The 57,671-nt window shown below is 57.3% G+C and carries 53 protein-coding genes, 1 tRNA gene and 1 other RNA gene; 34 read left to right on the top strand and 21 right to left on the bottom strand.

The genetic code is table 11. The features are described 5' to 3' along the window. The first annotated feature begins 97 nt into the window (after positions 1 to 97). The 9 genes from PHI64_RS08470 (at position 98) to PHI64_RS08430 (ending at position 8,274) form a co-directional block, all read left to right on the top strand. Complete coding sequence (locus PHI64_RS08470) at positions 98 to 745, top strand: DedA family protein (protein WP_299881508.1); 648 nt, start codon at positions 98 to 100, stop codon at positions 743 to 745. A gap of 9 nt (positions 746 to 754) precedes the next feature. After that, entirely contained in the window at positions 755 to 1,399 is a 645-nt protein-coding gene (gene purN, locus PHI64_RS08465) for a phosphoribosylglycinamide formyltransferase (protein ID WP_299881505.1), read from the top strand. Between the two features lie 7 nt (positions 1,400 to 1,406). Continuing rightward, entirely contained in the window at positions 1,407 to 2,522 is a 1,116-nt protein-coding gene (locus PHI64_RS08460) for a DUF3108 domain-containing protein (protein WP_299881502.1), read from the top strand. 61 nt (positions 2,523 to 2,583) lie between these two features. Then, positions 2,584 to 3,843: an RsmB/NOP family class I SAM-dependent RNA methyltransferase gene (locus PHI64_RS08455; RefSeq protein WP_299881499.1), complete on the top strand. Its 1,260-nt coding sequence runs from the start codon at positions 2,584 to 2,586 to the stop codon at positions 3,841 to 3,843. A gap of 20 nt (positions 3,844 to 3,863) precedes the next feature. After that, positions 3,864 to 4,472: a phospholipase D family protein gene (locus PHI64_RS08450; RefSeq protein WP_299881496.1), complete on the top strand. Its 609-nt coding sequence runs from the start codon at positions 3,864 to 3,866 to the stop codon at positions 4,470 to 4,472. Further along, positions 4,438 to 5,769, top strand: a complete 1,332-nt coding sequence (locus tag PHI64_RS08445; RefSeq protein WP_299881493.1) for a mechanosensitive ion channel domain-containing protein — start codon at positions 4,438 to 4,440, stop codon at positions 5,767 to 5,769. The genes PHI64_RS08450 and PHI64_RS08445 overlap by 35 nt, the downstream gene beginning before the upstream one ends. A 106-nt stretch (positions 5,770 to 5,875) precedes the next feature. After that, positions 5,876 to 7,048, top strand: coding sequence for a fatty acid desaturase (locus tag PHI64_RS08440; protein WP_299881490.1), 1,173 nt, complete (start codon positions 5,876 to 5,878; stop codon positions 7,046 to 7,048). 63 nt (positions 7,049 to 7,111) lie between these two features. Next, positions 7,112 to 7,762 carry an rRNA large subunit pseudouridine synthase E gene (locus PHI64_RS08435; RefSeq protein ID WP_299881487.1) on the top strand — a complete coding sequence of 217 codons (651 nt, stop codon included), beginning with the start codon at positions 7,112 to 7,114 and terminating at the stop codon, positions 7,760 to 7,762. A gap of 134 nt (positions 7,763 to 7,896) precedes the next feature. Continuing rightward, positions 7,897 to 8,274: a DUF192 domain-containing protein gene (locus tag PHI64_RS08430; protein ID WP_299881557.1), complete on the top strand. Its 378-nt coding sequence runs from the start codon at positions 7,897 to 7,899 to the stop codon at positions 8,272 to 8,274. A 596-nt stretch (positions 8,275 to 8,870) separates the two neighbouring features. Here PHI64_RS08430 and ssrA read toward each other — a convergent pair. The 6 genes from ssrA to PHI64_RS08400 form a co-directional block, all read right to left on the bottom strand. After that, positions 8,871 to 9,236, bottom strand: a transfer-messenger RNA (tmRNA) gene (ssrA, locus tag PHI64_RS08425). Between the two features lie 66 nt (positions 9,237 to 9,302). Continuing rightward, positions 9,303 to 9,950 carry an HAD-IA family hydrolase gene (locus tag PHI64_RS08420; protein ID WP_299881482.1) on the bottom strand — a complete coding sequence of 216 codons (648 nt, stop codon included), beginning with the start codon at positions 9,948 to 9,950 and terminating at the stop codon, positions 9,303 to 9,305. Then, the gene (gene ubiG / locus PHI64_RS08415) at positions 9,943 to 10,638 is read right to left on the bottom strand and encodes a bifunctional 2-polyprenyl-6-hydroxyphenol methylase/3-demethylubiquinol 3-O-methyltransferase UbiG (RefSeq protein ID WP_299881480.1); all 696 of its coding nucleotides are present in this window, start codon (positions 10,636 to 10,638) and stop codon (positions 9,943 to 9,945) included. The genes PHI64_RS08420 and ubiG overlap by 8 nt, the downstream gene beginning before the upstream one ends. 130 nt (positions 10,639 to 10,768) lie before the next feature. Further along, a complete protein-coding gene (locus PHI64_RS08410) occupies positions 10,769 to 11,497 on the bottom strand; it encodes an OmpA family protein (protein ID WP_299881477.1) in 729 nt (242 codons plus the stop codon). A gap of 89 nt (positions 11,498 to 11,586) precedes the next feature. Next, a complete protein-coding gene (locus tag PHI64_RS08405) occupies positions 11,587 to 12,906 on the bottom strand; it encodes a TRZ/ATZ family hydrolase (RefSeq protein WP_299881474.1) in 1,320 nt (439 codons plus the stop codon). Between the two features lie 73 nt (positions 12,907 to 12,979). After that, entirely contained in the window at positions 12,980 to 13,702 is a 723-nt protein-coding gene (locus PHI64_RS08400; protein WP_299881472.1) for an OmpA family protein, read from the bottom strand. A 220-nt stretch (positions 13,703 to 13,922) separates the two neighbouring features. Here PHI64_RS08400 and gyrA point away from each other — a divergent pair, with 220 nt between their 5' ends. From gyrA to PHI64_RS08285, 23 genes are all read left to right on the top strand, one after another. Next, positions 13,923 to 16,514 (top strand): DNA gyrase subunit A, encoded by a 2,592-nt coding sequence (gene gyrA, locus PHI64_RS08395; RefSeq protein WP_299881469.1) that lies wholly within the window; start codon positions 13,923 to 13,925, stop codon positions 16,512 to 16,514. A gap of 28 nt (positions 16,515 to 16,542) precedes the next feature. Further along, entirely contained in the window at positions 16,543 to 17,625 is a 1,083-nt protein-coding gene (gene serC, locus PHI64_RS08390; RefSeq protein WP_299881466.1) for a 3-phosphoserine/phosphohydroxythreonine transaminase, read from the top strand. A gap of 32 nt (positions 17,626 to 17,657) precedes the next feature. After that, entirely contained in the window at positions 17,658 to 18,749 is a 1,092-nt protein-coding gene (gene pheA / locus PHI64_RS08385; RefSeq protein WP_366945161.1) for a prephenate dehydratase, read from the top strand. A gap of 16 nt (positions 18,750 to 18,765) precedes the next feature. Beyond that, entirely contained in the window at positions 18,766 to 19,863 is a 1,098-nt protein-coding gene (hisC, locus tag PHI64_RS08380) for a histidinol-phosphate transaminase (protein ID WP_299881463.1), read from the top strand. A gap of 12 nt (positions 19,864 to 19,875) precedes the next feature. Next, entirely contained in the window at positions 19,876 to 20,769 is an 894-nt protein-coding gene (locus PHI64_RS08375) for a prephenate dehydrogenase/arogenate dehydrogenase family protein (RefSeq protein ID WP_299881461.1), read from the top strand. Between the two features lie 14 nt (positions 20,770 to 20,783). After that, positions 20,784 to 22,745 (top strand): bifunctional 3-phosphoshikimate 1-carboxyvinyltransferase/cytidylate kinase, encoded by a 1,962-nt coding sequence (locus PHI64_RS08370; protein ID WP_299881458.1) that lies wholly within the window; start codon positions 20,784 to 20,786, stop codon positions 22,743 to 22,745. Positions 22,746 to 22,825: 80 nt separating this feature from the next. Then, entirely contained in the window at positions 22,826 to 24,532 is a 1,707-nt protein-coding gene (gene rpsA / locus PHI64_RS08365) for a 30S ribosomal protein S1 (RefSeq protein ID WP_299881455.1), read from the top strand. Between the two features lie 11 nt (positions 24,533 to 24,543). Next, positions 24,544 to 24,828 (top strand): integration host factor subunit beta, encoded by a 285-nt coding sequence (locus tag PHI64_RS08360; RefSeq protein WP_079434022.1) that lies wholly within the window; start codon positions 24,544 to 24,546, stop codon positions 24,826 to 24,828. 5 nt (positions 24,829 to 24,833) lie between these two features. Continuing rightward, positions 24,834 to 25,238 (top strand): lipopolysaccharide assembly LapA domain-containing protein, encoded by a 405-nt coding sequence (locus tag PHI64_RS08355; RefSeq protein WP_299881451.1) that lies wholly within the window; start codon positions 24,834 to 24,836, stop codon positions 25,236 to 25,238. A gap of 4 nt (positions 25,239 to 25,242) precedes the next feature. Then, on the top strand, positions 25,243 to 26,418 hold the full coding sequence (gene lapB / locus PHI64_RS08350; RefSeq protein ID WP_299881448.1) for a lipopolysaccharide assembly protein LapB: 1,176 nt from the start codon (positions 25,243 to 25,245) through the stop codon (positions 26,416 to 26,418). A gap of 86 nt (positions 26,419 to 26,504) precedes the next feature. Next, positions 26,505 to 27,827 (top strand): UDP-glucose/GDP-mannose dehydrogenase family protein, encoded by a 1,323-nt coding sequence (locus PHI64_RS08345; protein ID WP_299881445.1) that lies wholly within the window; start codon positions 26,505 to 26,507, stop codon positions 27,825 to 27,827. 163 nt (positions 27,828 to 27,990) lie between these two features. After that, positions 27,991 to 28,881 (top strand): cysteine synthase CysM, encoded by an 891-nt coding sequence (cysM, locus tag PHI64_RS08340; protein WP_299881442.1) that lies wholly within the window; start codon positions 27,991 to 27,993, stop codon positions 28,879 to 28,881. 8 nt (positions 28,882 to 28,889) lie between these two features. Beyond that, positions 28,890 to 29,687 (top strand): 3'-5' exonuclease, encoded by a 798-nt coding sequence (locus PHI64_RS08335; protein ID WP_299881439.1) that lies wholly within the window; start codon positions 28,890 to 28,892, stop codon positions 29,685 to 29,687. A 57-nt stretch (positions 29,688 to 29,744) separates the two neighbouring features. Further along, positions 29,745 to 29,821 (top strand) — tRNA-Val (locus tag PHI64_RS08330). Positions 29,822 to 29,967: 146 nt separating this feature from the next. Then, the gene (gene thrS, locus PHI64_RS08325; RefSeq protein ID WP_299881436.1) at positions 29,968 to 31,884 is read left to right on the top strand and encodes a threonine--tRNA ligase; all 1,917 of its coding nucleotides are present in this window, start codon (positions 29,968 to 29,970) and stop codon (positions 31,882 to 31,884) included. A 28-nt stretch (positions 31,885 to 31,912) separates the two neighbouring features. Continuing rightward, positions 31,913 to 32,434, top strand: a complete 522-nt coding sequence (infC, locus tag PHI64_RS08320; protein ID WP_366945162.1) for a translation initiation factor IF-3 — start codon at positions 31,913 to 31,915, stop codon at positions 32,432 to 32,434. Positions 32,435 to 32,569: 135 nt separating this feature from the next. Further along, entirely contained in the window at positions 32,570 to 32,767 is a 198-nt protein-coding gene (rpmI, locus tag PHI64_RS08315) for a 50S ribosomal protein L35 (protein WP_169145625.1), read from the top strand. Positions 32,768 to 32,781: 14 nt separating this feature from the next. After that, positions 32,782 to 33,141, top strand: a complete 360-nt coding sequence (gene rplT, locus PHI64_RS08310; RefSeq protein WP_141349527.1) for a 50S ribosomal protein L20 — start codon at positions 32,782 to 32,784, stop codon at positions 33,139 to 33,141. Positions 33,142 to 33,211: 70 nt separating this feature from the next. Next, positions 33,212 to 34,243 carry a phenylalanine--tRNA ligase subunit alpha gene (gene pheS / locus PHI64_RS08305; RefSeq protein WP_299881431.1) on the top strand — a complete coding sequence of 344 codons (1,032 nt, stop codon included), beginning with the start codon at positions 33,212 to 33,214 and terminating at the stop codon, positions 34,241 to 34,243. A gap of 3 nt (positions 34,244 to 34,246) precedes the next feature. Continuing rightward, positions 34,247 to 36,625: a phenylalanine--tRNA ligase subunit beta gene (gene pheT / locus PHI64_RS08300; RefSeq protein WP_299881428.1), complete on the top strand. Its 2,379-nt coding sequence runs from the start codon at positions 34,247 to 34,249 to the stop codon at positions 36,623 to 36,625. Positions 36,626 to 36,629: 4 nt separating this feature from the next. Beyond that, entirely contained in the window at positions 36,630 to 36,935 is a 306-nt protein-coding gene (locus PHI64_RS08295) for an integration host factor subunit alpha (protein WP_296569767.1), read from the top strand. Further along, positions 36,922 to 37,299 carry a MerR family transcriptional regulator gene (locus tag PHI64_RS08290; RefSeq protein WP_296569768.1) on the top strand — a complete coding sequence of 126 codons (378 nt, stop codon included), beginning with the start codon at positions 36,922 to 36,924 and terminating at the stop codon, positions 37,297 to 37,299. Before PHI64_RS08295 ends, PHI64_RS08290 begins: the two co-directional genes overlap by 14 nt. Before the next feature lie 83 nt (positions 37,300 to 37,382). Further along, entirely contained in the window at positions 37,383 to 38,135 is a 753-nt protein-coding gene (locus tag PHI64_RS08285; RefSeq protein WP_299881421.1) for a proteasome-type protease, read from the top strand. Between the two features lie 21 nt (positions 38,136 to 38,156). Here the strand turns inward: PHI64_RS08285 and rsgA are convergent, their stop codons facing one another. Both rsgA and PHI64_RS08275 read right to left on the bottom strand, forming a co-directional pair. Further along, positions 38,157 to 39,050, bottom strand: a complete 894-nt coding sequence (gene rsgA, locus PHI64_RS08280) for a ribosome small subunit-dependent GTPase A (protein WP_299881418.1) — start codon at positions 39,048 to 39,050, stop codon at positions 38,157 to 38,159. Then, positions 39,047 to 40,246, bottom strand: a complete 1,200-nt coding sequence (locus PHI64_RS08275) for a M48 family metallopeptidase (protein WP_299881548.1) — start codon at positions 40,244 to 40,246, stop codon at positions 39,047 to 39,049. The genes rsgA and PHI64_RS08275 overlap by 4 nt, the downstream gene beginning before the upstream one ends. Positions 40,247 to 40,532: 286 nt before the next feature. Here PHI64_RS08275 and PHI64_RS08270 point away from each other — a divergent pair, with 286 nt between their 5' ends. Both PHI64_RS08270 and PHI64_RS08265 read left to right on the top strand, forming a co-directional pair. Continuing rightward, on the top strand, positions 40,533 to 41,708 hold the full coding sequence (locus PHI64_RS08270) for a hypothetical protein (protein WP_299881415.1): 1,176 nt from the start codon (positions 40,533 to 40,535) through the stop codon (positions 41,706 to 41,708). 11 nt (positions 41,709 to 41,719) lie between these two features. Next, positions 41,720 to 42,523, top strand: a complete 804-nt coding sequence (locus tag PHI64_RS08265; protein WP_299881413.1) for a DUF2971 domain-containing protein — start codon at positions 41,720 to 41,722, stop codon at positions 42,521 to 42,523. 43 nt (positions 42,524 to 42,566) lie between these two features. Here the strand turns inward: PHI64_RS08265 and PHI64_RS08260 are convergent, their stop codons facing one another. From PHI64_RS08260 to PHI64_RS08205, 13 genes are all read right to left on the bottom strand, one after another. After that, positions 42,567 to 42,932 carry a DUF6876 family protein gene (locus tag PHI64_RS08260; protein ID WP_299881411.1) on the bottom strand — a complete coding sequence of 122 codons (366 nt, stop codon included), beginning with the start codon at positions 42,930 to 42,932 and terminating at the stop codon, positions 42,567 to 42,569. 57 nt (positions 42,933 to 42,989) lie between these two features. Continuing rightward, a complete protein-coding gene (locus PHI64_RS08255) occupies positions 42,990 to 43,262 on the bottom strand; it encodes a hypothetical protein (RefSeq protein WP_299881409.1) in 273 nt (90 codons plus the stop codon). 472 nt (positions 43,263 to 43,734) lie between these two features. After that, positions 43,735 to 44,106, bottom strand: coding sequence for a hypothetical protein (locus PHI64_RS08250; protein WP_299881406.1), 372 nt, complete (start codon positions 44,104 to 44,106; stop codon positions 43,735 to 43,737). Next, the gene (locus tag PHI64_RS08245) at positions 44,106 to 44,507 is read right to left on the bottom strand and encodes a hypothetical protein (RefSeq protein ID WP_299881403.1); all 402 of its coding nucleotides are present in this window, start codon (positions 44,505 to 44,507) and stop codon (positions 44,106 to 44,108) included. Before PHI64_RS08245 ends, PHI64_RS08250 begins: the two co-directional genes overlap by 1 nt. A 19-nt stretch (positions 44,508 to 44,526) precedes the next feature. Beyond that, a complete protein-coding gene (locus tag PHI64_RS08240; protein WP_299881400.1) occupies positions 44,527 to 46,563 on the bottom strand; it encodes a BspA family leucine-rich repeat surface protein in 2,037 nt (678 codons plus the stop codon). Positions 46,564 to 46,566: 3 nt separating this feature from the next. After that, complete coding sequence (locus PHI64_RS08235; RefSeq protein WP_299881397.1) at positions 46,567 to 47,982, bottom strand: tail fiber protein; 1,416 nt, start codon at positions 47,980 to 47,982, stop codon at positions 46,567 to 46,569. A 390-nt stretch (positions 47,983 to 48,372) separates the two neighbouring features. Further along, on the bottom strand, positions 48,373 to 48,981 hold the full coding sequence (locus PHI64_RS08230; protein ID WP_299881394.1) for a DUF4376 domain-containing protein: 609 nt from the start codon (positions 48,979 to 48,981) through the stop codon (positions 48,373 to 48,375). A 30-nt stretch (positions 48,982 to 49,011) separates the two neighbouring features. Continuing rightward, positions 49,012 to 53,151 carry a host specificity protein J gene (locus tag PHI64_RS08225; RefSeq protein ID WP_299881391.1) on the bottom strand — a complete coding sequence of 1,380 codons (4,140 nt, stop codon included), beginning with the start codon at positions 53,149 to 53,151 and terminating at the stop codon, positions 49,012 to 49,014. A 13-nt stretch (positions 53,152 to 53,164) separates the two neighbouring features. After that, the gene (locus PHI64_RS08220) at positions 53,165 to 53,653 is read right to left on the bottom strand and encodes a hypothetical protein (RefSeq protein WP_299881388.1); all 489 of its coding nucleotides are present in this window, start codon (positions 53,651 to 53,653) and stop codon (positions 53,165 to 53,167) included. Positions 53,654 to 53,682: 29 nt separating this feature from the next. Beyond that, complete coding sequence (locus tag PHI64_RS08215) at positions 53,683 to 54,390, bottom strand: NlpC/P60 family protein (protein ID WP_299881384.1); 708 nt, start codon at positions 54,388 to 54,390, stop codon at positions 53,683 to 53,685. Then, the gene (locus PHI64_RS08210; RefSeq protein WP_299881381.1) at positions 54,390 to 54,878 is read right to left on the bottom strand and encodes a phage minor tail protein L; all 489 of its coding nucleotides are present in this window, start codon (positions 54,876 to 54,878) and stop codon (positions 54,390 to 54,392) included. The genes PHI64_RS08215 and PHI64_RS08210 overlap by 1 nt, the downstream gene beginning before the upstream one ends. Continuing rightward, entirely contained in the window at positions 54,868 to 55,242 is a 375-nt protein-coding gene (locus tag PHI64_RS23575) for a phage tail protein (protein ID WP_366945159.1), read from the bottom strand. Before PHI64_RS23575 ends, PHI64_RS08210 begins: the two co-directional genes overlap by 11 nt. A 12-nt stretch (positions 55,243 to 55,254) precedes the next feature. Next, a partial coding sequence (locus PHI64_RS08205) for a phage tail tape measure C-terminal domain-containing protein (RefSeq protein ID WP_299881378.1) occupies positions 55,255 to 57,671 on the bottom strand: 2,417 nt, incomplete at its 5' end.

Genomic DNA, 57,671 nt, shown 5'->3' with positions numbered 1-57,671 from the left:
TGACGTGGTGCGCTTCGACACGCTCCGGCAAAGCCTTTGCGAGCGTCCCGGTGCGCCCTCCGGTATCATGGCGGTCTTGTTTTTTTGCGGCGCGGCAATGGAACTGCTCACTCAATTCATCGACATCATCCTGCACTTGGACGTCCACCTGGCCGCCCTCACGGCCCAATACGGAACCTGGATCTACGTGATCCTCTTCCTGATCATCTTCTGCGAGACCGGGCTGGTGATCTTTCCCTTCCTGCCCGGTGACTCCCTGCTTTTCGTGGCCGGCGCCCTGGCAGCCACCGGCGGCATGGACATCTATGTGCTGTGCGGCGTGTTGCTGCTGGCGGCGGTGTTGGGTGACAACACCAACTACTGGATCGGTCATTCCATCGGGCCAAAGGTGTTCCGCTGGGAGAACTCCCGCCTGTTCAACCGTGCGGCCTTCGACAAGACCCATTCCTACTTCGAGTCCCACGGCGGCAAGACCATCATCATTGCCCGCTTCCTGCCGCTGCTGCGCACCTTTGCGCCTTTCGTGGCGGGGGTGGCGCGCATGACCTACCCGCGCTTCGTGGCCCTGGATTTTCTGGGCGGCTGTATCTGGATCTTCTCGCTGACCTGGTTGGGCTACGGCTTCGGCAACATGCCGGTGGTCAAGAAGAACCTGTCGGTGGTGATCCTCGGCATCATTGCCATCTCGCTGATCCCAGTGTTCATCGGCTGGCTGAAGAGCCGCCGGGCGCCGCTTGCCGGCTGAGGGCTCACTATGAAGAACATCGTTATCCTCATCTCCGGTCGAGGCAGCAACATGGAGGCCATTGTCCGGGCGCAGATCCCCGGCGCGCGCATCGCCGCCGTGATCTCCAACCGTCCTGATGCCGGCGGTCTGGATTTTGCCGTCCGACAAGGCATTGCTGCCCGGGTGGTGGATCACAAGGCCTATCCGGCCCGGGAGGCCTTTGATGCGGCCCTGGCTGAAGAAATCGATGCCCATTCCCCGGATCTGGTGGTGCTGGCCGGCTTCATGCGGGTGCTCACCGATGCCTTTGTCAGCCGCTATGCTGGCCGCCTGATCAATATCCACCCCAGCCTGCTGCCCTCGTTCCCAGGGCTGCATACCCACCGACGCGCGCTGGAAGCCGGAGTGCGGGTGCATGGCACCACGGTGCATTTCGTGACCCCGACCCTGGATTGTGGTCCGGTCGTGATCCAGGCTGTCGTGCCGGTGCTGGCGGACGACGACGAGGACAGCCTGTCTGCCCGCGTGCTGGTGCAGGAACACCGTATCTACCCGCAGGCCGTACGCTGGTTCGTCGAAGGCCGGCTGCAGCTGACGGCGGCTGGTGGGGTGCGGGTGAAGGATGAAACCGCCGGCCTCGACGGCTGGACGGTGCCGCCCGTCGAGGCCTGAGTCGTCGATGGCTGCTGCCACCGGGCGTTATGACCGCACGCTGGTCTTTGCCATTGCCGTCTCTGCGGTAGTGCATCTGGCCGTGCTGCTCGGGCCGGCCTGGGAGATTCCCAACGACAAGGCCAGCGTACTGCCGCCCCTGGACGCCCGGCTAACGCCCTTGCCCAAGCCGACCCTGAAGAACCCGGACGAGAAGCGTGTTGTGCTGGGCGATGCACCGCCCCAGCGCCCGCGCCCCAGGCCGCGCAAGCCGGTCAAGGCCGCGGAACCCCAGGTTGCGTCGGCTCCGGTGGTTCCGGTGGCTCAGCTTGCGCCGGATGCCGCACCGACGGGTAACGAGGGCGATGGCCAGGATATGGTCCCGCGCACGGATCCGCCTGCCGCGATGGAGGCTGACGCCACGGGTAGTGGCAAGGGGGGGGGCGGCGGAGAACCAGCCAAGGGTTCCGGGCCGAGTCTGGGCGAGCTGTGGGCGGCCTCGGGCAAGATCCAGTACAACGTGATTCGCGGCGAGCAGAACTTCATCATCGGTCGCACCACCCACGCCTGGACCCACGATCAGGAACACTATTCCATGGAAACGGTGATCGAGACTTCAGGCCTGGTCGGCCTGATCAAGCCGTTCCGGATGGTTCAGCGCAGCGAGGGGCGGATCGGGCCACGGGGCCTGCAGCCCGAGAAGTTCACCGTCGAACGGGATGGCCGGATGCGGGAGCGGGCCGACTTCGACTGGTCGTCGGCCAAGGTGGTGCTGGTGGCCGGCGAGCGTCGGAGGGAGTTCTCGATCGCCGAGGGCGACCAGGACGTGCTGTCCCTGATGCATCATCTGTCCCTTCAGCCGGAGGGGCCTTTGAAAGCCGAGTTGCTGGTGGTGACCGGCAAGAGCGCGGTGCGTTCGGTGATCGAAAACCTCGGCATCGAGGAGATCGAGGTGCCGGCGGGGCGCGTTTCCGCCTACCATCTCGGCAGCACCGGGCACCGTGGTGAACTGAAGATCGACATCTGGCTGGCCCGGGATTATGCCAACCTGCCGGTGCGCCTGAAGATCACCGACAAGAATGGCGATGTGCTCGACCAGGTTGCCACCGGCGTGGATCTGGGCAAACGGGCCGCGCCCCAGTAGCAGTACCGACAGCTTGCCGGGCGCAGTGGCGTCCGGCCGTTTTTTCCCGTATCGGATTCCCATGACCATTACCCCCGCCCAGATCCAGTCCGCCAGCCAGGCCCTTCGCTCCGTGCTGCGCTTTGATTACCCTGCCGATTCGGTGCTGTCCCGCTACTTCCGGGATCTGCGCGAGCTTGGTGCGCGGGATCGGGCCTTCGTGGCCGAAGCCGTGTACGGCGTGCTGCGGCGCAAGCGCACCCTGGAGCGGCTGTGCGGCCCGGAGGCTTCGACCCGCCACCTGGTGCTGGCCTGGCTGGCACGTGTCGAAGGCACCACCCTGCGTCAGTTGGGTGACGGCCTGCATGGTCGTGACACCGACTTTTTCACCGAGATCAAGGGCCGCGAGAGCGGCGAACTGACCCTGGCCGAGTCGGCCGATCTGCCCGACTGGCTGGCCGATCGCCTGCTCGCCACCCTGAGCCCGGAGCAGGTCGTGGCCCTGGCCCAGAGCCTCAACCGCCCGGCGCCTCTCGATCTGCGTGCCAACACCCTCAAGATGGACCGGGACGCCCTTGTCGAGCGCCTCAAGGCCGATGGCATCGCCTGTGCACCAGGGCGCTTTTCCCCGACCGCCGTGCGTCTCGAAGGCAAACCGGCGCTGCAGAAGCACCCCCTGTTTCTCGATGGCAGCTTCGAAGTGCAGGACGAGGGCAGCCAGCTTCTAGGCTATCTGCTGCAGCCCAAGCGCGGCGAGATGGTGGTCGATTTCTGCGCCGGTGCCGGCGGCAAGACCCTGCTGCTCGGTGCGCTGATGCGCAACAGCGGCCGCCTGTATGCCTTCGATGTGTCCGACAAGCGTCTGTCCAAGCTCAAGCCGCGGATGGCCCGCTCCGGCCTGTCCAACATCCACCCGGTGGTGATTGCCAGCGAGAACGACCCGCGGGTCAAGCGCCTCGCCGGCAAGATCGACCGGGTGCTGGTGGATGCGCCGTGCAGTGGCCTCGGCACCCTGCGCCGCAATCCGGATCTGAAATGGCGCCAAAGCCCCGAGGCCCTGGCCGAGCTGACCGTCAAGCAGGCGGCGATCCTCGCCAGTGCGGCCCGTCTGGTGAAGCCGGGCGGTCGCCTGGTGTATGCGACCTGCAGCCTGCTGGTCGAAGAGAACGAAGCCATCGTCGCGGCCTTCCTGGCGGCCAATGAGGGCTTTGCGCTGGTCAACGCCCAGGAAGTACTGGTCAAACAGGGCATTGCCGTTGAATGTGGCGAGCAACTCCGCCTGACCCCGCTCGCCCACGATACCGACGGTTTCTTTGCCGCTGTGCTTGAGCGCAAGGCCTGATGCCGGCCTGGCGGTGGCTGTTGGTCGGCCTGGCGCTGGCGGTGGCCGCCCCGGCCAGGGCGCTGGCCCCTGAAGCGCCCATCAACCTGGTGGCCACCGGGACGGTGGAGGTGGTTTTCTCACCGTGGGGCGATGCCGAGTCGGTTTTGCTGAAGGCCATCGACGATTCCCGGGAACAGATTCTGGTGCAGGCCTATCTATTCACCAGCAAACCCCTGGCGCGGGCCCTGATTGCCGCCCACCGCCGCGGGGTGCGTGTGGAGGTGATGCTCGACGCGGAAAGCAACCGGGCTGCGTCGGCCAGCAGGCTGCCCGATTTCATGGCTGCCGGGGTCCCGGTGCTGGTGGAGACGCGGCACAACATTGCCCACAACAAGGTAATGCTGTTTGATCCTGCCACCTCAAGGGCTGCGGTGGCGACCGGGTCTTATAACTTCACTCGTGCGGCGCGGGTGGCCAATGCGGAAAACCTGCTGATCCTGCGCGGCAATCCGGCGCTGGTGAGGGCCTATCTGGGCAACTGGCGGCGCCACAAGGCCGAAGCGCAATTACTGCACAGTCTCGACGAACTGCCCGGACGGAAAAGGAAAGAGAATGGAAGAGAACCAGATCGCGCACCTGCTGATTGAACTGTGGGATGACGTCCAGAAGCCGGCGATTGTTTGGCAGGTTGGCGTACTGGCGGTGTGTTTGCTGCTTGCCGGGTTGATTACCCGTCAGATCAAGACAGTGCTGCGCCAGCGTCAGTCCACCGCTCCAGACTACGTGCGTGGTGTCGGTGAGGAGGGGCTGCGCCGGGTGGTTTTTCCACTTTCGGCCCTGCTGCTGGTAGCGCTGGCCCGGGTTACGCTCGACAAGTGGCATCACGTCAATCTGCTCAAACTGGCGGTACCTTTGTTGATGGCCATGGCGGTGATCAGGCTGACCGTCCATGCCCTTAAGCGCGCCTTTCCCCGGGCGGGCTGGCTAGCCTCTTTCGAACGTTTCTTCGCCTTCGGGGCCTGGGCGGTGGTGGCTCTGCATATCGTGGGTGTGTTGCCCGCGGTGATCGACGGGTTGGAGCAGATCAGCTTTCCCGTGGGCAAGGCAAGCGTCAATCTGTGGATGCTGCTGCAGGGCGCGCTGACGGTCATGCTGACGGTGCTCGTTGCCCTGTGGTTGGCCGGTGTGGTGGAAGCCCGCCTGATGCACACCGAGGGGCTTGATGCCAACCTCAAACTGGTCTTCGCACGCCTCTCCAAAGCCTTGCTGATTGTCCTTGCTGTGTCCATTGGTTTGCCCTTGGTGGGTATCGATCTCACTGCCCTGTCGGTATTTGGAGGGGCCCTGGGGGTTGGTCTGGGCCTTGGTATGCAGAAAATCGCTGCCAACTACGTGTCGGGCTTCATCCTGTTACTGGACCGCTCCATCCGCATGGGCAACCTGATCTCGGTGGGTAACGAGCGGGGCGTCGTCAGCCAGATCACTACTCGCTACACCGTGCTCAAAGGCATGAGTGGTATCGAGTCCATCGTGCCCAACGAGACCCTGGTGGGAGCCGTGGTGCAGAACGAGACCTTCACCGACCCGCGGGTACGCATTGCCCTGCCGGTTCAGGTGAGCTATGCCGCCGACTTGGAAAAGGCGATGGCGATCATGATTGACGCTGCCCGCAAGCAGCCCCGGGTGATGGATGACCCCGGCCCGGGAGCCTTCCTGGAGACTTTCGCCGACAGCGGCATCAACCTGCAGCTAGGGTTCTGGATACGCGACCCGACCGAGGGGACGCTGGGCATTCGTTCTGCGATCAACATGGAGATCTGGCGGCGCTTCAAGGAGGAGGGCATCGAGATTCCGTTTCCCCAGCGGGAGGTTCGCATCCTCAACCCGGCGCCGACCATGCCGATAGAGCCCCTGGGCCGCGCTGTCGCCGTTGAGCCACAGTAGAGTGGCGCGGAAGGCGCCAAGGCCCGGATTTTTTAGCACTTTCCTTGGTTTGGGGAGGGGGCTCAACTAGAATTCGCGCACCATTAGAACAAGGACCAACGGCCTGATGTTTTCCGGATTGCTTGATATGCCCTGGTGGGGCTATGTCGTCGTCACCCTGGCGATGACGCATGTGACTATCGCATCGGTCACCATCTTCCTGCATCGCCATCAGGCGCATCGCTCCCTTGATCTGCATCCCCTGCCTGCCTTGTTCTTCCGTTTCTGGTTGTGGCTGAGCACGGGCATGGTGACCAAGGAGTGGGCAGCCATTCACCGCAAGCACCACGCCAAGTGCGAAACCCCTGACGATCCCCACAGCCCCCAGATCCATGGCATCAACAAGGTGCTATGGACGGGGGTGATGCTGTATGTCAAGGAGGCCCGCAACCGGGAAACCATTGCGCGCTATGGGCATGGCACCCCGGACGACTGGGTCGAACGAAATGTCTTCTCTGCCTATCCCAAGATGGGGGTGGTGATCATGCTGGCTGCCGACATCCTTCTCTTCGGGGTCTGGCCAGGCGTGCTCATCTGGGGTGTGCAGATGGTCTGGATACCTTTCTGGGCTGCTGGTGTCATCAACGGTCTGGGGCATTTCTGGGGGTATCGCAATTACAACTGTGCCGATGCGTCCACCAACCTCTTTCCCTGGGGCATCCTGATCGGGGGCGAAGAACTTCATAACAATCATCACAGCTTTGCGACCTCGGCCAAACTGTCGGCCCGCTGGTACGAGTTCGACATTGGCTGGATGTATATCCGCATTCTCGAGATGTTTGGCCTGGCCCGGGTCAAGAAGATCATTCCCACCCCGAAGTTCGGAATTGCCAAGGCGCGTGCCGATTTCGACACGCTGCAGGCCATCATCACCTGCCGCTACGACGTGATGACCCGCTACGTGCAATCCCTCAAGCTCATCGCCCAGGAAGAGTTTGCCGCCCTCAAAGCCCAGTCGGGAGAGAAGCTGAGCGTCCAGGAACTGCGACGCTGGCTGGTCGCCGATGAAAACGAGCTTGCCCCGGAGGAGAAGTCTCGTCTCGCCTCCCTGCTGCAGGTGAACGCCCGCCTGCAGACCGTTGTTACCATGCGGCAGGAACTGAGCGCCCTGTGGGCCCGCTCCACCGCCACTCACGAGCAGCTGCTGCAGGACTTGCAGGATTGGATTGCCCGGGCGGAGAAGAGTGGTATCCGGCAGCTGGAGGACTTCTCCCTGCGTCTGCGCCGTTACGCCGTCTGAGCGTGTTTGCATCCCTGACAAGCCCGCCGTTTTGGCGGGTTTGTCGTTTGTGGAGCCTGTCCCATGAGCACGCTGATCCTGTTCAACAAGCCTTACGGCGTCCTGTGTCAATTTACCGGCGAACCCGGTCGCGAGACGTTGGCTGGCTATATCTCAGTCCCCGGTGTATACGCGGCGGGCCGCCTCGACACGGATAGCGAGGGCCTGCTCGTACTGACCGATGACGGTACCCTGCAGGCCCGCATTGCCGATCCGCGCCACAAGCTGGCGAAGACCTATCTGGTTCAGGTGGAGGGTGTGCCTGACGAGGCCGCCCTGGCCACGTTGCGGATCGGCCTGGATCTGGGCGATTTCGTGACCCGGCCCTGTCAGGCCCGTCTGGTGCCCGAGCCGGAGTGGCTGTGGCCGCGCAATCCCCCGATCCGGGAGCGCAAGTCCATTCCAACCAGCTGGGTCGAGATCGTGCTCAAGGAAGGCAAAAACCGGCAGGTAAGGCGTATGACCGCGAAGATCGGCTTCCCTACCTTGCGACTCGTGCGGGTACGCGTAGGGGAGTGGTCACTAGAGGGGATCGCTCCGGGGGAATGGCATGAAGTTGCTGTGACGTCACTCGCCCGCCCGGAGGGGCCTGCACAGTCTCCTCAGTCGCAAGGTCGGCCCTCACTCCGTCGTGATGTGCCAGCTTCCCGCGGGCGCCCACCTCGCAGGAGCTGAGGTGGGTTTCGTGCTAAGTTTCGCGCACATTCTTCTTCCAGATCCTTGTCGCCATGCAGCTACGTTCCACCGCCTTCTTCCTCGTCCTCAGCGCATTTTCCTTGCCGATACTCCCCGCTCAGGCCCAGTCTGCGATGCCCCGCACCGAGCTGTCGGCGGGCATGTACCGCATTGAGGCCGAGGTGGCGGCGACCCAGGAAAACCGCATGACCGGGTTGATGCAGCGTCGTAGCATGCCCCCAAACCAGGGCATGCTCTTTATCTTTACCCAGCCCCAGCGTCACTGCATGTGGATGAAGAATACTCTGTTGCCCTTGTCCGTCGCTTTCCTCGATGACGAAGGGCATATCCTCAACGTCGAAGACATGCAGCCCCAGACCGAAGACAATCACTGCGCCGCCAAACCGGCCCGCTTCGCCCTGGAGATGAACCTGGGCTGGTTTCGCCAGAAGGGCATCAAGCCGGGGCAGACGATTGAGGGCGTGAGGCGCTTGGCAGGGCTTGCCCGTTGAGGCGTTGCCTTGAGATGCCTGATGCTGGCTTGAAGAATGAGCCTTGCACATCCTCGCTCTTCTGCTGAATGTTCGATGCGTTCTTTCAGATCCGCTGCGGCGCAGCAGACAAAGGGACCGCCCTTGCCCTAATACCGTTCAGTTAAGGTCTTTCTTCAGAAATCGGACGCTGTAACGAGCGGGGCGTGCTTTGACGCCCCGTCGTTTTTCGACGACCGCAAACTGCATCTGGGTGCGCAGTCGTATCAGGTGGGCAGGTAGTGATGTGCGTGCTCGCGCCACCCGGGTTAGCGCGTCGCACCCAGCGCCAGCAACCGCCTGCGGGCGGTTTTTTTGCGGCCGCTCGGAACTCGGTCGCCACCGCTACAGGAGTTGCCAACCACAATCGACCGCCTCTAAACCCGCGCCAGCAAAGGAAGTGGCCTCGAGAACGCTCGCGTGCCCACCAGAGAAAACGGAGAACAGAGAGGCGTTGGTGGGGGCAAAAACGCCGCCTTTGCAGGGGCGGCGCTCGCGAGGCCAGGCCCGGAAACCGCACCAACACTGGAGGAGCGGGCAAAAAAATCCCAACCGATGAGGGTTGGGATTTTGGGTATTGGTGGAGCCGGGGGGAATCGAACCCCCGTCCGCAAGTCCTCTACAGTCAGTTCTACATACTTAGCCGACCTATTTGGGTTTAACCCGTGGTTTAGCCAATCGGCAGGCCGACCACAGGCGAGTCACCTTGAGTTTCGCGTTGAACCAAGTAACCCGATTCATTGCTAGTCCCTGTAAATGACACTGCGGCGGGTTTTACCCCATCTGACCCAGGAGACCTGTCAGTGCAGTGGCTTAGGCCTTAAGCGGCCAGAGCGAAACGCTCGTCGTTGGCGTTTGTAGATTTTCCAGTGGATTTACGAGGTAACTGGTCCTCGGTATGCCCTGATCTGCTTTGCAACCCACGTCGAAGCCAAGTCGGCCCCTGCGTTACAGCTGTGCCCAGAATCCTGCCTGACCACGCTGCGAATGATAGCACGCTCTCAAGGTGTTTACAGCAGAGGTAGAAGGTCGAGCGGGTGTCCGATGATGGCATCGGCGCTCCAGGAAGAGACAGGGGGTGAGCTCCCGAGGTATCCGTAGGCTGCGGCGATGGTACGCATGCCCGCTGCCTTGCCTGCCTGGATGTCGCGGATGTCATCCCCAATGTAGAGGCTGTCGGCGGGTGCTACGCCTGCGCTGGAGCAGGCGTAGAGAAGGGGGTCGGCAAAGGGCTTGGGGCGGGCTGCGGTATCACCACCGACAATGCAGGCGCAGCGGGAGGTAAGGCCAAGGGCTTCAATCAGCGGGCGGGCGAAGCGTTCGGCCTTGTTGGTGACGATGCCCCAGGTGATCCCGGAGCCGTCGAGGTGCGAGAGGACTTCGTCGATACCGGCGAAGAGCCGTGTTTCGACGCACAATGCGCTGGCGTACAGTTGAAGAAAGCGTTCGGCGATCGCTGGGTAGCGGGGGGCGTCGGGCGTCAGGCCGAAGCCGACGCCCAGCATGCCGCGCACGCCGTTTGATACCTGGGGGCGCAACTGCTCCAGGGGGCTTGGTGCCAGTTGGTGTTCGGCCTGCAGACGGTTGAGCGCAGCAGCGAGATCGGGCGCTGTGTCGGCAAGTGTCCCGTCGAGGTCGAAGAAGACTGCTTCAGGCATTCCGTGACGTGCACATCAGGTAGTTCACATCCGTATCGCGGCCTAGCGCATAAACCTTTGTCAGCGGGTTGTAGTTCATGCGGCACAGCTCCTCGACGTCCAGCCCGGCCTCCCGGACGTAGCGCGCGAGCTCGGATGGTTTGATGAACTTTGCGTACTCGTGGGTGCCCTTGGGCAGTAGGTTCAGTATGTACTCCGCACCTACGACAGCCAGAAGGTAGGCCTTCAGGTTGCGGTTCAGGGTAGAGAAGAAGACTTTGCCTCCGGGTTTGACCAAGGTGGCGCATGCCCTGATGGTGCTGGCCGGGTCGGGGACGTGTTCGAGCATCTCCATACAGGTCACGACATCGAAGCTTGCGGGAGACTCTATGGCGATGTCTTCGGCGGAGATGTGTCGGTAGTTGACGGTCTGGCCGCTTTCATAGAGGTGCAGGCGGGCAACGCCGAGGGCCTTCTCCGAAAGGTCTACCCCGGTCACCTCTGCGCCGCGAGCCGCCATGGACTCCGCCAGGATGCCGCCGCCACAACCAATATCCACCACTTTCTTGCCGCTCAGGCTGACAGCGCTGTCGATCCAGTCGAGACGCAGGGGGTTGATCTGATGTAGGGGCTTGAACTCGGATTCGGGGTCCCACCAGCGGTGGGCGAGGTCACTGAATTTTTGCAGTTCGGCTGGGTCGGCATTCATGGTTTGAGGCTTCGTCGAGTATTCGTGTTGGCAGTTCGAGATTGTAGGGCGAGAGCCTGGTCTGCGGAAAAACAAAAAGCCCTGCAAGGCAGGGCTTTTTGAGGACTGACGGGAAACTTGATGTCGGCGATTACTTGGTGCCGATCACTTCGATTTCCACGCGACGGTCCGGCTGCAGGCATTCGACCAGCTTCTTGTTCTTGCCGGATTCCTTGCCGAGGTTCTTGCACTTGTCACCGGTCACGGGCTGCTTTTCGCCCTTGCCTTCGGTGTAAACGCGGTTGGCTTCAACACCCTTGCCGACCAGGTAGTCCTTCACAGCGGCAGCGCGCTTTTCGGACAGCTTTTGGTTGTAGGCGTCACCACCGATACGGTCGGTGTGGCCAACAGCCAGGATGACTTCCAGCTTCACGCTCTTGGACTTGGCTGCCAGATCGTCAAGCTTGGTTTTGCCGGCGGGCAGCAGGACAGCCTTGTCGAACTCGAAGAGGGCGTCGGCGGCCAGCTTGATCTTCTCGGCAACGATGGCCGGAGCGGCCAGCGGAGCGGCCTTGGCGCCAGCGGCAGGAGCTGCGACAGCCTTTACACACTTCTCTTGGGGGACGACGTCCTTGTCGCATTCGCAGCCGACGGGGAATTCACCGGCCATGGTGTTGGAGGCAGCGGCAGGAGTCCAGTAACCGGTGCGCCAGCACAGGTCGTGACCGCTGCGGGCCACAACAGCGCGGGAGTCGATCACGTAAGGCACTTCGCCTTTCGTATCGACGACGACATCTTTGGCGAAGCTGGCGGAGGCGGACAGGCCGAGAGCGGCAAGTGCGGCGGCCATCAGCAGTTGTTTTTTGGCTTGTTTGATCATCGTTTTCCTCGTCGCAAGGCAAAGGGGTAGAACCGGAAGATTCATCCAGGCTGCCAAAGTGCACCATGAACTCAGGCAGCATATCCAATTCATTGGCGGAGCTTATTTTGCCATAGGCGGGCGATGCTCAATAGTTCGGTGTTGGATATTTGCAACAGTTCGCCATTCTTCACTTGTTGCCGGCCGCTGATCCAGACATCGGAAACGTCGTGTCTTCCAAGCACATAAACAAGATGCGAGGCTGCGTCAAAGAGCGGCAGGCTGTCTGGAGAGTCCAGGCGCAGAGCGCAGAGATCGGCCGCCTTGCCGGGCAGAACGGAGCCAATGTGTTGATCCATGCCAAGGGCCCGGGCGCCGTGCAGGGTTGCCATGCGCAAAGCTTCATGGGCCGGGAGGGATGATGCGTCACCGGTGCCGAGCTTGGCAAGAAGGCTGGCCTGGAGCATTTCGCGCCACAGGTCGAGGCGGTTGTTGCTGGCGGCGCCGTCGCTGCCCAGTCCGACCGGAAGGCCGTGTTGGAGCAGGCGGGTGACTGGGGCCATGCCGCTGGCCAGCTTCATGTTGGAGGTGGGGCAGTGGGCGAGGGCGCAGTGATGCAGTGCCAGGTGCTCAATGTCGTCGTCGGAGAGGTGAACGCCGTGGACGCCGATCAGCCCCGGGCCCAGCAGCCCCAAGCTGTCCAGCCGTGCGATAGGACGCTGGCCGTAGTCACGCAGACTGTCGTCAATCTCGCGGGAGGTCTCGTGAATGTGGATGTGGATGGGCAACTCCAGCTCGTCGGCGAGGGTGCCGATCCGTTCGAAGCTGGCATTGGAGACCGTGTACGGGGCGTGGGGGGCGAGGGTGAAACTGATCAGGGGGTGGTTGCGCCAGGATTCGAAGGCGGCGAGCCCTTTGTGCAGGTAGTCGTCGGCGTCGGAGGCGTACTGGGACGGAAAGTCGATGACGGTGATGCCGATTGCCGCACGCAAGCCAAGGCGGTCGAAGGCTTCGGCGCTGGCCTGCGGGAAGAAATACATGTCGTTGCAGGTGGTGATGCCGCCGCGCAGCATTTCCGCACCGGCCAGCAGGCTGCCGTCGCGGACGAACGCATGGGAGACGTGACGCGCTTCGGCGGGCCAGATGGCTTCCTGCAGCCAGCGCATCAGAGGTAGGTCGTCTGCCAGGCCGCGCATCAGGGTCATGGCGGCATGGCAGTGCAGGTTGACCAGTCCCGGGGTGATGATGTGTTCCGGGAGGCTGACGGTTTCGGCGGCCTTGAAACGGGTCCGGGCCTGATCCGTGGGGAGGATGGCCTCTATGCGTCCTCCACGGACGGCGATGCTGTGGTGCTCAAGGGTGGTGTCGTACGGCTCGACCGGGATGATGTATCGGGCTTCGATCAGCAGGTCGATAGGGGTGGGCGTCATGGGGCGGGTGTCCGTATATGAAAAACCCCGCCGGGGAAGGCGGGGCTTTTCAGGGGCTGGGGTGTGCTGAGGCTTACTTGGCGGGGCCTTTGACGTCCAGGGTGACGCGACGGTTCGGAGCCAGGCATTCGATCAGCTTCTTGCGGCCGAGTTTGTCGTTGCAGCTCTGGATGGGCTGGGTTTTGCCTGCGCCCATGGTGTCGATCAGGTCGGCCTTGATGCCCTTGCTGACCAGGTAAGCCTGAACGGCTTCAGCGCGCTTTTCGGATAGCTTCTGGTTGTAGGACTGGGTGCCCAGACGATCCGTATGACCGGTGATGATGATGGAGCTGACTTCGGCACAGGTGGCGAGCTTGGTGCTGATCACGTCGTCGAGGTTCTTCTTGGCGATGGGGCTGAGCACGGCCTTGTTGAAGGCGAAGGTCTGGTCGGTGTGGAGGGTGACGCTGAAGTCGCACTTCTTGGGCGCAGGGGGGGTAGCAACCACTGCTGCCGGAGCGGGGGCCGGAGCGGCCGCCGCCGCCGGGGCGCATTTGTCCGCGCCAACAACATCCTTGTCGCACTCACAGGCCACCGGAACGGCGCCGGCCTTGGCTTCTCCAGCGGAGCCCGGTGTCCAGTAGCCGGTGCGCCAGCATAGGTCTGCACCGCTCTTCACGACGACGTTGCGCTGGTCAATGGCGTAGGGGACTTCACCTTTTGGGTCGACGACGATGTCTTTGGATTGGGCCATGGCCGAGAAGCCGGCAATCATCAGAAGGGCGGCCGTCGTCAGACGGAGGTTTGCTGCGGTCATCGGGTTTCCTCCTCAATATAAGGTGGGGCGCTCGGGGTGCCCGTCTTGTGGTGTTAAGGTGCCCGCGGATTAGATCATACGCGCTGCGGAGATCACAATCCGGGCTGTAATGGAGTGGGCTGCTGTCGAGCCGCAGCAGGTGGCGGGAGTGGGGCACTGGTGGCGTGATAAACTCCGGGTTTTTCGTCTTTTCGACGAATAGTCGATTCCTAGCGGTGCCATGATCCCGTTCGCCAAAGAAACTCTCCCCATCAGCCTCGAAGACGAGATGCGTCATGCCTACCTGGATTACGCCATGAGCGTGATCGTCGGGCGGGCTCTCCCGGACGTGCGAGACGGCCTCAAGCCGGTGCACCGCCGGGTTCTGTTTGCCATGCACGAGCTCGGCAACGACTGGAACAAGGCCTACAAGAAGTCGGCGCGTATCGTCGGTGATGTGATCGGTAAGTATCACCCCCACGGCGATCAGTCTGTATATGACACCATCGTCCGCATGGCTCAGGACTTCTCCCTGCGCTATATGCTGGTCGATGGTCAGGGCAATTTTGGTTCTGTGGATGGCGACAGCGCTGCGGCGATGCGTTACACGGAAATCCGCATGGCCAAGATCGGCCATGAAATGCTGGCCGACATCGAGAAGGAAACGATCGACTTCGGGCCCAACTACGATGGCTCTGAAAAGGAGCCGCTGGTGCTGCCGGCGCGGGTGCCTAATCTGCTGATCAACGGTTCGGGGGGGATCGCGGTGGGCATGGCGACCAACATCCCGCCGCATAATCTCACCGAGATCGTCGATGGCTGCCTCAAGTTGCTGCAGGAGCCCGAAACCACGATCGAGGATCTGATCAAGATCATTCCTGCCCCCGACTTCCCGACGGCAGGTCTGATCTACGGTCTTGCTGGCGTCCACGAGGGTTACCGCACCGGGCGTGGCCGGGTTGTGATGAGGGCGCGCACTCACTTTGAGGATATCGGCAAGGGCGACCGCCAGGCGATTATCGTCGATGAGCTGCCTTACCAAGTTAACAAGAAGACCCTGCTCGAGAAGATTGCCGAGCTCGTCAACGAGAAGAAGATCGAAGGCATCAGCGAGATCCGCGATGAATCCGACAAGTCGGGCATGCGCGTGGTGGTCGAGCTGAAACGCAACGAAATGCCGGACGTGGTGCTGAACAATCTGTTCAAGCAGACCCAGCTGCAGGACACCTTCGGCATGAACATGGTGGCGCTGGTGGATGGCAAGCCGCGTCTGCTCAATCTTTACCAGATGCTGGACTGCTTCCTCGCCCACCGGCGCGAGGTCGTCACCCGCCGCACCATCTTCGAGCTGCGCAAGGCCCGCGAGCGTGGCCACATCCTCGAAGGCCTGGCGGTGGCCCTGTCCAACGTGGACGAGATCATCGCCCTGATCAAGGCTGCGCCGACGCCACCTGAGGCCAAGAAGGCCCTGATGGCGCGTCAGTGGCGCTCGGCCCTGGTGGAGGAAATGCTGTCCAGGGCGGCTTCCGACAGCTACCGCCCGGAAGGTCTGGCCGCCGAGTTTGGCCTTTCCGCCCAGGGCTATCGCCTGTCCGATGCCCAGGCCCAGGCCATTCTTGAGCTGCGTCTGCAACGCCTGACCGGCCTTGAGCAGGACAAGATCGTTGCCGAATACCGGGACGTGATGGCGACCATTGCCGATCTGCTCGACATCCTGGCGCGCCCCGAGCGCATCACCGCGATCATCGTGGATGAGCTGAACCTCATCAAGCAGCAGTTCGGCGACCCACGGCGTTCCGAGCTGGTGATGAATACCGCCGACATCAATATAGAAGACCTGATCGCGCCCCAGGATATGGTCGTGACCTTGTCGCATACCGGCTACTTCAAACGCCAGCCGCTCACCGACTACCGGGCCCAGAAGCGTGGCGGCCGGGGCAAGCAGGCCGCTGCGGTGAAGGATGACGATTTTGTCGACCAGCTCTTCGTAGCCAATACCCACGACCACATCCTGTGTTTCTCCAACCGTGGCCGCCTGTACTGGCTCAAGGTTTACGAGGTGCCTGAAGGCACCCGCAACTCCCGTGGCAAGCCCATCGTCAATCTCTTCCCCTTGCTTGAGGGCGAGAAGATCACGGCTGTGCTGCCGGTCAAGGAGTTCGACGAAGGTCATTTCATCTTCATGGCCACGGCCCAGGGTACGGTCAAGAAGACGCCGCTCACCGATTTCTCGAACCCGCGCAAGGCCGGCATCATTGCCGTGGGGCTGGATGAAGGCGATTACCTGGTGGGCGTGGCCATCACGGATGGCCAGCATGACGTGATGATGTTCTCCGACGCCGGCAAGGCCGTGCGTTTCAGTGAGAACGATGTCCGCCCGATGGGGCGTCAGGCCCGTGGTGTGCGCGGCATGATGCTGGAAGACGGTCAGACCGTGATTGCCATGCTGGTGGCCGGTGACGAGGAGCAGAGCGTGCTCACCGCCACCGAAAACGGTTTCGGCAAGCGCACGCCGATCGGTGAGTACACCCGCCACGGTCGCGGCACCAAGGGCATGATTGCCATCCAGACCTCCGACCGGAATGGTCGCGTGGTGGCGGCGACCCTGGTCACCGAGAAAGACCAGATCATGCTCATCACCACTGGCGGCGTGCTGGTGCGTACCCGTGTGGCGGAGATCCGCGAGATGGGCCGTGCCACCCAGGGGGTGACGCTGATTGCCGTGGATGAGGGGAGCGTGCTGTCCGGCGTACAGAAGATTCTCGAAGGCGAAGAGGAAGAGCAGGACGTCCTGGGTGAAGTGGGTGACGAAGGCGCCCAGCCCGAGGCCTGAGCTGACTGACGGAGCAAGGATTCAGACGATGCGGATTTTCAATTTCTCGGCGGGGCCGGCGGTGTTGCCGACGGCCGTTCTGGAGCAGGTGCGTGACGAGCTGCTCGACTGGCACGGTACCGGCATGGGCATCATGGAGATGAGCCACCGGGGCAAGGATTTCACCGGGGTCATCAACGAGGCCGAAGCCGATCTGCGCGAGCTGATGGGCATTCCCTCCAACTACCGGGTGCTGTTCCTGCAGGGTGGAGCGACCCAGCAGTTCGCTCAGATCCCCATGAACCTGCTCGACGGGCGCTCCGCGGATTACATCGTCACCGGCTCCTGGTCGAAGAAGGCTTACAAGGAAGCGCAGCATGTTGGCTCCGTCCGGATGGCCGGCAGCACAGAGGGCGATGGCTTCACCCGCCTGCCCGCTGCGGCCGAGCTGAAGCTCGACCCTGCTGCAGCCTATCTGCACATTTGCACCAACGAGACGATCCACGGCGTCGAGATGTTCGATCTGCCCGAGGCGCCGGCTGGCGTTCCCCTGGTGGCGGACATGAGCTCCCACATCCTGTCGCGCCCGATGGATGTGTCCCGTTACGGGCTGATCTATGCCGGAGCCCAGAAGAACATCGGGCCGGCCGGCCTGGTGCTGGTCATCGTGCGTGAGGATCTGCTGGGCAAGGCCTCGGCGAGCACCCCCAGCGTGATGAACTACGCCACCATGGCCGATAACGGTTCCATGCTCAACACGCCGCCCACCTTTGGCATTTACCTCGCCGGTTTGATCTTCAAGAACCTGAAGGCCCAGGGCGGGCTGGCGGCGGTGGAGCAGGCCAACATCGCCAAGGCTAAGCGCGTCTATGACGCCATTGAAGGTAGTGGCGGCTTTTATCGCAACCCGGTGGCTGCGGATTGCCGTTCGCGCATGAACGTCCCGTTCACCCTGTCCAATCCGGCTCTCGATGCCGAGTTCCTGGCGGAGGCTGCCGAGCGCAGGCTGGCCGGCCTCAAGGGGCACAAGTCGGTGGGGGGGATGCGGGCCTCCGTCTACAACGCCATGTCCCTTGAAGGGGTCGATGCGCTGGTGGCGTTGATGCAGGATTTTGCTGCACGCAAGGCGTGAGCGGATAGGCTTTTGGGGTTTCAGGAGAAGGCATGAACGAAGGGATGCTGCAGGAGCTCGGTGTAGTGCGTGAGCAGATCGACGCCATCGATGCGCAGATGCTGGCGCTGCTCAACCAGCGCGCCAGGTGCGCCCAGCACGTCGGCGAGATCAAGGCGAAGTACGGCGATGCGGGCTACATCTATCGCCCCGAGCGGGAGGCGCAGGTCTTGCGCCGGATCCAGGATCTCAACGCCGGTCCGCTGCCCAACGAGAACGTCACCTTCTTCTTCCGGGAGGTGATGTCGGCCTGCCTGTCGCTCGAAACGCCGCTCGGCATCGCCTTTCTCGGCCCCTTGGGCACTTTTTCTGAAAGTGCCGCAGTCAAGCATTTTGGCCATGCGGCCCGTCTGGCGCCCCAGGGCACCATCGATGATGTCTTCCGTGAGGTGGAGGCCGGCCATGCCCATTACGGTGTGGCGCCGGTCGAAAACTCCACGGAGGGGGCGGTCGGTCGTACCCTCGATCTGCTGCTTGGCTCGTCCCTCAAGATCTGTGGCGAAGTCGTGCTGCGCATCCATCAGCACCTCATGACCCGCGAGACCGAGCTGGGCCGGATCACCAAGGTGTATTCCCACGCCCAATCCCTGGCCCAGTGCCACGAGTGGCTGAATCGCTCGCTTCCCGGGGTTCCACGCATTTCCGTCGGCAGCAATGCGGAGGCGGCACGCCTCGCCTCCCTGGAGCCGGGGGCCGCCGCCATCGCCGGCGAAGCAGCGTCCGCACGCTACGATCTGCCGCGCCTGGCCGAGAATATCGAGGACGAGCCCAACAACACTACCCGCTTCCTGGTGCTGGGGCGTCATGACGCGGGGAGAACGGGTGCCGACAAGACTTCTCTGATCATGTCGGCGACCAACCGTCCCGGCGCAGTCCACGAGTTGCTCGCGCCGCTGGCAGAAGCCGGTGTGTCGATGAACCGCTTAGAATCCCGACCTGCTCGCGCGGCGCTGTGGGAGTACGTCTTCTACGTGGATATCGAAGGCCACCGAGATGATCCGGCCGTCAAGATCGCGCTGGATGCGCTGGCGAGTCGGGCGGCCTACCTCAAGGTCCTGGGTTCCTACCCCCAGGCTGTGTACTGATCCCCTGGAGTTGTTCATGAGTTTGTGTGATCTGGCGCCCGCCTACATTCGGGCGATCTCTCCCTATCAGCCCGGCAAGCCGATCTCTGAACTGGCCCGGGAGATGGGGCTGGCGGAGACGTCCATCGTCAAGCTTGCCTCCAACGAGAACCCGCTGGGCATCGGCGAGAAGACCCGGGCGGCCATCGAGGCTGCGCTGGCAGACATCGCCCGCTATCCCGACGGGAATGGCTTTGAGCTCAAGGATGCCCTCCATCGGCGCTATGGTGTGGCCATGGACCAGATCGTTCTCGGCAACGGTTCCAACGACATCCTCGAACTGGCCGCCCGGGCCTTCCTCGGCCCGGACCGGGAAGCCATCTATGCCCGTCACGCCTTTGCAGTCTACCCCTTGGCCACGCAGGCGACAGGTGCCCGGGGTGTCGAGGTGCCGGCGAAGGACTTCGGCCATGATCTGGATGCCATGCTGGCGGCGATCACCCCCGCCACCCGGGTGATCTTCATTGCCAATCCCAACAATCCGACTGGGACCTTTCTCCCCGGCGCCAGCATTGAAGCTTTCTTGGGCAAGGTTCCTGCCGACGTGCTGGTGGTGCTTGATGAGGCCTACACCGAATACCTCGGGCCGGAGCAGCGCTATGACGCCATTGCCTGGCTGTCCCGCTTTCCTAACCTGCTCATCAGTCGCACCTTTTCCAAGGCCTATGGCCTGGCTGGTCTGCGGGTGGGTTACGGTCTGGGCAGTGCGGCGGTAATCGATCTGCTGAACCGCGTCCGGCAGCCCTTCAATGTCACCAGCGTCGGCCTCGCGGCTGCCGCTGCCGCGCTTTTCGATGACGATTTCCTGGCGCGCAGCTTCGAGCTGAACCGGGCCGGGATGGCGCAGCTGACCGCAGGCTTTGCCACGCTTGGCCTGGAGTGGATTCCCTCGGCCGGCAACTTTGTCACCTTCAAGGTGGGGGACGGGGCGAAAGTCAATCAGAGCTTGTTGCGTCAGGGGGTCATCGTGCGTCCCATCGGCGGCTACGGCATGTCCGAATGGCTGCGTGTGTCCATTGGCCTGGAGAGCGAGAATGCCCGCTTCCTTGAGGCCTTGCCTGCAGCCCTTGGTTGAGCGAGGCGCGCCGTGCGCAGGATCGAGAAACTGGTGGTGTGCGGCGTCGGCCTGATTGGCGGGTCGGTGGCCCTGGCCCTGCGTCAGGCCAGGCTGGTTGAACGGGTGGTGGGGGTAGGCCGGCGGCCGGAGCCCCTCGCCCAGGCGCGGCAGCTCGGTGTGATCGACGAGATCTCCACCGACTGGGCCCAGGCGCTTGACGGCGCGGACATGGTCCTGCTGGCCATGCCTGTCGGTCAGATGGAGGCTGTGGCGCAGGCCATGGCGCCCCACCTGGGGCCGAACACCATCGTCACCGATGCGGGCAGTACCAAGCGGGATGTGATCGAGGCGATTTACCGGCACCTGGGCGCCCATCTGGCCCATGTGGTGCCTGCGCACCCCATCGCAGGTGCCGAGAAGAGCGGGCCTTCCGCAGCCCGTGCCGACCTGTACCGAGGGCGCAAGGTGGTGGTGACCCCGCTGCCCGAGAACACGCCCGAGGCGGTTCTGCGGGTGCGCGAGCTGTGGGCTGCCTGTGGGGCGGTGCTGCACGAGATGAGCCCCCAGGAGCATGACCGGGTGTTTGCGGCCGTCAGTCATCTGCCCCACCTGCTGGCCTTTGGCCTGGTCCATGATCTGGCTGGCCGGGCCAATGCCGAGCAGCTCTTCAGTTACGCTGCGAGCGGCTTTCGCGATTTCACCCGGGTGGCCGGGAGTCACCCGGAGATGTGGCGCGACATCTGCGTAGCCAATCGCCATTCCCTGCTCGCCGAGCTCGATGCCTATCTGTCCGAGCTGGCCTATCTGCGCGCGCTGCTGCTGGCAGGGGACGGGCCGGCGCTCGAAGCTGTCTTCGACGAGGCCAGCCGGGCTCGCAACGAATGGGCCGACAAGGCTTTCCCAGCGACGCCTTCGGGCGAGTGATACAAGGATTTTCCATGGAATTCATCGATCTGCCGCCGATGCGCAAGGCTGCCGGCACCGTCCGTCTGCCCGGCTCCAAGAGCATCTCCAATCGCGTGCTGCTGCTCGCTGCCCTGGCCGAGGGGGAAACCCTGGTCGAGGATTTGCTGGACTCCGACGACACTCGGGTGATGCGCAATGCCATCGTCGCCATGGGAGTGAATGTGACGGAGGAGGGTGGTGCGCTGCGCGTGGCGGGGTGCAATGGACGCTTCCCCCGGTTGCGGGCCGATCTGTTCGTGGGAAACTCCGGCCTCAGCATTCGCACCCTTGTGCCGGCCATCGTCGCGTCCCTCTCCGGTTGCGGTGATGCCCAGGCCGAGGTACGCCTGTCCGGTGTGCCGCGCATGCACGAGCGTCCCATCGGTGATCTGGTGGACGGTCTCAAGCAGCTTGGTGCCCGGGTCAACTGGCTGGGGAAGGAGGGTTACCCACCCCTGGCACTGCAACCGGCCGAGCTGGCCGCCGAGCAGGTCAGTGTAAGGGGCAACGTATCCAGCCAGTTTCTTACCGGTCTCTTGCAGGCCGCACCGTTGGTGGCACGGGACAAGCCCCTCACCATCGACGTTGAGGGAGAGCTGATCAGCCGCCCGTACGTGGAAATCACCCTCAACCTCATGGAGCGTTTTGGTGTCGTGGTGCAGCGTGACGGCTGGAGCCGTTTTGTGGTGCAACCTGGGCAGCGCTACGTCTCTCCCGGCCGGATCTCCGTTGAGGGAGATGCATCCACGGCAAGTTATTTCCTCGCCGCTGGTGCTCTCGGTGGCGGACCGGTGCGTGTCGTCGGGGCGGGGCGGCGCAGCATCCAGGGAGATGTGAAGTTTGCTGACGCTCTGGCCACCATGGGCGTGGAAATTACCTGGGGCGACGATTGGATCGAGGCGCGTGCGCCGTCGTCCGGCCGTCTCAAGGCCTTCGACCTGGATCTCAATCACATTCCCGATGCGGCCATGACCCTGGCAGTGGCGGCTCTGTTTGCCGACGGCCGGAGCACCCTGCGCAACATCGGCAGTTGGCGGGTCAAGGAGACGGATCGCATTGCCGCCATGGCGGCCGAGCTGCGCAAGCTCGGGGCAACGGTCGATGAGTTTCCGGAAAGTCTCCGTGTCACACCGCCGGCCCATCTACAGTCGGCCGTCATCGATACCTATGACGATCACCGCGTGGCCATGTGCTTTTCGCTGGCGACCCTGGGCGGGCCCTACGTGCGCATCAACGATCCGAAGTGCGTGAACAAGACCTTCCCTGAATATTTCCAGACCTTTGCCGGTATCGCCACGCCTGTCCCGGTGCTGGCCATTGATGGGCCTTCTGCATCCGGAAAGGGCACCGTTGCGGCCCAGGTGGCCCGGGTGCTGGGCTTTGATCATCTCGACAGCGGTGCTCTCTACCGGATTGTCGCCTTGGCAGCTTTGCGTCAGGGGCTGGCGCTGGATGCGGAGCCTGAACTTGCGGCACTGGCGGCCGGGCTTCCGGCGCGCTTCGAGGACGGGCGGGTGTTTCTGGCTGGTGATGATGTCACTGACGAGATCCGCAGCGAAGCCTGCTCGGCAGGAGCGTCCCGCGTGGCCGCCCTGCCGGCTGTCCGCGATGCCCTGTTCGCGCGGCAGCGGGCGTATCGCCGGGGCGCCGGCCTGGTGGCGGAAGGCCGGGATATGGGGTCCGTTGTCTTTCCGGACGCAGCACTCAAGATATTTCTCACTGCTTCCGTCGAAGCTCGGGGCGAACGTCGCTATAAGCAGTTGATCGGTAAAGGAATGGCTGCTAGTATGGACGATCTCCTCAGAGACCTGCATGAACGGGATGCGCGGGATTCCCAGCGCACCGTGGCGCCTCTGAAGAGAAGCGACGATGCCGTGTTGCTCGATACCTCCGGAATGACCGTCCAGCAGGCGGTCGATTTCGTGGTGGATCGGGCTGCGGCGCTTCGCAGCTAAGGTCTTCCGTGCCCGCCCGGGCATGGAGGGTTGTTTAACCAGGAGCCGTCTCGCGACGGTTGTAAGGTTCTTTTTCACATATGTCCACTGCCACCCCTATTTCCCTTGAGGAAAGCTTTGCCGCCCTGTTTGAGGAATCCCTCAATCGTCAGGAAATGCGCGCCGGTGAAGTCATCACCGCCGAAGTCGTGCGGATCGACCAGAACTTCGTGGTCGTCAACGCCGGCCTCAAGTCCGAGAGCTACATCCCCATCGAGGAATTCCGCAGCGATCGCGGCGAACTGACCACCGAAATCGGTGATTACGTTCAAGTCGCCATCGAGCAGCTTGAAGACGGCTACGGCGAAACCCGCCTGTCCCGCGACAAGGCCAAGCGCATCGCCGCCTGGAACGACCTCGACAAGGCGCTCAACGACGCCATCCTCGTCAAGGGCATGATCACCGGCAAGGTGAAGGGCGGCCTGACCGTCATGGTCAATGGCATCCGTGCGTTCCTGCCGGGTTCCCTGGTGGACATGCGTCCCGTGAAGGACACCACCCCCTTCGAAGGCAAGGAATTCGAATTCCGCGTCATCAAGCTCGACCGCAAGCGCAACAACGTGGTGGTTTCCCGCCGCGCCGTGCTTGAGGCCTCCATGGGTGAAGAGCGTCAGAAGCTCCTCGAAACCCTCAAGGAAGGCACCGTCGTCAAGGGTATCGTCAAGAACATCACCGACTACGGCGCATTCGTGGATCTGGGTGGCATCGACGGCCTGCTGCACATCACCGACCTGGCCTGGCGCCGTGTCCGTCACCCGTCCGAAGTTCTGGCCGTGGGCGACGAACTCGAAGCCAAGGTGCTCAAGTTCGACCAGGAAAAGAACCGTGTCTCCCTGGGTCTCAAGCAACTGGGCGAAGATCCGTGGGTCGGCATCTCCCGCCGCTACCCGCAGGGCACCCGTCTGTTCGGCAAGGTGACCAACATTACTGACTACGGCGCATTCGTCGAAGTGGAGCAAGGCATCGAAGGCCTGGTCCACGTATCGGAAATGGATTGGACCAACAAGAACATTCACCCGACCAAGGTCGTCCAGCTGGGCGACGAAGTCGAAGTGATGATTCTCGAAATCGACGAAGACCGTCGCCGCATCTCCCTGGGCATGAAGCAGTGCATGTCCAACCCGTGGGACGATTTTGCGATCAACCACAAGAAGGGTGACAAGGTCCGTGGTCAGATCAAGTCCCTGACCGACTTCGGTGTGTTCATCGGCCTGGAAGGCGGTATCGACGGTCTGGTTCACCTGTCCGACCTGTCCTGGTCGCTGACCGGCGAAGAAGCCGTGCGCCAGTACAAGAAGGGTGACGAAGTCGAGGCTGTGGTGCTCAACATCGATGTCGAGAAGGAGCGCATCTCTCTCGGCATCAAGCAGCTCGATGGAGACCCCTTCACCAACTTCATCGCTACCCACGACAAGAACACCCTGGTGAACGGTACCGTTCGCAGTGTGGATGCCCGTGGTGCCGTGATCGGTTTGAACAACGACGTCGAAGGCTACCTGCGTGCGTCCGAGTTCTCCCGTGACCGCGTGGATGATCTGTCCCAACTGCTGAAGGTTGGCGATGCCGTCGAAGCGATGATCGTTAATGTTGATCGCAAGACTCGTGGCATCAATCTGTCCATCCGTGCCAAGGATCAAGTTGAACAAACTGAAGCAATGAGCAAGCTGGCGTCTGACAGCGCGTCTGCTGCCAGCGGCACCACCAACCTCGGTGCGCTGCTGAAGGCCAAGCTCAACGAGCAGAAGTAAGCGGTTCGGGCATGACCAAGTCGGAGCTCATCGCCCGGCTGGCGGAGCGTTTTCCCCAGCTGGTCGCGAAGGACGCCGAGTTCGCGGTAAAGATGATCCTCGATGCGATGACCGATGCCCTGTCGCGGGGTGATCGCATCGAGATCCGCGGCTTTGGCAGCTTTGCCTTGAATTACCGTCCCCCCCGTGTCGGGCGTAATCCCAAGTCGGGGGAGAAGGTGCAAGTGCCGGAGAAGTATGTTCCGCATTTCAAGGCTGGCAAGGAGTTGAGGGAACGTGTCGACATGATGGGGTGACCCATATGGCGATGACGCTTCCCCATCCGGAGGCCGAAGGCTCGATCCTGAAGGCGGCGAAAGCCGCCTTCTTTTTTTTGTCCACGTCAGGGATAATTTCGGGCATGCGCGCTCTCATCTGGGCCTTCAGGCTCTTCCTGTTCCTGCTGCTTTTCGGCTTTGCCGTCAAAAATGACGATGTAGTCGTCCTGCGTTTCTTTTTCGGTGCCCAGTGGCAGGTTCCGCTGGTCCTGGTCATTCTGCTGTTTGTCACCGTCGGTGTGCTGATTGGCGTCACTGCGACGTTGACCACGCTTTACCGTCAGCATCGCGAGATCGGCCATCTCCGTGATCAGGGAGCTGCTCCTTCTTCTGATGGGCGCGGCAGGGGGCCGATTGCCCACGGCCCTGATCTGCCGGAGACCTACTGAGCCCATGGAATTCGAGTTGTGGTGGTTGCTGGCCTTTCCCCTGTTTTTCGTATTGGGCTGGCTGGCTGCCCGAATTGACATCAAGCATCTGGTCAAAGAGTCGCGGGCTTTGCCGCGCACCTACCTGACAGGTCTGAACTTCCTCCTCAACGAGCAGCCCGACAAGGCTATTGATGCCTTTATCGAGGCGGTGAAGATCGATAATCAGACGGTTGAACTGCACTTTGCCCTAGGAAGCCTTTTTCGGCGAAGGGGTGAGACGGACCGAGCGATCCGGATGCACCAGAATCTGATTGATCGGGACGATCTGTCGGACGATCAGCGGCTGCAGGCCCTGTCCGAGCTAGGGCTGGATTTCCTGAAAGCGGGCCTTCTTGATCGGGCAGAAGCGGTTTTCATACAACTGCGGGGCAGCCGCCTGAATGATTTTGCGCTCAAGAACCTGCTCGACATTTACCAGCAGGAGAAGGATTGGCGGAAGGCCATCGAAACGGCGGATGCTCTTCCGGGGCATGAGAGTGCGCTCTGGGAAAAGGAAATGGCCAATTTCCACTGCGAACTCGCCTCTGCCGACATGGCCAACTCCCGCTTTGACGAGGCGCGGAGCGCTTTGTTGCGCGCCCTCGAGACGAACCGGAAATGTGTGCGTGCGAGCATGCTGCTGGGCGATCTGCATGTGGCCCAGGGGGATGACAGAGCGGCACTTGAGGCTTGGAAGCGCGTGGAAAGCCAAAATCCGGTCTACCTGGCCCTTGTGGCCGAGAGGCTGATGGATGCCTATCGCAGGCTGGGGGAACTCGAACAGGGCATGCAGTTGTTGCGCAGCTACCTGGAGCAATATGCGTCCCTGGACCTGCTGGATGCCTTGTTCCAGTGGGAGTTGCAGAAAGAGGGGCCGTCGGCAGCGTACCAACTGGTGCGGGACGAGTTGCGACGCAATCCGACCTTGCTCGGACTGGACAAGCTCCTTGAGGCAGCCTTGCTGACAGCTCCTGTCGAACAGCGTACGGACATCGAACTGGTCAAGGGCCTGGTACATGGGCACACCCGCAGGGTGGCCCGCTATCGTTGTGATGCTTGTGGTTTCAAGGCACGCCAGTTCTATTGGCGTTGCCCTGCGTGTGGCGGCTGGGAAACCTATCCGCCCAAGCGTACCGAGGAATTCGATCTGACGCCCTAGGCTGGTTTTGTGGTCTAGGCTCTCCGGTTCGGGATTGGCCCACCGGTTTTGGAAACACTCTCAGGATAGGTTGCGGGAACTCGCATATGAAAATTACGGTTGTCGGTACGGGTTACGTGGGGCTGGTGTCCGGGGCCTGTCTTGCCGAGATGGGCAATGACGTGTTGTGCCTGGACCTGGACCCCGAGAAAATCCGGGTGCTCAAGGAGGGGGGAATCCCCATCCATGAGCCGGGGCTTGATCAGGTGGTCGCCCGTAACGTGGCTGCAGGTCGTTTGCATTTCACGACCAACGTTCAGGAGGCCGTCCAATTCGGCACCATCCAGTTCATCGCCGTGGGCACGCCGCCGGATGAGGATGGTTCTGCCGACCTGCAGTATGTGCTGTCGGCAGCCCGTGCCATTGGTCGCCACATGACGGACTACAAGGTGGTCGTCGACAAGAGCACCGTACCTGTCGGAACTGCCGACAAGGTCAAGGCTGCGGTTCAGGCCGAGCTTGATGCCCGAGGCGAGGCGATTCCCTACAGCGTGGTGTCTAACCCCGAGTTCCTTAAAGAGGGGGCTGCGGTGGATGACTTCATGCGCCCCGACCGGATCGTGGTGGGAGCCGAGGATGATCAGGCCATTTTCCTGATGAAGGCCATCTATGCGCCGTTCCAGCGCAACCATGAAAAGCTTCTGATCATGGACCTGCGCAGCGCCGAACTCACCAAATACGCGGCCAATGCCATGTTGGCCACCCGGATCAGCTTCATGAATGAGTTGGCCCTGCTCGCAGAATCCCTGGGGGCCGATATTGAACTGGTGCGTCAGGGCATCGGCAGCGATCCGCGCATCGGCTATCACTTCCTGTATGCGGGCTGCGGGTATGGCGGATCGTGTTTCCCGAAGGACGTCAAGGCGCTCATCAAGACCGGGGCGGATGCAGGGCATGCCTTGCGTGTGCTCAACGCGGTCGAGGATGCCAATGATGCCCAGAAGCTGGTGCTCGTGAACAAGGTCGTGGCCCACTTCGGCGAGGACCTGAGCGGCAAGCACTTCGCAGTCTGGGGGCTGGCCTTCAAGCCGAATACTGATGATATGCGGGAGGCGCCGAGCCGGGTGATCATCGCCGAGCTGTTCCGGCGTGGCGCGACAGTGACGGCCTATGACCCAGTGGCGATGGACGAAACCCGCCGGATTTTTGGTGACGAGCCACGCCTGAACTACGCTGAACGTCCCATGCTGGCGCTCGATGGTGCCGATGCCTTGCTTATCGTGACCGAGTGGAAGGAATTCCGCAGCCCTGATTTTCAGGTCATCAAAGCCAAGCTCAAGAGTCCGGTCATTTTCGATGGCCGCAACGTGTTTGACCCGCGGCTTCCGCGGGAGGCTGGCCTGACTTACCTGAGCATCGGCCGGCCCTGAGGCCTGGCTGTGCCAAGTGTCCAGGGGCTTCCGGTGGAAGCCCCTTTTTTCAGCCCTGTGCAGCGGCAATCCGATCGTGCGGGATACGTGGGGTCGCAACCCTCGACCGCCGCATTCGGTATGATCGAAGCAATCTCCAATCCGATATCCGGTGGACCGAAACATGGAATTCAAGACTCTCGAGGACTACGTGGGCCAGACCCCGCTGGTCAGGCTGAAGCGCATCACGGCAGGGCATAACAACGTGATTCTGGCCAAGCTGGAAGGTAACAACCCGGCAGGGTCGGTGAAGGACCGTCCGGCCATGTCCATGATCCTGCGCGGTGAGGCCCGGGGTGACATCCAGCCTGGACAGACCCTGATCGAGGCGACCAGCGGCAATACCGGGATCGCTCTCGCCATGGCTGCCGCGATACGCGGTTACGGAATGATTCTCGTGATGCCCGAGAACCAGAGCATCGAACGTCGCCAGACCATGCGGGCCTTTGGTGCCGAACTGGTGCTGACACCGAAAGAGGGTGGCATGGAGTTGGCTCGCGATGTGGCTGAGCGTATGCGCGACGAGGGGCGGGGCGTGATCCTCGACCAGTTCGCCAATCCGGACAATCCCCAGGCCCACGTGGACGGTACCGGCCCCGAGATTTGGGAGCAGACCGGTGGCACCATCACCCACTTCATCAGCAGCATGGGAACGACCGGCACCATCATGGGGGTGTCCCGCTACCTGAAAGAGAAGAATCCTGCCGTCTGCATCATCGGCTGCCAGCCCACCGATGGCGCACAGATTCCTGGTATTCGCAAATGGCCGGACGCCTATCTGCCCCGGATTTATGACAAGTCCTTGGTTGATCAGCTGCAATACGTCGCCCAGGCCGATGCGGAAGAGATGACGCGGCGCCTGGCCCGGGAGGAAGGCATCTTTGCGGGCATTTCTTCGGGGGGCGCCCTGCATGTGGCTTTGCGGCTGGCCGAGCAGGTTGAGAATGCCGTGATCGTTTCGATCGTGTGCGACCGGGGCGACCGCTACCTGTCTACCGGCGTATTCCCAGCCTGAGCATGACGATGGCCGCCACTCTCGTCTTCGATATCGAGACAATCCCTGATGTACAGGGCATTCGTTCCCTGCACGGACTGCCCGATGAGCTTGGTGCGGAGGAGGTGGCCGAGTACGCCTTCCAACTGCGTCGGGCATCAAGCGGAAGCGATTTCCTGCCCCATCATCTCCAGAAGGTCGTGACCATCTCCTGCGTGCTGCGGGATGCGAGTCAGTTTCGGGTGTTCTCCCTGTCGGAGCCCGACTGCGCTGAAGGCGAGATCATTCAGCGATTCTTTGACGGGATCGAGCGTTTTACCCCCCAGTTGATTTCCTGGAACGGAGGCGGCTTCGATCTGCCGGTCCTGCACTACCGTGGCATGTTCCACGGGGTCTCGGCACCACGCTACTGGGATCTTGGGGATGGTGACTACCATGATTCCCGGGACTTTAAGTGGAACAACTACATCGGGCGTTATCACACCCGTCACCTGGATCTGATGGATCTGCTGGCCCTTTACCAACCCCGCGCCAATGCACCGCTTGATGATCTGGCCAAGCTGATGGGCTTTCCTGGCAAGCTGGGCATGGACGGCTCGGCGGTCTGGAAGGGCTACTGCGAGGGACGGATCGGGGAGATTCGGGACTACTGTGAGACCGACGTGGTTAACACCTATCTCGTGTTCCTGCGCTTCCAGTGCATGCGCGGCGTGCTTGATAAGGTGCAGTATCAGACCGAAGTCAGTTTTGTCCGCGACGCGCTGAGCCGGCTTGAGTCACCTCACTGGCAGCGTTTTCTGGCCGCCTGGCCTGCACAACCTCAGTAAAATAAATTCAAGTAATCGTTGACAGTTTTAAGGGTTCGTCTATAATGCGGGCTTCTTAGGCGCGTAGCTCAGCTGGTTAGAGCACCACCTTGACATGGTGGGGGTCGTTGGTTCGAGTCCAATCGCGCCTACCAAACACCTAAGAAGGAAAACGAATGTCTCGAACTTGCAGCAGCCAAGACAAGCTTTGACGAGTCTGCTGTAAGGCGTTTTCCAGAAAAAGAAAAGTGCGGCTCGTCCGCACTTTTTTTTTGCCCAAAATTTTCCCGAGCGAGTCATCATGCCCAATATCACCCTGCCCGACGGTTCTGTGCGCAGTTTCGAGCAATCCGTGACGATCGCCCAGGTCGCCGCGTCCATTGGTGCTGGTCTGGCAAAGGCGGCGCTGGCCGGTAAGGTTGATGGCAGGCTGGTCGATACCTCGTATCTCATTGAGCATGATGTGGCGCTGGCCATCGTGACCGACAAGGATCCGGATGGTCTTGAGGTCATCCGCCACTCCACGGCGCACCTGCTGGCCTATGCCGTCAAGGAGTTGTTCCCTGATGCCCAGGTCACCATCGGGCCGGTGATTGAAAACGGCTTCTACTACGACTTCGCCTACAAGCGTCCGTTTACGCCGGAGGATCTGGAGAAAATCCAAGTCCGCATGGCTGAGCTGGTCAAGCGCGATATTCCCGTTGAGCGCAGCGTGCTGCCGCGGGACGAGGCGGTTGCTTATTTCAAGTCCATTGGTGAGCATTACAAGGCCGAGATCATTGCCTCCATTCCTCAGGGCGAGGATGTGTCCCTCTACAAGGAGGGTGAGTTCACCGATCTGTGTCGTGGTCCTCACGTTCCGTCCACCGGCAAGCTTAAGGTCTTCAAGTTGATGAAGGTTGCCGGGGCCTACTGGCGCGGCGACTCGAAGAACGAAATGCTGCAGCGCATCTACGGTACGGCGTGGGCCAAAAAGGAAGAGCAGGAGGCCTATCTCCACATGCTGGAGGAGGCAGAAAAGCGCGACCATCGCCGTCTGGGCAAGCAGCTTGACCTCTTTCATCTCCAGGAAGAGGCGCCCGGACTGGTGTTCTGGCATCCTAATGGGTGGACTGTCTGGCAGGCCGTAGAGCAGTACATGCGTGCCGTCTATCGTGACAACGGCTATCAGGAAGTGCGCTGCCCCCAGATTCTGGATCGTTCCCTATGGGAGAAATCCGGGCACTGGGAGCACTACAAGGCCAACATGTTCACCACAGAGTCGGAAAGTCGTGACTATGCGGTGAAGCCAATGAACTGCCCGGGTCATATCCAGATCTTCAATTCCGATCTGCGCTCCTATCGCGAGTTGCCCCTGCGCTATGGCGAGTTTGGCGCCTGTCACCGTAATGAGCCCTCAGGGGCGCTGCACGGCATCATGCGAGTGCGCGGCTTTACTCAGGACGATGGCCATGTCTTCTGTACGGAAGATCAGATCGAGGCCGAGGTGACTGCTTTCAATGCCTTGGTGCGCAAGGTGTATGCGGACTTCGGTTTCAAGGATGTGGCGGTCAAGTTGGCCCTGCGTCCGGGCAGTCGGGTGGGGTCGGATGAGGTGTGGGACAAGGCGGAGGGCGCGCTGCGCGCTGCGCTGCGGGCTAGCGGGCTGGAGTGGGAGGAGTTGCCTGGCGAAGGTGCCTTCTACGGCCCGAAGATCGAATTCCATATCAAGGATGCCATCGGTCGCTCCTGGCAGTGTGGGACGGTCCAGGTGGATTTCTCCATGCCCGCGCGTCTGGGGGCTGAGTATGTTGGTGAGGACAACGGCCGCCACACGCCTGTGATGCTGCACCGGGCAATTCTCGGATCCCTGGAGCGTTTTATCGGCATTCTGATCGAAAACCATGCGGGCGCATTGCCCTTGTGGCTTGCGCCAGTGCAGGCGGTTGTGCTGAATATCTCTGAATCGCAGGCGGATTACGTCACGGATGTCGTCAGAAGCTTGCGTTCGCGCGGCTTCCGGGTGGAGGCCGATTTGCGCAACGAGAAGATTACTTATAAAATACGCGAACATAGCGTTCGAAAGCTGCCTTATCTGCTGGTTGTCGGCGACAAGGAAAAGGCAGCAAATGTAGTGGCCGTCCGCGCCCGGGGTAATCAAGATCTCGGTCAAATGTCCCTCGATAAGATTGTCGAGCGTTGGCAAGACGAAGTGACTTCGTTTGCCGGCACGGCCTGATATTTTTGTTTTCATGGAGAATTGAACCATCGCTCAGGATAAGAAGCTGCGCATAAACGGCGAAATCAGTGTGCCGGAAGTGCGCTTGACGGGTGAGGACGGTGAGCAGATCGGCATCGTCTCTCTGCGTGCTGCGTTGGAAGCGGCGGAAGAAGCTGGCGTGGATCTCGTTGAGATCGCACCCATGGCCAAGCCTCCCGTGTGCCGCCTGATGGACTTCGGCAAGTACAAGTACGAAGAAGCCAAGCGGGCCCACGAAGCCAAGCAGAAGCAGAAGCAGATTCAGGTCAAGGAAGTCAAGCTGCGTCCGGGTACGGACGAGAACGACTACCAGATCAAGCTGCGCAACCTGATCAAGTTTCTGAACGAAGGTGACAAGGCGAAGGTGACCCTCCGTTTTCGGGGCCGCGAAATGGCTCACCAGGAGTTCGGTATGCGCCAGTTGGAGCGTGTGAAGGCCGATCTGGAAGAAATTGGCCAGGTCGAGCAGATGCCGAAGATGGAAGGGCGTCAGATGATCATGGTCATCGCGCCGAAGAAGAAGCATTGAGGAAATTTCGGCCCCTCATTAGGGGCCGAAGCACGGTGCGCAGCATAGCGCGCCGGAAACAAGTGGTGACGGGTTGTTGAAGCGTTTCCGGAAGTCGGAAGCCACCCGGGGCCATGTCATAAGCTGGAGTACTTCATGCCCAAGATGAAGACCAAGAGCGGGGCCGCCAAACGGTTCAAGGTCCGCGCTAGCGGTAGCATCAAGCGTTCGCAGGCGTTCAAGCGCCACATCCTGACCAAGAAGACGACCAAGAGCAAGCGCCAGCTTCGCGGCATGACTGCCGTGCATGCTGCGGACGAAAAGTCCATCCGCGCCATGATGCCCTACGCCTGATTTAGGAGAACGCAATGCCCAGAGTTAAGCGCGGTGTAACCGCACGTGCACGTCACAAGAAAGTCCTCGACCAGGCCAAGGGTTACCGCGGCCGTCGCAAGAACGTATACCGGATCGCCAAGCAGGCGGTGATGAAGGCGGGGCAGTATGCCTACCGCGACCGTCGTCAACGCAAGCGTCAGTTCCGTGCCCTGTGGATCGCCCGTATCAACGCCGCTGCGCGTGAGGTCGGTCTGACCTACAGCCGCTTCATGAACGGCCTGAAGAAGGCTTCCATCGAAGTGGACCGCAAGGTGCTGGCCGATTTGGCCGTTTTCGACAAGCCCGCTTTTGCGGCGCTCGCCGAACAAGCCAAGGCCCAGCTCGCTGCGTAATCCAACGCAGCACGAAAAAAGGAGGCCTGGCCTCCTTTTTTTTGTCCTGAACCCGGGATAAGACAGAAAAATGGATCAACTCGATCAACTCGTCGCGCAGGCGGAAACTGACTTTTCCGCTGCCGCTGACGGCGCAGCCCTTGAAATGGCGAAGGCCCGTTACTTGGGCAAGGCTGGCTCTCTCACTGAACTGTTGAAGGGCCTCGGCAAACTCGATCCGGAGGCCCGCAAGAGTGCTGGCGCCGAGATCAACAGAGCCAAGGCTGCCATTGAGGCACTGCTCTCCGCCCGGCGTGATGCCCTGCAGCGGGCTGCGCTTGAAGCCCAGCTCGCCGCCGAGGCCCTCGACGTGACCCTGCCGGGGCGCGGCGCTGGTGTGGGTGGTCTGCACCCGGTGGTGCGCACTTTGGAGCGTGTTGAGCAGTTGTTCCGCTCCATTGGCTTCGATGTGGCCGAAGGGCCCGAGATCGAGACCGATTTCTACAATTTCACGGCATTGAACACGCCGGCCAATCATCCGGCCCGTTCGATGCACGACACTTTTTATCTGGAAAACGGCGAAGGGGTGATGTTGCGGACGCACACCAGCCCGGTCCAGATCCGCGCCATGCAGGCCCACGTGGAGGCCTACAAGGACCGCGACACCATGCCCGAGCTTCGCGTGATCGCGCCGGGGCGGGTGTATCGGGTGGACTCCGACGCCACCCATTCACCCATGTTCCATCAGGTGGAAGGCCTGTGGGTGGGTGAGTCGGTGAGCTTTGCCGACCTCAAGGGGGTTGTCGCCGACTTCCTGCGTAGCTTCTTTGAGAGCGACGATTTGCAGGTGCGCTTCCGGCCGTCCTTTTTCCCGTTCACCGAGCCGTCGGCCGAGATTGACGTGGCCTTCATGAGCGGTGCCCTGAAGGGCCGCTGGCTGGAGATTGCGGGTTGTGGGATGGTGCACCCCAACGTGCTGCGCTTTGGCGGTATCGACCCCGAGCGCTATACCGGCTTTGCCTTCGGCATGGGGCCGGACCGCCTCACCATGTTGCGCTATGGCGTCAACGACTTGCGTCTTTTCTTTGAAGGCGATCTTCGTTTCCTCGGTCAATTCAGGTAAGCCATGCAATTTTCAGAACTCTGGTTGCGCAGTTTCGTCAGCCCGGATCTCGATTCGGACGCGCTGGGCCATTTGCTCACCATGGCGGGGCTGGAAGTGGAGGAGCAGGACGGCGTGGCCGCCGTGTTCTCCAAGGTAGTCGTCGCGCAGATCGTCGAGGCCGAGAAGCACCCCAATGCCGACAAGTTGCGCGTCTGCAAAGTGGATGCCGGGCAGGGTGAGTTGCTGCAGATCGTCTGCGGCGCCCCCAACGCGGCTGCAGGTATCCGGATTCCCTGCGCACTTGTCGGTGCCGACCTGGCCGGGTTCGGCATCAAGGCGGCCAAGCTGCGTGGCATTGAATCCTTCGGTATGTTGTGCTCGGCCAAGGAGTTGGGTATTTCCGAGGAAAGCAGCGGTTTGCTGGTGCTGCCGGAGGATGCCCCTGTGGGCACTGACCTGCGTGAATACCTGGCGCTCAATGACACCCTGTTCACTATCAAGCTCACGCCCAATCGCGCCGATTGTCTGAGCCTGACCGGGATCGCCCGGGAAGTGGCGGCGCTTACCGGTAGTCCACTGAGCTTTCCGGCCTGTGATCCTGTGGCGGCGACCCACGATGCGACGCGGGCCATCGTGCTCGACGCGCCGGAAGCCTGCCCACGTTATTGTGGCCGGATCATCCGGGGTGTGAACGCCAAGGCACCCACGCCGGAATGGATGAAACAGCGCCTGGCGCGCAGCGGCATCCGGGCCATCAGCGCCCTGGTGGATGTCACCAACTACGTCATGCTGGAGCTTGGCCAGCCCCTTCACGCCTTTGATGAAGCGAAGTTGAGCGGCGCCATTCATGTCCGCTTTCCGGTGGAGGGCGAGCAGGTTGTGCTCCTCAACGGTCAGACCGTGACTCCCGCTGCCGACACCCTGCTGATTGCTGATGAATCTCGTGCCCTGGCCCTCGCAGGCGTGATGGGCGGCGAGGACAGCGGGATTACCCTGGATACGACGGACCTCTTCCTGGAGAGCGCCTTCTTCGCGCCCGATGCGATTGCTGGTCGTGCCCGTGCCCATGGATTCTCCTCTGATGCCTCCTACCGCTTCGAGCGGGGGGTGGACTTCGCCCTGGCTGGTAAGGCCATCGAGCGTGCCACCCGTCTGATCCTCGACATCTGCGGTGGTCAGCCGGGCCCGGTGATGGAATCCGTGGCGCAGAGTAAGTTGCCGGCCCGTGCCCCCATCCGCTTGCGTGCGGCCCGCGTGCGTCGTGTGCTGGGGATTGCCCTGAGCGCGGATGCCGTCGCCGAGATGTTCGTGCGTCTCAATCTCGACGTGGTCAGGGAGGGTGAGGACTTCGTCGTGACGCCTCCGTCTTACCGTTTCGACCTGGAGATCGAGGAAGACCTCATCGAAGAGATCGCGCGTCTCCACGGCTACGACAACATCCCGGTGCTGGCGCCCCGGGGGCCGATCAGCATGCTGCCCCGTCCGGAAGCCCGACGTGACGCGATGTTCGTGCGGCGCCTGGTTGCCGGTCGTGAGTTCCAGGAGGTGATCAACTTCGCCTTTGTCGAAGAAGCCTGGGAAAGGGACTTTGCCGGCAACACCGATCCGGTGCGTCTGGCTAATCCGATTGCCAGCCAGATGAGCGTGATGCGCTCGACCCTGATAGGCGGTCTCGTCGCCAATCTGGTCACTAACCGCAAGCGTCAGACCAGCCGGGTGCGTGTCTTTGAGATCGGGCGCTGTTTCACCCGCAGCCCTTCGGGGCAGCCCGTGGAGGGTTTTCACCAGCCGATCCGCCTGGCCGTGCTGGCCGGCGGTCTGGCCCGCCCCGAGCAGTGGGGTGAGACTGGCCGTAACGTGGATTTCTTCGATCTGAAGGCTGATCTTGAGGCGCTGCTCTTCCCGCGGGTTGCGGAGTTCGAGCGGGCGGTTCACCCCGCCCTGCATCCGGGCCGTTCGGCCCGGGTCGTGCTTGATGGCAAGGTTGTCGGTTTCATCGGCGAGTTGCATCCGGTGTGGGTGCAGCGTTATGAGCTGGGTACAGCACCGGTGGTCTTCGAAATTGAGCTCGACATCCTGCTGGAAAGTGTAACGCCGGCTTACCGGGAGGTCTCCCGTTTCCCTGCCGTTACCCGTGATCTTGCCCTCGTGGTGGATCAGGAAGTGGCGGCAGCACAGCTCCTGAAGGGCCTGCAGAGTGTTGCTCCGGCCATTGTTCAACGTATCGAGCTGTTCGACCAGTACCAGGGCAAGGGTATCGAGCAAAACCGGAAAAGCCTTGCTTTCCGCGTAGTTATGCAAGAAACTCAGAAAACTCTGGAGGATGCTGAAGTGGATGCCGTGATGACTGCCCTTACCCGGCACGCCGAGGAAAGTCTTGGCGCGAAGTTGAGGGCCTGATTACATGAGCATGACTTTGACGAAGGCGGAGCTCGCCGACATGCTCTTTGAGCAGGTCGGTCTCAACAAGCGTGAAGCCAAGGACATGGTGGAGTGTTTCTTTGAGGAAATCCGCATGGCTCTTGAACGGGGCGACTGCGTCAAGCTGTCTGGCTTCGGCAATTTCCAGCTGCGTGAGAAGCCCCAGCGTCCCGGTCGCAACCCCAAGACCGGCGAGGAAATTCCAATTACTGCCCGGCGTGTGGTGACTTTCCACGCCAGCCAGAAGCTCAAGGCCAATGTGGAGCAACTGAGCGATGTCGCAAAGTGACCTTCCGGCGGCAGCCGATCTGCCGCCGATCCCCCTCAAGCGCTATTTCACCATCGGTGAAGTGAGTGAGCTTTGCGGGGTCAAACCCCACGTGTTGCGCTACTGGGAGCAGGAATTCACCCAGCTGCGGCCGGTCAAGCGGGGTGGAAACCGGCGTTATTACCAGCACCATGAAGTGCTGCTGATCCGGCGCATCCGTGAGTTGCTGTATCAGGACGGTTTCACCATCTCCGGTGCGCGCAATCGTCTCGACGAAATGGCGTCCCGCAAGCGGGAGGACGCGGAGGAGTCGGTTGGCCTACGCGAGCAACTCGCATCCATCCGGGCCGAGATCAAGTCTCTGCTCAACGAACTGCAAAGCTGAACAGTACAGCCCGGCGGGCTGTACCTTCCCCAATCCGGGGCGACGCCGGTCTGGCGCCGCCCCTTTTCTTCGAGCTCCTTTCCATGACCTACTGTGTGAGCATGCTGCTTGATGCCGGTATGGTGTTCCTGTCGGACTCCCGTACGAATGCCGGCGTTGACCATATCAACACCTTCCGCAAGATGAGCATCTTCCAGCGCCCGGGAGAGCGGGTGCTGGTGTTGATGAGCTCCGGTAATCTGGCCATCACCCAGCAACTCGTATCGATGCTGAGGGAAGCCATGGCGACCCAGGACGGGCGGGAAAGCCTGTGGTCGGTGCCCAACATGTTCGAGGCAGCCCGCCATGTGGGCGAGATGCTGCGGGAGGTGTTCCGTCGGGATGCGGAGGCGCTGCAGAACTTTGGTATCGATTTCACCGCGGCCCTGATTCTCGGGGGGCAGATCGGCAAGGAGCAATCGCGCCTGTTCCACATTTACGCCGCGGGTAATTTCATCGAAGCGACGCCTGATACGCCGTATTTCCAGATCGGCGAATCGAAATACGGCAAGCCGATCATCGACCGGGTGGTGAAGCGTCATACCAGCCTGGACGAGGCTGCCAAGCTGGCCCTGATCTCCATGGACTCGACCATCCGTTCCAACCTGTCGGTGGGCGTGCCCCTGGACCTGGCCATCGTCAAGACCAATGAACTGCAGATCTCGTCCCACATCAGTATCGATGCCAAGAACGAGTACTTTGCAATGATCCGCAATCGCTGGAGCGAGGCCCTTGGCCACGCCTTTGACGAACTGCCCAACCCGGATTGGCAGGGCAGGGGCGACGAACTGCCCTGAGTCAAGCGGCCTGCCGGGGCCTCACCAGCCCTGGGCCTGGCGCCGGCCCTGCTCGCATTCGCTGCGGAACTGCAAAAACTGGCGCAGGCGCTTCATTTCGATCTCCCCCCGCTCGGCAGCTTCCTGTAGTGCGCAACCGGGCTCCGAGTCGTGCCGACAGTCGCGGAAGCGGCACTGCCCTGCATAGGGGCGAAACTCCCGGAAGCTGGCTTCCAGATCCTGCCCGTCGAGATGTACCAGCCCGAAGGTCTGCATGCCCGGGCTGTCGATGATGCCGCCGCCCTCGGGCAGGGGGTAAAGGCGGGCGAAGGTCGTGGTGTGCTTGCCTGTGTCGAGTACTTCGGAGATTTCCCGCGTCTCGGCTCTCGCCTCAGGGATCAGGGCGTTGGTCAGCGTCGATTTTCCCATCCCCGATTGCCCTACCAGGAGGCTGGTTTCGCCTATCAGGCGGGCCCGCAAGCTGTCCACGTTGTCGAGGGCCGACATCTCGAGCACCGGGTAGTCGAGGGCCGAGAAGGCCGCAAGCCGGCTGCGGGCGTCGGCAAGGCCGGCCACGATGTCGGTCTTGTTCAGCACGATCAGCACCTTGAGGTTCTGATTCTCTGCCGCGCAAAGGCACCGGGATATGAACTCGTCACTGAAGCTCGGTTCGGTGGCCACCACCATCACCACCTGGGTGGCATTGGCTGCGATCAGCTTCTGCCGCCACGCGTCGGAGCGGTAGAGCAGGCTGCTGCGTTCCACCAGCTTGTCGATGACCCCTTGGCCGGGGCCAGTGGTGGCAATCTGGACCCTGTCGCCACAGGCAAACAGGCTTTTCTTGCCACGGGGAACACACAGCAGGATCTCGCCGGTGTCACTGCGGACCTCGTACTGCCGGCCGAAGGCGGCGATCAGGGTGCCGAAGGTTTTCACTGGCGTGCTGCCTGCAGTCGGGCGATGCGGATCGCCGCCGGGGGGTGGGAGTCGTAGACGCTGGAGTAGAGTGGGTCGGGGGTCAAGGTGGAGGCGTTGTCCCGGTACAGTTTGACCAGAGCGCTGACCAGCTCGGCGGCCGGTGCCTGGCTCGCGGCATAGGCGTCCGCCTGGAACTCGTGCCGACGTGACCACATGCTCATCAGTGGGGTCAGGGGGAAGGTGAACACCGGCAGGGCCAGGGCGAACAGAACCAGCGTGGGTGCGGTTCCGGTGGCCTGCATGCCCAGCCCTTCGAAGAACCATGACTGGCCAGCCAGATGCCCCAGCAGGGCAAAGAAGACCAGGCTGCCGGCACCGATCACGGCCAGGCGTTTCCAGAGGTGGTGGTGATGGTAATGACCCAGCTCGTGGGCCAGCACGGCCTCGACCTCGGTGGGGGCCAGCTTGTCGAGCAGGGTGTCAAAAAACACGATGCGTTTGGCCGCGCCAAAGCCAGTGAAGTAGGCATTGCCGTGGGCTGAACGTTTGGAGCCATCCATTACGAACAGGCCGGACAGGCGGAAGCCACAGCGGGTCATCAGACCTTCGATGCGGGTCTTGAGGGGGCCGTCCTCAAGGGGTTTGAACTTGTTGAACAGGGGGGCGATGAAGGTGGGATAGACCAGCAGCACCAACAGGTTGAAGCCCAGCCAGAAGGCCCACACATACAGCCACCAGTGTTCACCCATGGAGCCCATCAGCCACAGCACGAAAGCGATCAGCGGCAGGCCGATGAGGGCGGCCAGGGTCACGCTCTTCAGTGTGTCGGCGATGAACAGGCCCGGGGTCAGGCGGTTGAAGCCAAAACGGGCTTCCAGGCGGAAGCTGCGGTAGAGGCCCAGGGGTAGATCGACGAGCCAGGAGACGCTGGCGATCAGGGCGATGAAGGCGACGCCCTGGGCCAGGCTGCCGGCTTCAAGGAATTGGCTCGCCAGATCGTAAAGGGCCTGCAGGCCACCTCCGAGGGTCAGGATCAACAGCAGGCAGGTGGATATGAAGAGATCGATCATGCCCAGCCGCACCCGCGCCACAGTGTAGTCGGCGGCCTTCTGGTGGGCGTCGAGAGCAATGCTGTCGGCGAAGGCAGCGGGCACCGCGCCCCTGTGGTGGCGGACATGGAGCATCTGGCGCATGGCGAGCCAGAAACGGAACATCAGACCGGCAAACAGGGCGAGCAGGAAAACAGCGGAGAGTTGGCTGGATGTCATCGGCGAGGGGCAGGGCAGGGGGTGGCTTGAGCCGGGCACGGCGCCGGGCATGGGCGTAGAATCGCGCCTTTACCAAAAAGCGGACCGATTATGGCAGAGCGCTTGATCGTATAGCTACTTGATTTTGTTAGGCTTTTGCCTTCAAAACGTAGCATACACGTAGCCTGCAGTCAAAAATCGCAGCACGTAGCATGCAGTCCCCGCAAAGCACACGCGCGCAGGAGCATACAACATGCCCAGGAAAGCTATCGTATCAGATGTGATACTGGATGGTGCAGGGAGAATCTTCAAGCGTCCCGGCACAGAAAATTATCAAGTAACTTTCAAGGCAGACAAGCAGTGGATCACTAAGACCACCGGAACTGCTGACAAAAAAGAAGCCATCGCAAAGGCACAGGAGCTTTACTACGAGGCAAAGTTTAGTCAGAAGATGGGGATGCCTGTCCTGACGAAGACCTTCAAAACAATCGCCAAGAGCGTGATACAGGAGCTGTCGCCAGCAGTTAAGGGGTCCCTGGAGGCAAAGCATATTGCACGCTTAAACACAGTATGGATACCTGCGCTGGGTGCGAAGGCAGTCAACAACATCACTGAAGACGACCTAAAGCGTGCAGTCCAGATCATGCGCGACAACAATGATGGCACTGTTAGTAAGCCGACTGTTAAGGACTACTACACGTCACTCAACTTAGTCTTTAAGAAAGCGATTAAAGGCAAGGTCATGAGTAAGGCCGAGATACCAGAGCCTTACATTGATGGTGAAGACGCAAAGCCTAGGCCAGCATTTACCCCAGAAGAATACAAGCTGCTGCGTGAGAAGGTTCTGGAGTGGTGTAACCAAGAGGGCATACAAGAGCGCGTTAAGCACAGGCGTGAAGTCCTGTCTGTGTTCATGTACTTTGTAGCTTCGACGGGATGCAGGCCAGGGACTGAGGTCTATAACTTGACCTGGGGTATGTGCTCGTATGTGCAGAAGGATGGCGTTACGTATGCGCAGTTTTTGCTTGATGGTAAGACAGGCGCACGCAAAGCAATCGCTGATGCAACAGTGCTGCAGCTTATAGAAACGCTGAAGCTTAAAGCTGACTACGAGATAACCAACAAGACTAAGGTGTTTTGCTTGCCTGATGGATCACCGTTCATCAATGCAGACGTGCAGTTCAGGAAGCTACTGGAGTTCGTTGGCTTGCGTGAAGACTCTGCGACAGGGCAGAATCGCACGTTATATAGCTTGCGTCATGCGTATGCAACAGAGGCAATCATCAGTAATCGCATGTCCATTATGATGCTGAAGGAACAGATGGGAACAAGTGCGCAGATGCTTGAAAGCTTCTACAGCAAAGCGACAACGCTTGCCGGAGCGAATCAGATTGTTCCCGATCCAATTGGCGTTAAGAAGAAAAAGTGAAGGGGTGAAAGTTGCTACCTAAATTGCGTCCGGCAGATGAGCCGGAAAGAATGCCGTCGCGCTTGTATCATTACACGTCAATTGAAGCGTTGGCGATGATGCTGAGCACGAGAAAGCTTAAATTTAATCGCCTTGATTTAGTGAATGATCCCGAAGAGGCTGATGCTAATGACCTTCTGATATCAAAGGAGCTTGTCTTTGCAACCTGCTGGACCGCTGAAGAAGAAGAGTCGCTGCCGATGTGGAGAATGTATACGCCTAAGAAGCGTGGAATTCGAATCGGTTTGCCATGGGATTTCATAGCACATACATCTTGCGTTAAGGCGCCGAGTCCTCATAACTGTATGTTCACTTTGAGTGATTATTTAAAAGTGAAAAGAGATAGCGGAGCCTCTACGCTGACACGCGTGGTGATGGGGCCTTACAAAATTCAATATGATGAGAATCACAAAACATCATGCGTTACACAAAGCGCCGAAATGATTCAGTATGAGCTAAGTCACTTAGGGACAAAGAAAAGAGAGCACTGGAGATTTGAGAAAGAGTGGCGTTACAAGATTCTAGGTGTTCAAAGTGCAGCAAGATACTTGGATGGTGATGATTGTGCTCAGTTTGTTACGGAAATGTATGATAGCAATAATCACGTGAAAACGAAGTTTTTGCTAGTTCCGTTGCGAAAAGATGCTTTGCAAGATATTCAGATTATGATTGGGCCGTCAGCTGATGATGCTATCGAGATTTTGGTTCGTGCGTTGTTAAGGCGGTACAGAATAAAGATGAATCTTACTTACAGTAAGATCAAGTATAACTGGTAAAAAAAGCGCCCTCCTGGGGCGCTTTGTTGTTTGTGCTGTGTGCTTAGTATTCGCTGGGCAACATAATCACCCATTGATCCCCTGCTTGGCTGCAGTACAGCTTGATCTTCTGCAGTGGAAAGTCCGTCCAGGCAATCTCCTGCGTTGCGTAGTAGCGCGTAGCTGGCACGTCGTTGACGAGCTCGAAGTGCGCGCCTTCCCCGTTGCGTTCCAGCGTTGCAATGCAGAAATACTCGTCAGTAGGCACTACAGGCAGGTGACTGGCAATCACGTCCATCAACCAGTAGCACTGCGCTTTGCTGGCAAGGTACTGCACGCCATCAGTTAGCAGTGTCCGGTGGGTGTGCCGGAAGTAGGATTCAGTCCCCGTAAAGTTACCCAGGGCACACAGCAGGTCTTCAGCGCTCATCATGGTCTCCAAAGAACAACGGCCCTTTCGGGCCGTGTGTGTTGTGTTGCTTGGGGGTTACTTCTTCTTGCTGTCCTCTGCTGCCTTCTTAGCAGCTTCCTTGTCCGCCTTGGCCTTCGCCCGCTTGTCCGCAAGTGCTTGCTGCTTGGGGCTCAGCGGCTTAGTGGGCAGCAGCGCCTTGACTTCCTTGAGCTGCTTTTGCAGGCGTTCAACTTCGTCCTTGATGGCTTGCACGCGTGCTGCGCTAAGTGCAGCCTTCACAGTTTCCGCAGTGCCTTCCGCGTTGATAACAGAGTCAAGTGCAGCCAGGGTTTCGTTCAGTGTGCTCATTTATAGCTCCTTAGTAAGTTGCGCTACACATGCAGCGCATGAGTCACACTTTAAGTTCATGATGTCGTCATGAACAACCACTTTTGGCCACAATCTTTCCTTTGTGGCTTAGTTGCCACGAACCAGTGATGATCTGTTGTTTAAATACTTGATGGACTACAAAAGAATTCACGACGAGATCATCTATCGAGCGCGCACGCGCTTGCACGCCTTTGCGCCTATCGAAAGACACCATAAGATCCCGCGTTGTTTAGGGGGTAGTGACGACTACACGAACATCGTCTATGTGACTACACAAGAACACTTAGTGCTGCACTTGTGCTTATGGCGCATGTATAGAAACACGAACCCGGATCTCATCTTTGCCCTAGAAGCGTTCTATCATCCACATAGACACTTAAAGCTAAAAGCCCGCATGCCGAAGTGGCTCAGGCGGGCTTTGCATTTCCGAAGACAGGATATGTTCAGACAGTTAAGGAATAGGAGCGTGGGATTTTAACTGCGCTTCTATAACAGCCAATCGCCGATCAATAACAACAAGTTCTTGTTTGAACTTGTTAGGGGTGTCTAGCAACTCCATCAAAAAATACCCAGTCGTTGCTTGCACTGCAACAGCTAACGTTATGACTACTTTCTTGGCTCCAGCAAACCTATCGCTCGCACGGCGATTCTGCTGTATATACTGGTCTGCATGGACTATCTTGTCTTCGAGTTCTACTTGCCTGGCGTTGATGTCTGTGATGAGATTGCTGATCTGCAACAACACCAACAACCTCGCACGCTCTACATTGCTGTCTTCTTCAGCAATTAATCGTTCGATTGTTTTCTTGATTTCGTCGTTCATCACAGCACCTTAGCTGATTCAAACAACTCATTAAGTTCTGATTCAGACAGCCCGATTGCCGCTGCTACAGTGTTCAACAGCACAGAGCTTCGCTCTACTTCGTTTGCGTAATCGAACTCAATAAGTGCCGCAGTTCGTTGCGGCTCCGGCATCGCATCAATGTATGCAAGCACGTCCTGCAACTTGCCAGCATTAAGCAATGCAAGCTTGCACTGGCGTAGCGTAATAGTGCTTTTGCCTGCACTTGCAAAGTGCGCGATAGCAGCATTTAAGCTCTCCGCGTGTATCCAGCCATCAACCGGATAGGTGTAGAGGGCGCTGTCCTCTTCAATCAACGTGTAGCCTGGTCCTTCGACGATTAGTGCTGACAGTATTTGTTCTTGTTCCTTTTTGTAAAACATGGTTTCTCTCTTCTTGTTCTTATGCTACTGCCCATCCGCGCAATGTTGCCCAGGAGGTGTCATCCATACGTGCAACTAATGTATTGGTGCCGGTTGATGATGCTGGGACATCGACGGTAAAGCTTGTGTTAGTAGTGATGCCAGTAATGAACGTCGGGTATGTGATAGTTCCGCTACCGTCATTAACTAAGTCAACAACTGCACCACCCGGAGTCAACGACAATTGAAACCCATCAGTATCCGCATTTACAACGTAATAAATGGTTTTGACTGCTATGCCCGATGTTCCTGTAAGCGTCACAAATGCAACACGTTTTCCGTTTGGCAGACTATGCATATACCGATTAACGCGGTCAGTGCTGCCTGCAGTAGTCACCGAGACTGCAGTGTTGATACCCGTTCCGGTGACTAATTGACCAACAGCTAACCCTGTTGTATTGGACTGTGTGACCGTTGTTGAGTATGTCGTTGTGCCGCAACTGGTCTTTGAAACACTTGCGGCACCAAAGTTGTTAGTCACAGTGATTGTTTTGCTAGTAACTGGGCCGCCTAAGTTCTGATACAAAGTAGTCAGAGCACTTGCTGACAATGCGCAGTTAGCGACACTAAATGACTGCAAAGCGCCATAAACACCGATCTTCGCAAGAGATTTGCAATTTTCAAAAGCCTGATACGTTGAATAGCTATCTGTGGTGCTAACTAATGCCATATTGAGTGCCGGCACTTCTTCGAGAGCCATGCATCCATTAAACACTTGAGCAAAAGTTGTTGTCTTGCCTGTATCGAATGCAGGGACTTTTTGCAGATTAACGCAGTCCTTAAATATCCCACCATAAATCCAGTTAGATAATCCAGTCACATTAGCTGTATTGAAAAGCGGGATCTCTTTGAGACTTAAACACCCCTGGAATATGCTATCAGTAGACACTAACGCAGTTCCTATTGTTAAGGTAGGAGCAGCTTCTAATGCAGAGCAGTTCAGAAACATATTAGAAGCGTTAGTGACAGCAAACATGTTTAAGTCAGGAGCTGACGTGATTGCCCTGCAGCCCTCAAATAAGTTAGCTGTGCTCGTGCAGGAGTTTGATAAATTGAGACTAGGTATAGCCTTTAAACTAATGCAGTTCTGAAAAGCCGCTCCACAATTCACGATTTGGCTACTAAACGTAGCGTCTATTTCTTTTAATGCAGTGCAGCCCTGAAACATATTAATGATATTCGTCGAGGCGCTAAAGTTGCCAGTGATCTTAGCGAGATTTGTGCAGTCCTTAAACGTAGCAGATGTGTTAGTAGCGCCTGTGAAGACGGCATTCAGGACTTCACGTAAAGATCTGCACTCCTGAAACATGTTTGAGGTATTAGTCACTGAAGCTTTAACGGGCATGATGAAGCTTTGAAGGCTATAGTGATAAGCACACCACGCTGATGTCGAAGTGATGTTGCCTATCTCTTTTATCTCTACACGTTCGCACAAAGGAACAGCGTAGTAATTGCTTGAGTTGTCGCCCAATGCCAATGCTGTGCAATTCGGAGCGCTGATCTGCACGTCGAGATAATTACGTGGGATTGGGTTAGTACTGATCTTGACAGTGCTATGGACTTGACGCAGATTAAGGCCTGTTAAGTTCTGACCTGCCTGCGGAGTAATAGTTATCAGTACCTGCTTGTATCCGCGCGACGATAAAGTGCTCGTCGATATAGCTGAATAGTTATAGATCTTTTCAGCTTGCGAACTTGCGCTGTGATTAGTAGTAGTCCCATCACCCCAGTCTACTGTGTAAGCGCCGGAATTGTAGAAAGCAACAGCGTTAGTTTCATTGTCGAAGATAGCCATCAGTATTGCTACCTTCTGTTCGCCTGCTGCAAAGCTTGGCATCGCTAGCCAATCAGCGGGTCTGCTCCAGGCAGCAATCGACTCGCCCGCTGTTATTGACGCGATCTTGCTAGGGTATTGATCGAATGCAACGGCGCCTACAGTGACGCCCTTTGCTTCGATCGCGGTTTTGATAGCAGCCTTTGTGTTGGCAATACTTGTTAGTTGATCTGCTATTGTCATTTGTTATCCTATGATTGCGGCCAGTGCCGCTGAAATATCACCAAGCGTTGTATTAAGCTTGCTTGCGCTCCATGATTTGCTGGTGCTTGTAGTGCTTGCGTCATCGACTGCTGTAATCAAATACCCAGAGTCGTTAGTTAATTGGCTAACTGCAGTAGGAACATTTATTTCAATATTTCCAGACCCAAGCAAAGAAGCGCCATTAACAGTCTTGATGTTTGTGCCGCTGACTAATAAATCTTGCTTGCTAGTAACTAAGCCATTAACACTAGAAACAACAGCAGGAGAGTCAACAAATACTGCACTTGCGGTTGCTGCAATAATGAAGTTAGTCGCTACAATGCCAACGGCTGCAATAGGCTCTAATGCATTAAACCTTAAATTATTAGCCACCAATGTAACTGTATAACTATCGCCTAACGCTAATGTTGTTGTTGTGTTTTGACCTGAGCGAACACCAGCACCAGCACCAAAAGAGCCGCGATAATCAGGAAGATTAAATGTTGTTGAGCCATCACCAGCACCATAAGCAGTGCCAATCGCTGCAAACAATAATGCGTATGTTGATCTACTAACAGCAGATCCGTCGCATAATAGCCAGCCATTAGGAATAGTTGCGGAAGTGATTGCACGGACTTCGCCAATAATAGATGCTCCACTACCCACAGCAATATCACCGCTGCCTAACAACGACGTTCCGTTGACTGTCTTGATGTTTGTTCCGCTGACTAACGTGTCTTGCTTTGCAGTGATTGCTGTGTTCGCTTTAGACGCTGACCATCCTTTGCTGGTGCTTGTAGTGCTTGAGTCATCAATGACCGCTGCAGCAGCAGAAGCAGTCGTAAGCACATCATTCCCGCCTATGCTTATAGTGTTTGTTAATGCGCTATATGTAAGTGAATCATCAGCGCGCACACTGCGATAGCCAGAAGTATTAGTGGCGAACAACAGATACTTAGTAGCTGGATCTGTGTAGTCACTAGTAACACTGACAGCGTTTGCAAACGGAGCAGCACTTGCATTAACCCACTTAGTACCGTCGTACTTCAGTAAGTCATTAGCTGTTGGAGTTGTAAGCGTTACGTCTGGGATTGAACTAAGTGCTGTGACAGTGCCAGCAGGCCCAGTTGCCCCTGTTGCCCCAATCTCTCCTTGTATCCCTTGCGGTCCAGTTTCGCCCTGGATGCCTTGTATGCCCTGCGGGCCTTGCTCTCCGGTATCGCCTTTGTCTCCTTTGTCGCCTTTTAGTGACGCCAGGTACTCGACTTCTGTTCCAACGAAGCCGTTAAACACAGCGAGTTCATACGCGCTATAACCACGTGGGCTGATAGCAGTATTGACTTCAATAACTTCAATCTGCGGAATCTGTATATCGATGAACTCAATAGTAGAATTGCCTGTAAATGTTTCGACTCCCATTATAGTGCCCTCGAAACGTCAGGCACTATAATAGCGTCGCCGTACAATACAGTCTGGTCACCGACTTGCACGTCGTACTTATATGTTCCTGAGTTTAATAGCTTGGTGTCGTCTGGTGTTAAGTGTAAAAAGATAATCCCAGACGTGTCTACACGCTCTACTCTGAATTCGAATAAAGGTGGAGTAGTGATTAATGTGTTGCTCTTTACTTGAGCGAGTATCGGGAGACCTGTGATATCTTGTGCTAAGCCGGTATCTTTGTGGGTTAAACCTAACTTTATAACCCACGCGTCTCCACGATAAATTGTGAGGTTCTTTGGTGCTGGAAGTGTCATCTGCTGTCCTTCTAAATACTTACAACGTATTTAGCGGACAGCAATTACTGATGAACTATGAGACTTGGTACGACAGCACGTCAGCAAGCGTGTTAAAACCGTCTACAGTGGCTTTGTGTGCCCAGGCTGCTGCATAGAGAGCAGTACCACGCATTGTTAGCGCTGTAGCAAGTTCTCGTACAAACTGCGCATCTGCTGTGTGGTCTTCGTTGTTGAAGTCACGCCAGACAAACCCTACTGGAAGATCCGCACCCGCATTGATAACGTTAAGCCATGCGCTGATGTTTGCTTGTGCTTTTGCGTCAGCGTCAAACAGTGCTTCACGAAACAAGATAGGAAGGACTTCTTGATCTGCTCGCCAAGTGTCTATCTCTGCCTTCTTATCTGCCTTGGCTGCGTCAAGCCCTAGAGTTGTTGCGTACCAAGCTTCGCTTTGATAGTCAAATTCATGGTATTTGCTGGGCTTTGCTGGATAGGTCTTTATTACTTGATCGACTAATGAAAAGTAGTCATCAAAAAGCGATGCAGTGCCAATGCCTTTAGTCCATGTTTCAGTTGGCGGGGTCTGAAGGTCTATATCCTGGGGCAAGCAAGCCCCAGTTTGCATTAGCTTCCCTGTGCTTGCTTCGTAGTAGAAATAGCTGATAGTGTTGTCTTCTGTCATTTGTTTTTGTAGTTATTGACTTTAGTTTATTTAACGCATTGACCCCAGCACTGTTATTGCACACCGACCATCGCCTGTTGTTTGATCGCATTGGATTGCACAGCTTTGGCCGCCTGCGCCCACATATATAGTTGTGCTCATTGCGCCTGTTGTTGAGACTGCGGGGTTCTCATAAGCTACTTGTGTTCCACCCACATACAAGCGCCATGTATGTCCGCCCTTACCCGTGCCTTGTGTGAATGTACCGATGACTGTGATGTATCCAGGCTGCGGCAAGTTGATGCTTGCACTTGCAGAGTAGATGCCCGTGCCCCCGCTTGGAACAGTCACTGCGTTTCCTTTTATCTTGAGTGTTCCAATGTTTGCGTCTTCAATGTAAGCTTCTTTAATCGCAGCAACAGACATGTATGTGCCGATGTTGGTGCCAGTGATTGGAGTGACGTTAGAGACAACCCCGGATGCTACAGACCCACTAACATACAAGTTAGTCCCGACTACTGCGCCAGCGTCATTAGCGACCTTGCTGATCTTTTTCTGTAGAAGCTCCTTGGCTGTGTAATAGTTCGACCAGTTAGCGCGCCAAGTAGCAGCGTTGATGCTGCTTGATGTGCTGGTGTTCGCTATCAATCCTTGCACATAGTTATACAGTATCGAGTAATAAGAAGAATGATTGCTTCGCTCTGTGTATATACCAAGCTGACTAGCTGATGCATCTAACTGGTTATACATAGCAGTGACATTGTCAAGCTCTGTCCTTGCTATTTGCTTTTCGACTGGGCTTAGAATTGCATCCGAAGCCATATCGTCAATAGCTTGTTTAGCCGCTGCGCTGTTGGACTCAACAGTTTGTGCAAGTGTGCTGCCGACATAAGTGCCACTTGGTGCGCCGACTGTAGCGTTATTAGCGGGCTTTGTTGCACCTACGACATTAGCGAAATCAACTACCAGACCAGTACCAGACTGCAGCAATACGTTATGTGAGTTGTCGTAGATAGTGAGCTTTGTTCCATCCCAGTCTAAGCCTGCTCCAACTGGGCTACCCACACGGAACTTGTAGTTGTTGTCGTGGTATCCAGTCCACACACCTGTGCCAGTAGTCCAGTTAAGAGCCCCGCCGCGAATATAGCTGGCTTGATCGAATGTAATGCTCCCGGACTCCATATCGCCTAAATGCGCACTGATTGCTCGCAGGTCTTCAGCGTATATTTTGCTGGCCACTACGGAGTAATCAACAAGAAAGCCGCCGTCTCTGGTGTTCATCCATTGCGTGCCATCCCAGCCATACATAATGTATTCATTAGTCCCTGGCGCTTTATACATCACTGCAGTATGCCCATCAACATCAGCTGGGCTATTAGGCAATACAGTGACTTCAGGTACGCCCGCTGGAGTGCCTGGCTCGTCTTCACCTATTAATGACCAATTTAACGGATCACCAAACGAATCCACGAATGCAACAGCAAAGTATTTCTTAGTCTCTACTCCCTGCAACATATAAAATGACATTTGCCCGCGTGCAACTGCACCCTCAAGAGTCGGTGTAAATGTAGAGCTGTCACTTACGAAGAAAGCAGTTTCTACATAATCAGGATTGAGCGCACGATCAATATTCGTTAAGACTTCAATCTTTATTGACTTAGTTCCACTAGTGCTTGTGATTGCAGGTGCTGCAGGTGCTGGGTTTAAGAAAGTCTTCGTCACTCCAGTGCTTAACTTGTTGTTTGAGTCCCTGCAATAAACAGTGACCTTTAAGCTTCTGTTTGCTGTGCCGCTGTGATCGTTCTTGTTCTTCAAGTATGAGTATGTGAATTGCTGATACTCATTAGGCTGCACTGCTGCTGCGTATTCTGTGCGCAGTATGTTGTCGTCTGCGTCTTTAATGTCTATGCGGAAGTCTTTCAACAATCCAAGCAAAGACGTGTTGGTGATGGGGTTCAACCAACTGATTACCAAATCGTTGTCGTTAAACTGCGTGCTTGTAGTGCCAAGAACATATAAGTTAGCAACTGGGTTGAGTAATGACCCAGTGCCGCCGCTTAGGCTGTATTCGTAGGTTGCTGTTGCTGCTGCGGACTTAGTGCCATTTGTTGCATTAGTGACTATACGAACATCGTAAGTCCCTTCAGAGATCCGCTGAATATCAAACGACGTCTTGTCTGTTTTGATAGTAGTCCAGGCACCGCCGTTGCTTCTCCATTCGCAAGTATAATCAAGAACAGGCGTTGATAACGGAGGCGTAAAAGACACAACTAAGTCACGCCGGATCACGCCATCATCATTGTAAGCATCAACTACAAACGTTATGTTAGTGACTTGCTTTGCTCTGTTGTTATTGACAGTGCTATATGGGGGAGCAACAACGCTTACCCCTTGCTCAATACGTCCGTATTTGTCTGGGTCGTGTTGGATTGCAGATATTTGTAATTCGTTAGGTGCGGTCTCGGATATTGACGTGACGCGGAACTGCCTGTTCTTAACCGCGCTTTCAATGCAGAAGCTTTGGCCCGTTGGGTTGCCCATTCCATAAGGCAGCTGGACTCTATTTGTGTTTGTACCGGATGATGTAAGCTGGACTTCGGCGTATTGCCCACTTGCAGTTAAGAAGCTGATCTTGTCTCCAGCTACATAACTAACGTTTCTATCGACTATTAAATCATCGCCTTCAACTCCAAGTATCTTGCCCTGCGCTGTTAGTGTTGAGTAATGAGTATCAGCTACTTTGATAACGTCACCGATATCAATCAGCATGCCGTTAAAGGACATCCCGAAATTAACAGTCTCTAATTGATTAAGCTCTGTGTCGATGTACCACTTACCTGCACGTATTGCTTGTGACTCCCGGTCGCAACCAATAGCAGCAATATCAACAGTGGTGTAGCCGTTATAGCGTTCAATATCGCTCGGCGCAGCTTCGACAGTGACAATCTGCTTTTTATGTAAGTTGTTCTTGTCTTGATATGTGACGTTGACTAATGTGTGACGGTGCTGGTGCTGACTACCGCTGTAGGTAAAGATACCATCTATAACGTCAGCGTTTGTGATAACGTTTGATACTGGTGTTGGTCTGTCTTGTTGGAGTCTCCACAACGTTCCTGACTTAATCAGCACAGCATTAAAGTTGCTTGCAACTTGCTGCAGCACTGTCAGCCAAGAGTCCTGTTGATTTAAGACGCCATTAAAAGTAAAGCGTCTTTCTTGGCCGCCTGCACCATCCGGCACTAATCCATCACAATAAACCGATGCATCGTAGAAGCTGTATATGTCTATATCAGACTCCCGTACCCATCTGCCACAACCATATGTTTCGTTAGTCAATAAGTCATACAAGATCCATACGGGGTTATCTGTCCACTCAGTTTTAAAGGTACTGTCCCATTCACCTACGTATGTGCCTGCGATTGGATCGTAATTGCTGGGGACTTTGCACAATAGACCATCAACGTGATAAAGACGTTCTGGGTTCTTATTTGACACTTCATTAGCTGGCAGTTTTAAACCGACATACGCAAAGTTGTCATAACTAAGCTGCACGTCTTTGATCTCAGTGACTGATGCAAGCTTGGCATCGTTGTGCATCTCGTCACCGTAAGGCGGGGTCTTCTTTACAAGCTTGACAGACCAAAGGCCGCTAGATGTTGGCCTTGTAATGTCAATAGTCCCGAGGTAAGGACTCATAGTCTTTTCGCCGATCTTTGACCACGTAGCTACTTTGGTATAAACGCCATCTTCGCCGGCTGTGAATATATCGATTTTAATATCTGTTTTAGTGATGCCGTTGCTGCCTTGCCAATACAAGCCACTTGGTAATGCGATCCCTAAGCGCATGCGATCCACGTCATTAGCGGACGCAGTATAGATAGCGTCGATTCCATCATTTATATCTGAGTTCACTTCGATGATAGCTTCGGCTTGTGGAAATCCCGTCATAGGCGCTTGCGATGGCAAGCCTAATCTAATGTCAGTTTGTACCTCGTAGTTCTTTGATCCGTCAGTAGCTTCAACAGGTATCCCGTCAAAGTAAATTGACTTTTGGTCATTCACTAAGCCTTTGATAGGGCCGCATGACAGTACCTCAAGCGTTGAAACTGTTGTTATTGAGTTAAGACTGTTAGGGTCTTCTTTATAGCCACCGCCGCCTTTGCCGCTACCTGTTATTTCATTAGTGTTCATATTCTTGTTCTTCTTATGCTGAAACTGATGCGCTTATAACGATTGACCCTGTATGCACGCGACCATAAACCAATGGCACTGCACCGCCAGGAGTAGTGACGTTCTGTGGCTGGTCAAAGATAAATGAGTTGCTACCTGCTACCTTGTCGTTCTTGACTCGATTTAGATAGCGCATAGTGCCTGTTAATGCATCTTGTGATGTTTTGTATAGACCCAGGGTCATGTTCGTGAAAATCATCGAGGCGTATTTCCAGATCTGATTCTTTGACCCATCTACTTCATGGACTATATGTAGCTCGTCTGCAACGATAGGCAATGCAAAGTCTTCTTGTGTTATCTGTTGATACCTTTCCCCTTTTTTAGCAACAACAGCAACGTTGGTGAGCTTGTGCTTTAACGAAGAATCAACAAAGCACAATTGGCGATAAATCAACTGCCAATCTGTATGGCTTGTTTCTATTCGTGTATGGTCTGACAGGGATTCGGAGAGGTGTATTATCATTTTCTTATTATTGTTTTAGATAACGATATTTATCTGGTAAGCCTATAGGCCCCAGTTAAGAACTTTCGCCATTTGCTGAACGAGTCCTTGCCAGACAAACGAAACGATAACTGATGCAGTATTTCGTTTTGCGCTGTATATACAGCGAAATGATTAGTGACTGGGCTATTGATCTTGTATGTCAGCAAGTCGCCTATCTGCAGCTCAGACAGTTTTATAGGATTAAAGCCCTCGTCTTTAAGTGTCAGGTCTGTAATCAAAGCCTCTCCGTGATCCCACCATTCATTATCACGCGGGTAGTTATTAATGGCTTTGCCTCGTAGTCTGTAGTAGTCCCGGACAAGACCCCAGCAGTCATACACCCCATGCACGTATTGCCTACCTTCAAGGGGCTGTATAGGCACAGCATCGCCAAACCAAAGGACAGCGCTTACTGACTGCCCATCAGTGCTTGAGATGCCCCAGGCTTTGTTTGATTTGATCTGACTAACTTGATCCCTATAGCTTGGCGTCCTTGAGTCCTCACGTCCTCTTGTAGCTATGTGACTATGCAGCACTGCTTGATAGTCCCTATGCATTGCCAGCTCAACAGGATCAATCCTAAAATGGTTAGTAGGGTCTGCGTGCGTATTGCTTGCAGGCAGCACTTTGCCATCAATGACTAAGGCGCATGCTTCTTGCGGATAGCACGTAGTGACGTGTTTAGACCAAACTTGCAGTTGATCCAGATCCAGCATCAATACCCCATCCGACCTAACGCTGGGAATATCTTGTTCGTGGCTTGTATGTTAGGCAGTTGCCCATCAGTCAATTCCAATGCATCTACAAGCTCGAAAGTTATTGATGATGGAGTGTGATTGGTCTTCTGGTTAATGTAGTAAGTCTCATACAAAGCAGCTGATTGATCTGGCGTTGAACCAGCGTCCAAGTATTTCTCAAAAGTCCTAATGCGCGATACCTTTGCGCCTACTAAGTCACCAAGTGCAATAACCTCTGACAGCAATAGCTTGTTGAGGTTATCAATCTCTAATGATGGTCTTGTTGGAGTGCCGTCACCTGAACGAGTCACTGCACTCATTTTTATTGAAAAAGTACTGTATGTTTGTCCGCCGAAGCTTACGTTTTGCCCTGGAGTCAGCCGATAAGTGCTACCACCTATCCCGGTCAGATCCACAATGTATAGCTCCACATAAGCAGGCAAAATCGAAGCTGTGTTAGAAAGCATAGTGAGTCCTTAATGTTAATGTGATTGATCTGATAATGAGTCCGGGGTTATAGCTCGTTGTGATAGTGCTAATGGATTGAAATTCAGGATCAACAGTCCACAAAGAAGCGCTTTCACCTGGCACTGTGAAATAAACAGGAGTCACACCTTTAAGTGATCTGATGAAACTCAGAACAGTGTTGTAATCGCTTGGCCTTAAGTTCTTGTATTTGATCGAGACTGTTCTGGTTTCGTTGTTGATACCGTTAGGTGCAAGCTGTCTATAACCATCACCTAAAGTGCCTTCGAATATCTTGTATTCGTGCGATATCGTGACGTCTTTATCGTCAATCAAATTCTGTAATGGAAGTGTTTGGGTTGGCATTGTTATTATTCCTTATTTCGACAGCAGCCCGCCGTGGCGCGTTTCTTGATAGATCTGATCACGTGCTATGCGTCGAATAACTGCATCAGCAACAGCTTGCCCTGTTTGGTCGTTTGTGTTCCCGCCATTAACAGTCACGCTGACGTTGTTGATGACTTGTGTTTGATTGGTGCTGCCTGCGCCGACAGCCATCACCCCTAACTTACCGTTGATGCGTTTTAAGGGCATGATTGCTTCTGGCCCAGCTTCGGCCATCAACCCAGTTTTACCTCCAGTCATCGGAAATGCTACAGGCGACCCAAACACACCACCATTAGCGAATGGCACTAACGAAGCACCGCCAGCACCTGGCCCAAATACGTTGCCGTTAGCTGACTTAATAGATATTGGGATACCAGCGGACTGCATAGCAGCATTAACAGCTTTGAGCATTAGTGCTTGGACAATCATCTTAGTGATCATCGCGGTAAAGTCCGCAGCTAATGACTGGAAATTCATCTTGCCCGTTTTGGCGTAGTTAATGATTGCATCAGACATCTGTCCAAATGCTTGCGATGCAATGCCGTCAAGAACTTCGAGACCAGACACCATCTTGTCTATTTCAAAATTACCCTTTGCTAGTTCTTCTGCTGTTATGTCGCCGTTGTCTGCTGCTTCTTTCAGTATCTCTCTTTGCCGTTTAATCTGTTCTTCTTTTGTATTGCCTTGGCTATCACGACCAACTAACCCCCAAGCTGTTTGTCTGTTTTCTTTTTGTTGGTCTCTGTTGGACTTATTGATCTCAGCAAGTGCGCGCTCTGTTTCAACAAGTTTTTCAACTTCGTATACTTCGGCACGTCTGGTTTCAAGCGATGCCTTTAGCTCGGCATTTAGCTTTGGGTTATCCCGGATGGCTTGTAGGTCGCTTTCATACTTTTGCTTTAGCTTCAAGAGATTTAATTCTGATTCACCAGCACCTTCAGCTATTGCTTGATACTCTTCGATCTGATCCTTCGCGGCTTGTGTTAAGCCGTTATACTGATCCCACAAACGTATTAGTTCGTTTTGTTTGTCTATCTCGGTCTTTGCTCGCTCTTGCGCTGCTTTGTCTGCTGCTGCTTTGTCTTTGGCTGCTTTATCTGCAGCAGCCTTTGCAGCACCTGCACCTAATCCACTGGAACCGCTGTTGTTTGTTTTCTTACTGAATGTTGGGTCATCAGTTTGCAGGTTATTGACATCAAGGATGATTGCTCCGCCGTTCTTCTTGATGTCGTCAAAGATAGCTACGATCTGCGCGCCTGCTTGCTTGGCTAAGCCAACTGCGTCTTGCATGTTGCCGGACAGAAATGCGCCCGCTGCTGCTGCAAGCGAGCCGATGCTGCCAGTAACACCCAGTACGGTCCTGATCACGCTGTAGCCGGCTGCTACGATGCCTCTAAACGCATACCCTAAGCCCGTGCTGATCGCTTTGATGTATGGCTGTAGCTGTGCAGTTGCTTCGTTAAACAAGCGCATCATTTTTGTGACAGTAGGCATGGCTTCGCCTGCGATGGTATTAACCATCCCGCTAAAGCCGGCTTGTGACTTGCTTAGTTCCTGGGTGACTTCTTTAGACGCAGCTATCATTTCATCAGACAGTATTGCGCCTACTTGATGAGCATAGTCACCGTACTCCTTTAAGCTCTTGCCTCCGTCTGAAAGTAGCGGCAGCATCTTGGACAAGTCACCGGCCATGTTCTCCATGTACCAGATCATTTCTTCCTGGCTAAGTCCGGCTTTCTCTAGGCTCGACACATACAACTGAAGTGCGTCAGGACCAGACAGCTTTGCAAACTGGTCTGCAGTGACGCCGATCTTCGGGGCTACTTGCTCGAAGAAGTCTTTCATTGGACCTGAGCCTGTCTGTGTGAATTCACCTACACGCTCGCGGAAGTCTTTGAATTTGTCTGCTAGGTCTTCTTGCTCAATACCTACAGACTTTGCGCCTACTGCCCATTCTTGGAACTGAGCAGTGGTAGTGCCAGAGATGTTTGCGTAGTTAGCAATCTCTTTCGCTGTTTGTGCAGTAGCAATGCCTATAGCTGTCATGCCTGCCGCTACTGCACCAAAGCCGGCAGCCGCGCCATTAGCTGCGCCAAAGCTACCTACCAATGCACCTAACTGCGGATTGAGCGCAGAGATGCGTTGTCCTGCTTCTTGCATTGCGCCTTGGACTTTTGACTTGAATGACTCTGCTTGCTTTGCTGCTGCTTGAAGTTGATCTTTGTACTCATCAATCTTCGCTGACAGCACTACTTGGAGTTTTCCGATATTATTCGCCATACGGGCGCCTCGAAAAACCTCAGCTTGCCCACCCTTGGTAAAATTACATCGTCCTGACCCCTGCTGCAGCTTATCCCGATGAAACAGCGTAGTGCCATCAAGACTGACCTGTTTGCCGACGAACACCA

Source organism: Zoogloea sp., assembly GCF_028689785.1.
Lineage (GTDB): Bacteria > Pseudomonadota > Gammaproteobacteria > Burkholderiales > Rhodocyclaceae > Zoogloea.
The sequence above is the reverse complement of the archived record's forward strand: the minus strand, read 5'-3'. Positions and strand labels throughout refer to the sequence as shown.

Bases quoted from the DNA above. Each gene is read 5' to 3' on its own strand.
- cysM (WP_299881442.1), top strand. From the start codon at position 27,991: ATGGAATTCAAGACTCTCGAGGACTACGTGGGCCAGACCCCGCTGGTC.
- PHI64_RS08410 (WP_299881477.1), bottom strand. From the start codon at position 11,497: ATGATCAAACAAGCCAAAAAACAACTGCTGATGGCCGCCGCACTTGCC.
- purN (WP_299881505.1), top strand. From the start codon at position 755: ATGAAGAACATCGTTATCCTCATCTCCGGTCGAGGCAGCAACATGGAG.
- PHI64_RS08215 (WP_299881384.1), bottom strand. From the start codon at position 54,390: ATGCTGGATCTGGATCAACTGCAAGTTTGGTCTAAACACGTCACTACG.
- PHI64_RS08400 (WP_299881472.1), bottom strand. From the start codon at position 13,702: ATGACCGCAGCAAACCTCCGTCTGACGACGGCCGCCCTTCTGATGATT.
- PHI64_RS08460 (WP_299881502.1), top strand. From the start codon at position 1,407: ATGGCTGCTGCCACCGGGCGTTATGACCGCACGCTGGTCTTTGCCATT.
- pheT (WP_299881428.1), top strand. From the start codon at position 34,247: ATGCAATTTTCAGAACTCTGGTTGCGCAGTTTCGTCAGCCCGGATCTC.
- PHI64_RS08260 (WP_299881411.1), bottom strand. From the start codon at position 42,932: ATGAGCGCTGAAGACCTGCTGTGTGCCCTGGGTAACTTTACGGGGACT.
- lapB (WP_299881448.1), top strand. From the start codon at position 25,243: ATGGAATTCGAGTTGTGGTGGTTGCTGGCCTTTCCCCTGTTTTTCGTA.
- PHI64_RS08295 (WP_296569767.1), top strand. From the start codon at position 36,630: ATGAGCATGACTTTGACGAAGGCGGAGCTCGCCGACATGCTCTTTGAG.
- gyrA (WP_299881469.1), top strand. From the start codon at position 13,923: ATGATCCCGTTCGCCAAAGAAACTCTCCCCATCAGCCTCGAAGACGAG.
- PHI64_RS08225 (WP_299881391.1), bottom strand. From the start codon at position 53,151: ATGAACACTAATGAAATAACAGGTAGCGGCAAAGGCGGCGGTGGCTAT.
- PHI64_RS08440 (WP_299881490.1), top strand. From the start codon at position 5,876: ATGTTTTCCGGATTGCTTGATATGCCCTGGTGGGGCTATGTCGTCGTC.
- PHI64_RS08370 (WP_299881458.1), top strand. From the start codon at position 20,784: ATGGAATTCATCGATCTGCCGCCGATGCGCAAGGCTGCCGGCACCGTC.
- PHI64_RS08285 (WP_299881421.1), top strand. From the start codon at position 37,383: ATGACCTACTGTGTGAGCATGCTGCTTGATGCCGGTATGGTGTTCCTG.
- PHI64_RS08290 (WP_296569768.1), top strand. From the start codon at position 36,922: ATGTCGCAAAGTGACCTTCCGGCGGCAGCCGATCTGCCGCCGATCCCC.
- rpsA (WP_299881455.1), top strand. From the start codon at position 22,826: ATGTCCACTGCCACCCCTATTTCCCTTGAGGAAAGCTTTGCCGCCCTG.
- PHI64_RS08255 (WP_299881409.1), bottom strand. From the start codon at position 43,262: ATGAGCACACTGAACGAAACCCTGGCTGCACTTGACTCTGTTATCAAC.
- PHI64_RS08420 (WP_299881482.1), bottom strand. From the start codon at position 9,950: ATGCCTGAAGCAGTCTTCTTCGACCTCGACGGGACACTTGCCGACACA.
- PHI64_RS08335 (WP_299881439.1), top strand. From the start codon at position 28,890: ATGGCCGCCACTCTCGTCTTCGATATCGAGACAATCCCTGATGTACAG.
- PHI64_RS08220 (WP_299881388.1), bottom strand. From the start codon at position 53,653: ATGATAATACACCTCTCCGAATCCCTGTCAGACCATACACGAATAGAA.
- PHI64_RS08455 (WP_299881499.1), top strand. From the start codon at position 2,584: ATGACCATTACCCCCGCCCAGATCCAGTCCGCCAGCCAGGCCCTTCGC.
- rpmI (WP_169145625.1), top strand. From the start codon at position 32,570: ATGCCCAAGATGAAGACCAAGAGCGGGGCCGCCAAACGGTTCAAGGTC.
- PHI64_RS08435 (WP_299881487.1), top strand. From the start codon at position 7,112: ATGAGCACGCTGATCCTGTTCAACAAGCCTTACGGCGTCCTGTGTCAA.
- PHI64_RS08230 (WP_299881394.1), bottom strand. From the start codon at position 48,981: ATGACAGAAGACAACACTATCAGCTATTTCTACTACGAAGCAAGCACA.
- ubiG (WP_299881480.1), bottom strand. From the start codon at position 10,638: ATGAATGCCGACCCAGCCGAACTGCAAAAATTCAGTGACCTCGCCCAC.
- pheS (WP_299881431.1), top strand. From the start codon at position 33,212: ATGGATCAACTCGATCAACTCGTCGCGCAGGCGGAAACTGACTTTTCC.
- thrS (WP_299881436.1), top strand. From the start codon at position 29,968: ATGCCCAATATCACCCTGCCCGACGGTTCTGTGCGCAGTTTCGAGCAA.
- PHI64_RS08270 (WP_299881415.1), top strand. From the start codon at position 40,533: ATGCCCAGGAAAGCTATCGTATCAGATGTGATACTGGATGGTGCAGGG.
- PHI64_RS08355 (WP_299881451.1), top strand. From the start codon at position 24,834: ATGGCGATGACGCTTCCCCATCCGGAGGCCGAAGGCTCGATCCTGAAG.
- rplT (WP_141349527.1), top strand. From the start codon at position 32,782: ATGCCCAGAGTTAAGCGCGGTGTAACCGCACGTGCACGTCACAAGAAA.
- PHI64_RS08430 (WP_299881557.1), top strand. From the start codon at position 7,897: ATGCCCCGCACCGAGCTGTCGGCGGGCATGTACCGCATTGAGGCCGAG.
- PHI64_RS23575 (WP_366945159.1), bottom strand. From the start codon at position 55,242: ATGCCAACCCAAACACTTCCATTACAGAATTTGATTGACGATAAAGAC.
- PHI64_RS08445 (WP_299881493.1), top strand. From the start codon at position 4,438: ATGGAAGAGAACCAGATCGCGCACCTGCTGATTGAACTGTGGGATGAC.
- serC (WP_299881466.1), top strand. From the start codon at position 16,543: ATGCGGATTTTCAATTTCTCGGCGGGGCCGGCGGTGTTGCCGACGGCC.
- PHI64_RS08275 (WP_299881548.1), bottom strand. From the start codon at position 40,246: ATGTTCCGTTTCTGGCTCGCCATGCGCCAGATGCTCCATGTCCGCCAC.
- PHI64_RS08240 (WP_299881400.1), bottom strand. From the start codon at position 46,563: ATGACAATAGCAGATCAACTAACAAGTATTGCCAACACAAAGGCTGCT.
- pheA (WP_366945161.1), top strand. From the start codon at position 17,658: ATGAACGAAGGGATGCTGCAGGAGCTCGGTGTAGTGCGTGAGCAGATC.
- PHI64_RS08345 (WP_299881445.1), top strand. From the start codon at position 26,505: ATGAAAATTACGGTTGTCGGTACGGGTTACGTGGGGCTGGTGTCCGGG.
- PHI64_RS08360 (WP_079434022.1), top strand. From the start codon at position 24,544: ATGACCAAGTCGGAGCTCATCGCCCGGCTGGCGGAGCGTTTTCCCCAG.
- PHI64_RS08250 (WP_299881406.1), bottom strand. From the start codon at position 44,106: ATGAACGACGAAATCAAGAAAACAATCGAACGATTAATTGCTGAAGAA.
- hisC (WP_299881463.1), top strand. From the start codon at position 18,766: ATGAGTTTGTGTGATCTGGCGCCCGCCTACATTCGGGCGATCTCTCCC.
- PHI64_RS08210 (WP_299881381.1), bottom strand. From the start codon at position 54,878: ATGCTTTCTAACACAGCTTCGATTTTGCCTGCTTATGTGGAGCTATAC.
- PHI64_RS08235 (WP_299881397.1), bottom strand. From the start codon at position 47,982: ATGGGAGTCGAAACATTTACAGGCAATTCTACTATTGAGTTCATCGAT.
- PHI64_RS08245 (WP_299881403.1), bottom strand. From the start codon at position 44,507: ATGTTTTACAAAAAGGAACAAGAACAAATACTGTCAGCACTAATCGTC.
- PHI64_RS08470 (WP_299881508.1), top strand. From the start codon at position 98: ATGGAACTGCTCACTCAATTCATCGACATCATCCTGCACTTGGACGTC.
- PHI64_RS08405 (WP_299881474.1), bottom strand. From the start codon at position 12,906: ATGACGCCCACCCCTATCGACCTGCTGATCGAAGCCCGATACATCATC.